The sequence below is a fragment of the Achromobacter kerstersii genome (assembly GCF_902859595.1).
Classification (GTDB): Bacteria; Pseudomonadota; Gammaproteobacteria; order Burkholderiales; family Burkholderiaceae_B; genus Achromobacter; species Achromobacter kerstersii.
In genome coordinates this window covers 1,088,871-1,146,541 of the sequence record NZ_CADIJQ010000001.1, presented here as the reverse complement: position 1 = coordinate 1,146,541, position 57,671 = coordinate 1,088,871, and the positions used below count along the sequence as shown (strand labels likewise).

The window sequence follows — 57,671 nt, the reverse complement described above, 5'->3', positions numbered from 1 at the left end:
GGGCGGCAACGGCGGCGCCGCTGACGTTCACGTGCGTGCCGCCGCTTTTCTCATTGGCGAACGTCGGGCGGATGACCTTGATGGCGTCGCCCCACTTGCGGGCGTCGGTGCCGGCTTCGGCGTTCTTCATGTGGCCGACATAGTAGGCGTTGGCCAGGCCGATGTCGCAGATGCCGCCCAGGATGTCGCGGGCCACGTCACGGTCGCCGCCTGCCGCCTTGCGGGCCAAGTTGGCTTTCACGCCACGCAACCACTTTTCAGTGGCTTCGGCGCCGTCATGCGCGATCATCGACGCGACCATGGCGGTGTTGTAGGGGTGTTGGCCCGAACGGATGCAAACCTTGCCCTTCCACTTCGGGTCGGCCAAGTCTTCGTAGCGGAAGGACTCCAGCTTCAAGTCCTTTTCCACATACAGCACGCGGTCGCGCAGCGACAGCGCAAACCACTTGCCGTCAGCGCCGCGCAGGTTGGCGGGGATGACGGATTCCAGGGTTTCGGACTTGATCGGCTGGGTCACGCCGCCATCCACCAGGTCCAGCAGGTTGCCGATGTCCACCGTCATCAGCACGTCGGCGGGCGACTTCGAACCTTCAGCCTTGACGCGTTCCAGCAGACCGTCCTTGACGAAGACGGTATTGACCTTGATGCCGCTTTCCTTCGTGAACGCATCCAGCAGCGGCTGGATCAGCTTGGGTTCCCGGGTGGTGTACAGGCTGACTTCTTCGGCTGCGTTGGCCGAAACGGTGAAGGCGGCGGCGCCTGCCAGCGCCAGGGCGCGAAGCAGCGAATTCAATTGGGGACGCTTGGTCATGTCGGAAACTCCGGCTAGGGCTGCAAGGGGCGCGCCCCTTGCCAATGCTGAAAGTGCTTGAAAAACGGTCTGCTAACGAAAACGATTATCAACTGAGACCGCGACAATAACAGGAAGCATTGCGCTGTTCAACTTTTCGTCAGCATGCCCGCAGGAGGGGGTTCAGAAGCTTGATCCCTATCAATTCGGCATAAGCGTATTACGGAATAATGAGAGCAATTCCCATCGAGACCCTGTAGAATAGGGCTTACCCTAATGCCGGCCGCGTCTTTTGTGCGGCGCGGAACGACCACGCGGCGCCCTCGGGCTCACACCCGGAAGCCGCCCTAACTGAATTCGACATGGCTGCTTTCAACACTGAGCGCGTACTTAGCGTGCACCACTGGAACGACACCCTGTTTTCCTTTACCACGACGCGTGACGCGGCCTTGCGGTTCCACAACGGCCACTTCGTCATGATCGGCCTGGAAGTTGAAGGCAAGCCCTTGTTGCGCGCCTACAGCATCGCCAGCGCCAACTATGAAGAGAACCTCGAGTTCCTCAGCATCAAGGTGCAGAACGGCCCGCTGACGTCGCGGCTGCAGCATCTGAAAGAAGGCGACACCATCCTCGTCAGCCGCAAGCCGGTTGGCACGCTGGTCGTCGACGACTTGAAGCCCGGCAAGCATCTGTTCCTGTTTGGCACGGGCACGGGCCTGGCGCCGTTCATGAGCATCATCAAAGACCCGGACATCTACGAACGTTTCGACAAGGTCATTCTGGTGCACGGCGTGCGTTGGGTCAGCGAACTGGCCTACGCCGACTTCATCGAAAAAGAACTGCCGAACAACGAATTCTTTGGCGACGTGGTGCGCGACAAGCTCGTGTACTACCCGACCGTTACGCGCGAACCGTTCCGCAACCAGGGCCGCATTACGGAACTGATGGAAAACGGCAAGCTGTGCGACGACATCGGCATCCCGCAAATCAACCCCGAAACCGACCGCGCCATGATCTGCGGCAGCCCGCATATGCTGGCTGACATCAGCGCCATGCTGGACAAGCGCGGCTTCACGGTGTCGCCGGGTGTGGGCCAGCCGGGTGACTACGTGGTTGAACGCGCGTTCGTGGACAAATAAGTCACCGTCTTGCGCTAGTAAAAAGCCCCATCGCATGCGATGGGGCTTTTTTATGCCCGTCAGCTGGAAACGATGGCGATCATTCCGGCTGGATGCCGGCCTTCTTGATGATGTCGCCCCACTTCTTCGATTCGGCCTGCTGGAACGTGGCCAGTTCGTCCGGGGTGGACGTGGCAGCGTCCGTGCCGGTCTGCGCGTAGAACTGCTGCGCAGGCTTCGTCTTGGTCGCGTTCACCAGCAGCTCGTTCAGGCGCTTCACCACGTCAGGCGGCGTGCCGGCCGGGGCGTAGGCCGCAAACCAATAGCCCATCTCGTATCCCGGCACGCCGGCTTCGGCGATGGTCGGCACGTCCGGCGCCAGCGGCGAGCGGGCTACACCGGTCACGCCCAGCGCGCGCAGCTTGCCGGACTTGACTTGCGGCAGGCCGGTGGCGGTGTCGGTGATCATCATGTCGATCTGGCCGCCCAGCAGGTCGGTGACCGCCAGCGGATTGCTCTTGTACGGCACGTGCAGCAGTTGCACGCCTGCCATCTGCTGCAGCAGTTCGCCTGCGATGCGGCTGCTGGAGCTGCCGCTGCCAAAGCTCAGCTTGCCGGGTGACTGCTTGGCCTGGGCCAGAAATTCGCCCACGGTCTTGGCCTGCGAGTTCGGGTTCACGACCATGATCTGGCCGCCTTTGCCCAGCAGCGAGATCGGCGCAAAGTCTTTCACGGGTTGATACGTCAGCGACTTGTACAGATGCTCGTTGGCGGCGTGCGTGGTGTTGGTCGTGATCAGGACGGTATAGCCGTCGGGCGCGGCGCGCGCACCGGCAGCCGCGCCGATCATGGCGCTGGCGCCCGGTTTGTTTTCGATCACCACGGCTTGGCCGGTCTGCTCGGTGACGCCCTGGCCGATGGCGCGGCCGATCTGGTCGGTGGCGCTGCCGGCCGCAAACGGCACGATGAACGTGATGGGCTTGGCCGGAAAGTTCTGCGCCATGGCGGTCAGGGGCAGGGCGGCGGCCAGCAGCAGGGCCAGACGGCCCTTGGAAGAAATGCGCATGTTGTGTGTCTCCTGTGGTGTTTTTTTATGGTCGGGCGGGGAGTATCAGGCGGCCGCGGGGCGGTCGCCGGGTATGTCTGGCAGGCGGGCGGCCAGTTCTGCGCTGACCTCCACCGTCAGGTCCAGCAATCGGAAGGACAGGCTCTTGCCGTGCGTGTCCAGATTCAGGGCATCGTTCACGCCGCCGTCCAGCACGCCTTCCAGCACGAAATTCATGGCGTGCAGCGTGGGCAGCAGGTAGCGCGTTACGCGCGTGGGGTGGCGGTACGCGAACCAATCGGCGACGCGGGCTTCGGTGACTTGTGCGGTCAGCACGTCGTAGCACTCGGGGTCCCAGGCGATCAGGCTCAGGTTCGAGATGTTGCCCTTGTCTCCCGAGCGGCTGTGGCCCAGGCGATACAGCGGTACTTTTTGCGTGTGGGGGGCGCGGGTCATGACGCGATTTCCTCCAGGAATTTCCAGCCGCTTTGCACGGCGTCGCGGGGGATGGTGCAAGACAGCATGTTCAAACGCGGCCGCAACGCGGTGCGCACGCCGCCGCCGCCTGCCGGGCCGCAGGTGTACAGCGCATTCACTTCGCGCAAAATGCGTTCGGCCTGGGCGCGATCGGCGTGTTCGCCGGCCAGGCGCAGGCGTACATCGCGCGCGTGCGAGTCAGGCAGGGCGCGGCGCATCTCACCGGCGTCGTCGCCCAGGATGCTGATTGCGCCGATCAAATCCGCGCGCAGTTTGAAGGCCGAACCCAGCCGCTTCTGGACAATGTCCGCAGCCAGGCGTGCCCGGGCTTCAGCTTGCACCCCTGCGTAGGAAATTTCCGCTTCGGCCAGCCAGCCACCCCGATAGCAGACGTTGACCTTCAATTCGGCGGGCCGCGCGTGGCCGGTGATGCCATGCACCGCCACGCGGTTGCCGCCCAGCTCGACGACGCGCGCCTGGCTCAGGTCGGCCACGACGTCGGGCGTCAGATAGCGCGCGGGGTCGTGGACTTCATATAGCAGCTGTTCCTTCACCGTGCGGGCATCCACCACGCCACCGGTGTGGGCCGCCTTGCCGATAACGAATTCGCCGTCGGCATCGATCTCAGCAATGGGGAAACCTGCCGCGTGGACGTCGGGTACATCCTTCAGGCCCGGCACGCAGAAGTAGCCGCCGGTGACTTGCAGGCCGCATTCCAGCATATGGCCGGCCATGGTCGCGCGGCCCAGGCGCGGCCAATCGGCGGCGTCCCAGCCAAAGTGCGCCATGGCCGGGCCGAGCGTCAGGGAAGGGTCCGCAACGCGTCCCGCCACCACGATTTGCGCCCCGGCCGCCAAGGCTTCGGCGATTTCGGTCGCGCCCAGATACGCCGTGGCGCTAACGACTTCTTGCCCTGCCAGCCCGGCGCCCAAACGGTCTTGCAGCAGGGCGCGCTGCTCGGGCGTGTTCAAGGCATCGCCATGCACGACGGCGATGCGAGGCACGGGCAGGCCTTGTTCGCGGGCAATCGCGGCAATGCGCCGGGCCGCCGCTGCGGGGTTGGCCGCGCCGAAATTGCTGACGATGTTGATGCCATGGCGCAGGCAATCCGCCAGCACGGGCGATACCAGTTCGTCCAGCAGCGGCTCGTAGCCCCGATTGGGGTCGTCGTTGCGCGCGAGTTGCGCCAGCGCCAGCGTGCGTTCGGCCAGGGTTTCGAATATCAGCGTGCCGCCGCCCTGGGCAGCCAGGGTGCGCACCACGTCGGCGGCGCCGTCGGTCCGGTCGCCAGAGAATCCTGACGCGCAGCCGATAAGCAGAGGGGTTTGAGGCATAGGGGAGTCCAGTCGGGCCTTGCGGGTGTCGAGGCCACTATAGGCACCTGCCGATCATCAGTAAAATAGAAAAATCGGATCAATTGATAGAAGAAAGCCATGAATCTATCTGCACGCCAACTCCGCGCCTTTGTGGCGCTGGCTGAAGAACGGCATTTCACGCGTGCCGCGCAGCGCTGCCACCTGACGCAGCCCGCCTTCAGCGCGCTGATCCGGTCCCTGGAAGACACCGCCGGGCTGCGCCTTTTCGACCGAAGTACCCGCCACGTCGAACTGACGGCCGAAGGCCGTGTGCTGGACGCGTCCGCGCGCAGACTTCTAGCGGATATGGATCTCGTCATGGAAGACCTGCGCGACCACGCCGCCCGGCGCCGTGGCCGCGTGGCGCTGGCGGCGCTACCGTCATTGGCGGCCGGCTGGCTGCCCAATCTGCTGGCGCGCTTCAGCAATGAGCACCCCGGCATCGTGCTGGATCTGCGCGACGCCTTGCTGGAACCTTGTCTGAATATGGTGCAAAGCGGGCAGGTCGACTTCGCGGTGGCGTCGCGGCGGGCGGACATGACGGACTTGGACAGCGAATTTCTGCACGCCGACCGCTACTTTCTGGTGTGCCGCGCCGATCATCCGCTTGCTGCGCAAAAATCAGTGCGCTTGCGCGATATCGTCCGCCACCCCGTCATTCAGCTTGCGCGCGGCAGCAGTGTGCGCAAACATCTGGACGAGGCTTTCGGCGCCGATGCGCCATCGCCGGTCTTCGAAGTCGAACACTTGGCCACCGTAACCGGGCTGGTGCGAGCCGGATTGGGCGTGTCTGTCGTGCCAGCCATGACGCTTTTTCATTTCGCCAGCGACGATCTGCGCGTGGTGCCATTGGCCGGCCGTGCGCTGACGCGGCCCCTCTATCTGGTGCAGCGCAAGGGCCGCAGCTTGTCGGTCGCCGCCCAAGCGCTGGTGGATTTGCTGATCGCCCATCGCGGTGATATCGGCGGCGCCGGCCATCAGGCAGAGGCATGAAACCGGGATTCATTCGTCCCTGCGTCATCCGGCCACTTTCGCAAACGTCTATTGCTAGATAAACTTCGATAGTTGTAGCTTCTATCCGTCACCTGAAGGATTCCGCCCATGAGCAAGCAAATCATCCATACCGACGCCGCACCCGCTGCCGTTGGCCCTTACTCGCAAGCGGTTGCCGTTACCGGCATCAAGACTGTTTACCTTTCGGGCCAGATCGGCCTGGAGCCCGGCACCGGCGATCTGGTCTCTGAAAACTTTGACGCGCAAGTGCGTCAGGCCTTTGCCAACATGCAGGCTGTCATCACCGAAGCTGGCGGCACGCTGGACAACGTGGTCAAGCTGACCTTGTTCCTGACTGATCTGGGCAAGTTCACCGCCGCCAACTCGATCATGGCCGAGATCATTCCGCAGCCGTTCCCGGCACGCTCCACCATCGGTGTGGCCAGCCTGCCCAAGGGCGCGCAGTTCGAAGTCGAAGCCATTCTGGTCCTGTAAGGCGCACCCGGACGGTCAAGCCCAGAGGTTCGTTTCTTCATGCCGGCCGCGGCAGTGGCTTCCAAGCGACCCGGCGCCGATACCAAAGGCGCCGGCAAACCGATGACGGATACCGAGCGCAAGCTTCGGAATCTGGGCTTGGTGCTGCCCGAGGACTTCGTGCTGCACCTGCCGCTGCGCTACGAAGACGAAACCCGCATCATCCCGATCAGTTCGCTGCGCCCGGGCTTTGCTGGCCAGGTCGAAGGCGAGATCACGAAATCCGAGGTGCAGTACCGGCCTCGGCGTCAGCTCACCGCCACCTTGGCGGATGAAACGGGCGAACTCCAATTGCGCTGGCTGAATTTCTACCCCAGCCAGCAAAAGCAGATCGCGGTGGGCAAACGGTTGCGCGCTCGCGGTGAAGTCCGCGGCGGTCTCTTTGGCCGGCAGATGGTGCACCCCCGCATGACCAATGCGGACGCGCCGCTGCCCACGGCGCTGACCCCGGTCTATCCCACAACAGAAGGGCTGCCGCAGCTGCCGCTGCGCCGCGCCATCGCGCAAGCGCTGGATCGCGCGGATTTGTCCGACACCTTGCCGGATGAAGCCCGCGCCCGCTACGACCTGCCTCCCTTTGAACCCGCTATCCGTGCGCTGCATACGCCGGCCCAAGGCGAATCCGAACAAGCGCTGCTGGACCGCGTCCACCCCGCCTGGCGCCGCATCAAATTCGACGAGCTGCTGGCGCAGCAGTTGTCGCTAGCCGCCGCGCGCGCCGCCCGTCGCATCAAGGAAGCCGAATCGCTACCGGTGCGCAACGAGGCCGGCGGCCTGGTCGCCAAGCTATACGCCAACCTGCCATTCAAGTTAACGGCCGCGCAAGAACGCGTGGTGCAGGAAATTTCCGCCGACCTGGCCAAGCCGTACCCCATGCATCGCCTGTTGCAGGGCGACGTAGGCAGCGGCAAAACGGTCGTGGCCGCCATCGCCGCCGCCCAGGCGATTGCCGGCGGCGCCCAAGTGGCGTTGATGGCGCCCACCGAAATTCTGGCCGAGCAACACTTCCGCAAGCTGGTCTCGTGGCTGCAGCCGCTGGGCATCAACGTCGCGTGGTTAAGCGGCAGCCTTACCGCCAAAGCGCGCCGTGAAGCCGCCGCCGCTGCGGCAGACGGCAGCGTGCAGCTCGTCGTCGGCACGCAAGCCATCATTCAAGACCACGTTGAATTCCATCGGCTGGGCCTGTCCATCGTTGATGAGCAACACCGTTTCGGCGTCGGCCAACGGCTGGCGCTGACGAAGAAGGGTGAGACCGTGCGCGGCCGCATCGTGCCGCATCAGCTGAACATGAGCGCCACGCCCATTCCGCGCACCTTGGCGATGACCTTCTTTGCCGACCTGGACGTTTCCGTCATCGACGAACTGCCGCCGGGCCGCACGCCCGTGCTGACCAAGCTGGTGTCTGACGCACGGCGCGAAGAAGTCATCGCCCACGTCGCGCAGGCGGCGCGTGGCGGGCAGCAAGTGTATTGGGTCTGCCCGCTGGTTGAAGAAAGCGAGGCGCTGGAACTGCAAACCGCCGTCGACACCTACGAAGGCATGCGCGTTGACTTGCCCGACCTGCGCATCGGCTTGGTCCACGGCCGGCTGCCCCAAGCGGAAAAAGCCGCCGTCATGCAAGCCTTCCGCGAAGGCGAGGTCGACCTGCTGGTTGCCACCACCGTCATCGAAGTTGGGGTGGACGTGCCCAATGCATCGCTGATGGTCATCGAGCACGCCGAACGCTTCGGCCTGGCTCAGTTGCACCAGCTGCGCGGCCGGGTAGGGCGCGGCACCGCCGAGTCTGTCTGTGTATTGCTTTACCAAACGCCGCTGTCGCAAGTCGCGCGCGAACGGCTGCGCGCCATGTTTGAAACGTCGGACGGCTTCGAGATTGCCCGGCGCGACCTGGAACAGCGCGGTCCCGGCGAATTCCTGGGCACGCGTCAATCCGGCATGGCGCTGTTGCGCTTCGCCGACCTGGAGACGGATGCCGCCATCGCCGAAGACGCCCGCGACGCCGCCGTCTGGCTGCGCGCCGAACACCCGGCCGCCGTCGAGGCGCACCTGGCGCGCTGGATGCGCGGCCGCGAAGACTTCTTACGGACCTGACGCCATGCGGCCCGTCCATCACCTGAATCATTTAAGCGCGGGCCAAAACGCCCGCGCACAACCCCCGGGGGCGTAGTCCACCATGACTCTCACCGAACTCAAGTACATCGTCGCGGTTGCACGCGAACGGCATTTCGGCCGCGCAGCCGAGGCCTGTTTCGTCAGCCAGCCCACGCTGTCTGTCGCGATACGCAAGCTGGAAGACGAACTGGGCGTGACGCTGTTTGAGCGTGGCGGCGCCGAGGTGGGCGTCACCCCCATCGGCCAGCGCATCGTCGCGCAGGCGCAGAAAGTGCTGGAAGAAAGCGCCAGCATCAAGGAGATTGCGCGGCAGGGCCACGACCCGCTGGCCGGCCCCTTGCGCGTCGGCGTCATCCACACCATTGGGCCGTACCTGTTGCCCAAGCTGGTGCCGGTGCAAATCGGCCGCACCCCGCAAATGCCGCTGCTGCTGCAAGAAAACTTCACCGTCCGCCTGGTGGAGCTGCTGCGTCAGGGGGAAATCGACTGCGCCATCATGGCGTTGCCGCTGCCCGAAGCCGGCCTGGTCATGCAGCCGCTTTACGACGAACCCTTCATCGTCGCAGTGCCCAACGACCACGAACTGGCGCAGCGCAAATCCATCGACGCCCAAGACCTGAAGCAGCAGACCATGCTGCTCTTGGGCAGCGGCCATTGCTTTCGCGATCAAGTCCTGGAAGTGTGCCCGGAACTGTCACGCTTCTCGGCCGCCAGCGATGGTATTCAACGCACCTTCGAAGGCTCTTCGCTGGAAACCATCCGCCACATGGTCGCGGCCGGCATCGGCGTCACGGTCTTGCCGGTGACGGCTGTGCCTGAGCATCCGCCCAGCAACAGCCTGCTGCGCTACCTGCCGTTTGAGGGCCACGTGCCTGAACGCCGGGTGGTGCTTGCATGGCGCCGCAGCTTCCCCCGCCTGGCCGCCATCGAAGCACTGGCGCAAGCCGTTTATGAATGTGAATTGCCCGGCGTCAAAATGCTGGCGGATGAAGTTGCGGCGGTTCAGGATTGATCGCTTTGGTCCTGCCAGCCGCCCCGACTGATGAAGTTTGAGCCGCATCAAAGCGTTGCGCCGCAGGCCTGTATTCATGCGGGTGTCGCGTCAATTCGTCGTATTTGCAGTGGTATCCTTCTTTCGTACTTTTCCTAATAGGAGCTAGCAATGGCCAAGTCCACCAAGAAGACCCCGAGCGTTCCGCGCATCAACATCGGCATTTCGGACAAGGACCGCGCCGCCGTCGCCGGCGAATTGTCCAAGCTGCTTGCCGACTCGTACACGCTGTACCTGATGACGCACAACTTCCACTGGAACGTCACGGGGCCCATGTTCAACACGCTGCACCTGATGTTCATGACGCAGTACACGGAAGAGTGGAACGCGCTGGACAGCATCGCCGAACGCATTCGCGCGCTGGGTCACTACGCGCCGGGCACGTATCGCGAGTACTCGAAGCTGTCGTCGATCGCCGAGCCGGAATCGGTGCCGGAAGCGCTGGAAATGGTGCGCTTGTTGGTCAGTGCCAATGAGTCGGTCGCCAAGACCGCGCGTGCGGCTTTTGAGAAGGCCGATGCTGCGAATGACCAGCCGACGGCGGATCTGTTGACGCAGCGTTTGGATGTGCATGAGAAGAATGCGTGGATGTTGCGTAGCTTATTGCAATAAATCGATCGATTGATCGCTTACAATGGCCGGCCATCTTCCCATCCGGGGAGATGGCCGTAACTTTGTGAACACCCCGATGATGGCCGCCGAAAGGCGGCCATGTCCATGTTGCCGTGCCACAGATAACGCCTACATTCGCTATACGTCTTGCCTTTACCCAGATAGCCGCGCCTTCGCCGCGCGGGCTTCGCGTGCCCTGCCGCTTCATCGCACCCCCCATTGGCCCCCGCGCCAACTCAGTCCCCCAAGCATGAACACCACCGATAGCCAAGAGCCCGGTTTTCCGCGCTGCGTTCTCATCACTGGCGCAACCGGAGGCATCGGCGGGGCGCTTGCGCTGGAATACGCCAGCGCCGGCGCCAAAACCCTGATCTTGCAAGGCCGCAACGCCGCTCGTCTGCAAGAACTGGCCGACCGTTGCGGCGCGCTGGGCGCGCGCGTCATCACGTATGAACTTGACGTGCGCGATCACGACGCCCTCTTGGCGTGGTTGGCCAAGGTCTGCGAAACCGAAATGCCCACCTTGGTGGTCGCCAACGCAGGCGTCAACATCAACACGGGGCCGGACGGGCAGGGCGAGGACTGGCAAGACGTCCATCGCCTTTTGGACGTAAACGTCAAAGCCGTCTTCGCCACCGTCCACGGCGTGCTGCCCACCATGCGTCGCCTGGGGCATGGACAGATTGCATTGATCAGTTCGTTGGCGGCCTGGAGAGGCTTGCCGGAAACCCCTAGCTACAGCGCCAGCAAGGCCGCGGTGAAGGTATACGGCGAAGCCATGCGCGACGCGCTTGCCGGTGAAGGCATCAAGTTCAACGTCGTCATGCCGGGGTACGTGGAATCACAAATGTGCTTCGACATGCCTGGTCCCAAGCCGTTTTTGTGGAAAGCGGATAAAGCGGCCAGGGTGATTCGCCGTGGATTGCAGCGGAATAGGGCGAGGATCAGTTTTCCGTTTCCGCTGAATCTGGGGTGCTTCCTGCTGTCGGTGATCCATCCGGCCGTGTCGGGGTGGATCCTGAAGAGGATGGGCTACGGTGATTGAAGGCTATTGGATACCCCTGTTGCCGCCTTACCTGGCAGGGCTGGTGCTTTCACTGGCATTGGAGGGGCTGCTTTTACCTAGGCCGCTAGTGCCTTGGCGTCGACCATTGGCTTCTGTTGGCGTGCATGTCGGTGTGTGGACAATGCTATTCGCTTTCGAATTGGCACTATTTCGGCGCCCATACTTCGGCGTGGCGAATGTGCTTGTGATTGAGCTCCTTATCATTTTGGTCAGCAACGCCAAATATCGCACATTGAGAGAGCCATTTATTTATCCAGATTTCGAATACTTCGTTGATGCAATTCGACATCCCCGGTTGTACTTACCATTCTTCGGTGCGCTGAACACATTGGTTGCTGGAGGCGGATACGGCATTGCCTTATGGGCAGGGCTTGCCTTGGAAGGATCCATGACTGCGGGTGCGGGCATATGGCTAGCGTTGTATGGGCCTGCACAGCAGGCCCATTTATTCGATCCCGTCGCGCCGTTGATGCCGTTCTATTTACATACGGCGGCATTAGCTGCGTCCGGGCTACTTCTGGCATCTTGTGCTGGGCGCCATTGCAGGCCGATTTACGAAGCCTCGGACGATTTGCGTTCCTTTGGACTCGTGGCTGCTCTGTGGACTTATGCACACGCGGAGCGCCAATCGCCCCATGAGCTGCACCAGCTAGCGCCGTTCGCGAGGCTAGAAGCTCCGCAGGGACTTCCCGCGTCGGCGCCGCCGGATTTGGTTGTTGTTCAAAGCGAGTCCTTCTTTGACGCTCGACGCTACTATTCGGCATTGAAGCCGGAGGTGCTGAAAAATTTTGACTTGATCAAAAGCGAGTCAGTTCGACACGGAAGCCTGACTGTCGCGGCTTGGGGCGCAAATACAGTACGCACGGAATTCAGTTTTCTTTCAGGAATTTCCGGCAAGGTATTGGGTGTACATCAATATAATCCCTATCGTTTTCTTGCTCGGAATGGGTTTCCAACGCTTGCCTCTTATCTCAAAAGATTAGGGTATCGGACTGTTTGTGTACATCCGTACCATCGCAGCTTTTATCGGCGCGATGTGGTCTTGCCACGGATGGGTTTCGACGAATTCATTGGTATTGAAGCCTTTGATGATGTCACCAGGGATGGTCCGTATGTCGGCGACCGAGCTTTGGCGGAAAAAGTGGCTCAAATGTTGCCCCGCGAGAACGATGCTCCTGTTTATATCCATGTAATCACGATGGAAAATCATGGGCCCCTTCATTGGGAAACGGTTTCGGACCGCGACAGGAGAGAATTATTAAAGTGCCAGCTTCCGGGCGATTGCGACGATCTCGTGACCTACGCACGGCATTTACGAAATGCCGATGCGATGTTCGGCATGCTTAGAGATGCGTTGAAGAGCCGCGAACGCCCGTCGTCGTTATGTATATATGGTGACCATGTGCCGATCATGACCGGCGTTTATCGGCAGCTCGGTGCGCCAGTAGGAGACTCCGATTATCTGCTGTGGCGCTCCGATGCGGCAATTAATATTTCGGATATCAATATCAGAGCGAAATCGTGCGACATTGCAGATCTTGCGATTGCGTTTTTAACGGCCGCGCAGCTGTATAACCCGATTGCACCTCGGCGTTAGTCGGTTGCTGTGTTACATCAAGTTTCAATAGCCTCGCACAGAATGGCGTGTGTAAATAATTTGTCTTAAATTTGATATTGAACGTAACAGATCCCTGCGCCAATGCTAGTACAATGCTGCGGCTCCTTCTATGTAAAAACGTAAAGAAAAAGCTGACAGTCGAACGAATGCCGTAACAGTTCAGCATTCGATATAGATCACAAAATGTAAAATGATAAATTTCGATAAATTCAAGTCCAAGCATCTTATGGTGTGGCTTGTCGCCATTCCGATGTTGGCTGCGGTTGTTTATTACAGTTTCTTTGCGTTAGATCGCTATGTTAGCGGGGCACAGGTCGCTGTTCGCCAAGTGGGTAATAACGAGGCGCCGCAGATTCCGGGGTTGGCCGTAATGCTTACCGGTTTGAATCCGACTTCGCGAGAAGAAACCTTGTATCTTCGCGAATTTGTTGTTTCGCAAGATATGTTGAATGTGCTCGAGCGCGAATTAAACTGGTCCCTGCATTATGCGGGACGGTGGCGGGACCCGCTTTATTGGTTGCCCGCGGATTCGCCGCAAGAGGATTTGCTGAAGTTTTATAGGCGCGTTGTGACGACAGTGTTCGACGAACAGACAGGGCTGTTGGGCGTAAATGTGCAGGCGTTTGACTCTGCGTTTGCCGAGCAAACTCTTAAAGTCATGCTTGGCGAAAGCGAACGCTTCGTGAATGAACTCTCCCACCGGATGGCACGTGATCAGATGGCGTTTGCGCAAAGCGAGCTCGCTAGCGCACGTAAGACGTATGAAGAGAGGCGCGACGCAATGTTGACTTTCCAAAACGAAAGCAACCTGCTTGACGCTGAAGCGACAGCAAAAGCCAGGGCTGGCGTTATCGTGGAGTTGGAGGCTAGCCTTACTAAGGAGCGCACCGCGTTGAATGGTCTGCTGGCCACCCTCGACAGTAATACCCCTCAGGTCCGCCAGCAAAGGAACCGAATACGCGCCCTGGAAACGCAGTTGAAGTCGGAGTCAAATCGTCTGTTGTCTGAAAAGGGCGGCGACAAGCTTAATGTCGTGGCGGCGCAGTACCGGAATTTGACGATTGATGCGGTTATCGCTGAAGAGGCTTATAAGTATGCGGTCAGCTCAGTGGAGTCCACAAGAATTGAAGCCAGCAAGAAGTTGCGCAGCCTGGTTACGGTCGTTTCCCCTAATGCCCCTGACAAGGCCATTTATCCCGAGCGTATCTATAACCTGATCACTCTCTTCATTGGACTGCTTTTGTTCTATGGCATTGCCCGCTTCGTCATCGCTACGATCGAAGACCATCGTGATTGAAACTGCGCTTCTAAATCCATGAAATCGATAATTCCCCAATCTGCATGTCGGCTTGCAGTTTTATGTGTGCCGCTGTTACTGACGGGTTGCGGCAGCCTATTGTCGGCGGCCGGCCCTTCGCGCAATGCGGTCGTCAGCAATGACGAGTCGCAGGATTACAAGCTGATTGAACTGAGTGCTCAAACTATTGCGCCGTATATGCGGCCTCGCGAGCAGGCCCCCGGTGTTTCAGTTGCAATGCCAAGCGTTCCGGAAGTGAAACTGGTGCCCGGAGACGTCATTCGGGTGATGATTGCAGATAGTGCCATCGAAGGTGCGGTTTTTGCGCCCCTTGCCTTGGGCGGCACGGTATTTGATAGTGTCCGCGTGGATAGCAAGGGCACGATATCGCTGCCTTACGTGGGTCGCCAGGTCGTCGCTGATATGACGTTGAGCGAGCTTGAAGCCCTAATCAGAAAAAGGCTGAAAGGAATCACGACTGATGTGCAAGTACAGGTCGGCTTAACCGGCGATTTATCTGGATCCGTGCTAGTGGCGGGTGCGGTGAAAAGTCCTGGTAGGTTCTCTGCGTTGCAAGGCCCCTTGACTTTACTGGACGCGATCAATCGCGCGGGTGGGCCATTATTGGAACCTCATTTAATTCGGGTTGTAGTTCGGACCGGAAAGCAGTCTTACCAGTTCAATTATCAGGACCTGCTTTCGGGGAAGAATCAAATCGTTCCGCCCGGGGCGGAGGTGATTCTCGAGCGGGCGCGGCAACGATTCGTCGCTATGGGGGCGGTCGGGCTGCCGGGATTGCATGACTTGCCGTCAAATAATGCGAGCCTTCTTGAGGTTCTCGGCACCGTCAAGGGGTTGAATGAAGGTAAGGCCGACGCAGCGGGCGTCTTCATCTTCCGGTTGGTGGATCAGACTGATGCGACTACGGGCGAGGTCAAGTCAATGGCGGAGGTGTTCCGTCTGAATATGAAAGAACCGGCAGCTATGTTTTTGGCCCGCCAGTTCCTGGTGCAGCCCGAAGATGCGATCTACGTGACGAATGCAGTCGTGTATGAATTGCAGAAGATTATTTCACCAATCGTTCAGGTGCTGGTGCTGGGGCGGACGATTGAGACCTTTGATCAATAGTGTCGCCTCCGTCTCGCCCATTTTCTGCTGAATGCAATGAAGAAAAGAAATTCGTTAACCATAATTAAGGCGGTGCTGTTCGCCCTCGTCGTCCGAGAGGTCCGGGGGCGATTCGGTGCGGACCGCCTGGGCGCATTTTGGTTCATATTTGAACCGTTGGCGCACATCGTTGCGTTAACTGCGATTTTTTCATTGATGCGCGGTCAGTTCCAATATGGTCCGCCTTTTCCCATGTTCTTGATCACCGGGCTTATTCCTTACCTGCTTTTCAGAAACATTATCATGAAAGGCATGGAATCGATTTCGGCTAATAAAGCTCTGTTCGCTTATCGGCAGATAAAGCCTATAGATACGATTCTGGCGCGCACGATTGTGGAGTGCGCCTTGATGGCCTGCGTCTACGTGGCGATAATTTTTGCACTGGGATTCTGGGGCGGGTATGACGTTGCCATCCATGATCCCTTGAAGTGGATTATGGTGATGTCCTTAGGCATTGCTTTTTCGATTGGCTTGGCATTGGTATTCTGCGTCATTGGCGAAGCGATGCCTGAATTGAAGGGGTTCATCAGGCTTTTGTTCATGCCGCTTTATTTTGTGTCCGGGGTCGTTCTTCCCATTTGGTTTGTACCTCCCCATTTCAGAGAATGGATGTGGTGGAATCCTTTTCTTCATCTCATCGACGGGATTCGAGAAGCCACGTTTCTTCAATATCCGAAAGTCAACGGCATAAGCATCGGGTATGCCGCTGCGGTCTCATTGGTGACCCTATTCGTTGGCGTGGTGCTTTACCGAGTTCGCCGCGAGCAGTTGGTGGCAATATGATCGAACTTCGTTCTATTACTAAGTCATATCGCACGAACCATGGGCGGAAATACATCTTTCGCGATCTGTCCTTCGAAATCCCTTCAAATCGAAATGTCGCGATTATTGGTCGAAATGGTGCCGGAAAATCTACCTTGATGCGGTTGCTGGGCGGTCAAGACACTCCGGATTCGGGGAAGATTATCTCTGGAAAGACGATTTCGTGGCCCGTTGGTTTGAGTGGCGGATTCCAGGGCTCAATGACGGGAAGACAGAACGTCAAATTCGTCGCCCGGGTCTATGGCGCGGAGGGCGAACGAATGAAAGAGGTTGTTAATTACGTAGAGGAATTTGCGGAAATTGGCGAGTATTTCGATCAGCCGGTGAACACTTACTCTTCGGGCATGCGTGGTCGAGTCGCATTCGGCCTTAGTTTCGCCTTTGACTTCGATTACTATCTCGTTGATGAAGCCATGTCGGTTGGTGATACGCACTTCAAGAAAAAGGCAACTGAAGCATTTGAGCAACGCGTCGGCAAGGCGAACATCCTGCTAGTCACGCACGGGATGAGCCAAGTCCGATCTTTTTGCGACATGGTGTTGCTATTGAATAATGGCAAGATCCAACGGTTCGATGATGTGGAAGAGGGGATTGCTGCTTATACGTCGCTGTAGGGGGCAGAGTCACTTCATGGCAGGAAGATATTCGGGTGAAGCAGGAAACCGGGTTTGCAGAATGCGGAACAGTTCACGGCGTTTCCTGCTTAATTGGCGGGCAATGCATAAAAGTTATTCGTCCGGGACTTGCAATAATAATCTAGAGGCGGCCAATACGGATTTTCAAGCATCATGAATAAAATTATTATCGTTGGCCATCCATCTACTCCCCTCCTAGATATAGAAAATCTGCTGCGAGAGTGCGGCATGGCTGGTGCGTTGCCATCTAGGAAAGAGGGTTTTACTCCCGCTGAGTTGGGTGCGACCCTGTTGAAGGCACATGGCGTTCCGAGTGATGCTTTGACGCTAGGGCCCGGCACGTTGAATCAATTGGAGCCCGGCCCGATTTGGCAGAGTCTAGTTTTAGACTTGATGCTAGGCAACATCGATCAACATTTTTGGGGTTGGTCGGATTCGAATGCCATACATTTGCTTGACTACTGGAAACGCCTGGATCCAGCTCTCAAGTTTGTCTTTATATATTCGAAGCCTGCGGCGGCTTTGACTCCGGCCGAAAATGACGCGCATATTGGTGATCCTAAGGTACTGGATCAACGCCTACGGGGGTGGCGCGCCTTCAACTCGGAGATGCTGCATTTCTTCAACCGTAATCCCGAGCGCAGCGTGCTCGTACATGTGGAAGAAGCAACGTCGTCCGTTAAGACGTACCTTCAACACCTGCGCACGCGCTTGGATGCTCCTTTGGCCGAACCGCCCGCGTATCTCCTGGAGAATCAGGCCAGTGACTTCTCGCGAAATGCGGCCCGTTGGGACAGGTCCGATTCTGCTATAGGGGGGCTCGCGCGATACGGCGATTTGAATCACGAGCAGAACCCTTGCGAATCGTTAACGTCAAAGGGCGCATTGAAGCATTTCTTGGCTGAACAGTTAGTGGCGCAGTTCCCAGAGGCCGGTCAGCTTTATGAGGACCTGCAATCCGTTGCCACGTTGCCGGAGCGGCGTTCGGAGCAAACTTCGCTTCCGATTCTGTCCGCTTGGTTGGACTTTCGGTCACTGGAGCAATCGTTAGCGCACAAGGAACAGGCCCTCTCCGAGTCCATGGCCAATAATGCGGCTGAAAAAGCAGCATCTATACAAAAGCTGGAGTTGCTTGAGGGCGTGAATCGTGGCCTCAATGAACAAATCAATTCCCTAAGCTTAGTCAATGCCGCGATAAAGGACGAGCTTCATGTGGCCCATGGCCAAGCAGAGGCTGCGAATCGTGACGCTTTGGCAGAGCGAAACGAACTGCTGAGTCAACTGCTGACCGTGCAAGAAGATCTAGAGCGGCGATCTGCCGCGGCAGCCACGGAGAAATTGGCGTCCGAGCGCATAAATATTCAATTGGTGAATGCTCAAGTGGAGGCCGCCGCCAATGCGCGGGCGTTCGACGAACGCTTGAAGGCGGTAGACAAAGACAAAGCCGAACTCAGGTCGGAATATGAGCAGTTGTTCGCGCAGCTTAGGATAGTGCACGAAGAGCTTGAGCTGCTATATCGCGATAATCGGGAATTCAGGAAGAGAGAGATTCTTAGAAATCCGCCTTTGTACGGCGCTGCTGACCGGATTAAACAGCAACTGACCTATAGGTTGGGTGCGACGATTTTACATTCTTCCAAATCACTGACCGGATGGATTTTTATGCCGGCGGCCTTGATTCAAACGACCCGAGATTTTAAAAGAGCGCGCAAAGCTTCCGCTAGTATTAAGTTGCCCGCAATCTCTCAGTATCGTGATGCGCACGAGGCGGAAAAGACCAAACAGCACTTGTCGTATCGCTTAGGTAAGGCCTTTCTAGAGAACATTGGATCTCCAATTGGCTGGTTTCGTCTGCCGGCGGCTATGCGGCGAAGTGTTCGGGAATTCGAGGCCTCGCGTGCCACAAAAAAATAAACACATGCTCGAAATTTAAGCGCCTTTGTTTTGGGCTGGGACATCGCATCAGTTTTAGGGGTGATAGTGGGAAATAGGATGGAACTCTCACAAGTTCGCGACCAGCTGCAGATGACGCATCCAATAGTTGGCTGGATTTACGTCGGTGCAGGAGTGGGAACAGATCTTGAAAGGTGCCTTGCCAGCGATGTCACACATTTGCTGGCCATTGAGGCTTCGCAGGAGCCTTTTGCCCATCTGGAGAAGAAGCTCTATGGAAATTCGGAATGGATTTGTCGAAGGGTGCTCGTGGCCCCCGATTCGGGAGAGAGCGTCTTCTATCACGCATCGAACGCCAAGGAGAGTTCTCTCGTTCCCGCTGAGCAACTGCGTTTCCTATGGCGTAACTTGGAATCGCGCGACAGCGAATTGCTCGAATCCCAATCTCTCGTGGACATTATCCAAGAGCATCAAGATCGGTGCCAAGGGCGGTTTAATTGGATGACGATCGATTGCTTTCCAGCTGCGGACATACTCAAGGGCTCGGAGGGTGAGCTTCGGGATTTCGACGTCATTGAGGTAAGGGCGTTGAAAGCGAGTGACGAGACTGGGCCGTTCGTGGACGGTATGCGCTTGGAGACGTGCAGGCAGCTGCTGAGCAGGGCAGGCTTTATGGAGCGAGTCCAATGTGAAGAGCCTACACCTGGCATCGTAAGGGCCTTCTTTGTTCGAGATTGGCGGCGCCTAGCGCGTGAGTTGGAGAGCACCGTACAGGGAGTGCAGGCCGAGTTGAGTGTCGCGAACGAACTTATTGGCAAGCACACATCCGAACTTGGCGTCCTGCGTCAGAACAATGCAGAGTTGACTTCCAACCTCGAAGCGCAGTCTGGACCAGGGGTGGTTCGAGAGGCGGAAAGCCAGAAGCTCGTTGAATATGAGGCTCGAATCGACATCCTGACTAGCGAGAAGACTCAGTTAGAGGCAGAGATTGGCAGGCTGGCCGGTCAGAGGTTGCAACAGCAACAAGTTCAGCTTTCGCTTGAAAAGCAACTTTCGTCCTTGTCGGCGGAGGCTTTGTCATCGCAAAAAAGTGCGGACGAGGCAAAGCAGAATTCTCGGGAAGCGAAAGAAATTATCAAACGGCTCGAAAATGAAATGCACGATTCGGAGCATAAAATGCAATTGCTGCGACAGGAACTGGTAATGGCCGAGGCACAGATGAATTTCATCAAGGATCTGCTGCTCAGTGGTCGCGAATCTTGACGAAGGTTCGCGCCGCTATGCGAAAGAATCGTCGGAATCGTTCATCATTTCCCGCCGGAACGAAAACCACTGATCCTGCGGTGGTCGGGCGTGCGTCCCAAAGATCCAATGACACCGCTCAAGCGCAGCAGGAGTTACTGGCGGGCGACGCAATATTTTCTAGGTGTCTGACACAGTGGCAGTTTGGCGAGTGGGAAAAACTAGTTCAATTGAGCTTGGAAGACTTGAGACCTCTGCGGACGCGGGCCATTTTGGCCCTTCTCGTCGGAGCCGCGCATCAGCAACTCGCAAATTTCGAATCTGCAAAGTCTTTTTTTCTTGAAGCCCGCGTTTGGGGTTGCACAGTGCAGCAAGTCGCACGCATCGCGGTTGCGAGCTTGCAAAGCACCTTGGCGCGCGCGGCCATGCTTCTTGGAGATTCTAAGAAGGCGGCTGTATATCTTGAAGCCGCTTTGGATGTCGCCGGGCTGGGAGATACGGGACTTCTGTTGCCGGTGCGACTGCAGGTAGAAGCGAGCAGACTAAAAACCAGGTTTCGCGAACGGTCAAACTCTGAAGCGGTGAGCGTCACTCCGGTTGAAGCGGCGGGAGTGGTTAAGACTTTTCCGGCAGTATTTTCCTGCGATGTCGAAATTGATTCTGAGAAGTTCTCAGGTTGCTTCAATTCTGACTCTAGAGGGGAGTTTGAACGCGCTGAGGCTGTGCTGAGGTATAAGACGGAAGCTGCTATTCCTATTTATTTCACCACCTCGGCGGCAGGGAGCTTAGATCATCCAAGGGACGCCCAGTTTCCATTGGAGGGGGGTTGGGAGTATGTGATCGATGGGTTTATATCCAACTCTGGTGGGCATAACCCAATAATATGGATTTTTGAATACAAAAATGGCAAGCGGATCGCCTCCCGCCATATGATTCCAAATTTTGGCTCGTTTTTCCTTAGGTTTACTTCAAATGCTGATGCGGATAGTTTTGCGGTAGGGATAAGGTTAATGGGTATGGGGGAATTAAATCTCCACCATACCAAATTCAAGGTGATAAGGAGTACGCTTCCGATCGCGAATATCGGGGCGTCTTGGGTGCGAGAGGTGTGCGAACAAGAGTACAAGAGCCAGGTTTTTTCCCGCTTCAACGAAAGGGCGGTGGAGTTCGCGTTTCTGTTCGCTGTTATTGCCAAATATTATCCGAAGAGAATTTTGGATGTTGGTACGGGTACAACAGCATTGCCTCATTTGATGAGAAATAGCGGGCCACTGGTTACCGCTATAGACAATATTAAGGACTATTGGGCTGAGGATATTGTTAATCGGCACTATCACGTTGTGAATGACGATATTACTCAAGCCAAAATTTCAGATCAGTTTGATCTTGTCACTTGTATCAGTGTGCTCGAGCACATAGAAGAGTGTGATAAAGCTGTCGAGTCAATGAGCGGCCTTATGGCGCGGAACGGGCTTCTTGTCATGACCTTTCCTTACAACGAAAACCGATACGTGGACAATGTCTATAAGTTGCCAGGGTCTGCTTACGGGCAGACCGCGAAATATGTGACCCAAGCGTATTGTCGTGCGGATATTGATCGTTGGCTATCGAGATTTGGACTAGAAATTCTGAAGCAAGAATATTGGGACTACTGGACTGGAGACTGTTGGACCGTGGGCCAACAGATAATACCGCCGGTCAAAGTATCGCAGGATAAGAAGCACCAATTAACGTGCCTGTTATTTAGGAAGAAAGCATGAATATTCTCACCGTTTTTGGTACTCGTCCCGAGGCCATAAAAATGGCCCCGCTTGTACGAGTATTAGCCGCGGCACCGGGTGTTCAGGCCGAAGTGTGCGTAACCGCGCAACACCGGCAGATGCTCGATCAAGTACTGGAATTGTTCGGAATTCGTCCCGACCATGATCTGAACGTGATGAAGGCAGGTCAGGATCTGACGGATATCACAAGCAACATCTTGCTCGGCATGCGAGACGTTCTGAAACGGAAGAAGTACGACCTGTTGCTGGTCCATGGAGATACCACGACCACCATGGCGGCGAGCTTGGCTGCCTTCTACGAGAAGGTGCCCGTCGGCCACGTTGAGGCCGGACTGCGTACCGGTGATATTTATGCCCCGTGGCCAGAGGAAATGAACCGTAGCCTTGTCGGCCGCATGGCGTCACTGCACTTTGCACCTACCGAACGTGCGCGGCAGAGCCTACTGCGCGAAGGAGTCGATGACAATGTGATTCACGTCACTGGCAACACGGTTATCGATGCTCTGCAATTGGTGGTAGAAAAGCTAAGAGATGACAAAGACCTGGCGAGGGGCTTGTCGGAACGCTTCCAGTTCCTGGATCCGGGCAAGCGTCTTGTACTCGTCACTGGTCATCGTCGTGAAAATTTCGGTGAGGGGTTTGAACGCATTTGCTCTGCGCTTCGAACGCTTAGCGCGCGCGAAGATATACAGATTGTTTATCCTGTTCACCTGAATCCGTCAGTGCAAGAACCTGTCCACCGTATTTTGGGTGACGTCAAGAATGTGTTCCTTATCGAGCCTCAGGATTATTTGCCTTTTGTGTATTTGATGTCTCGCGCCTACCTGATCGTCACTGATTCAGGTGGCGTGCAGGAAGAGGCTCCTTCGTTGGGCAAGCCAGTGTTGGTGATGAGAGACACAACAGAACGACCTGAAGCGGTTGAGGCCGGCACGGTGAAGTTGGTCAGCACAGATATCGACAAGATCATTACCGGCGTACTGACCTTGCTAGACGATGAAAGTGCTTACCAAGCCATGGCTCGCGCGCTCAATCCATACGGTGATGGCAAAGCATCTGTGCGGATTCTGGAGGCGGTAACTGCACGTACCGCCAACGCATAGTAACGATATCCGGCGTTTTTATATAAATTAGAAAATATCCCAACATGTTCAATACGATTTCCATGATCGGGCTCGGCTATATCGGCTTGCCCACGGCTACGCTGTTTGCCTCACGCAAGAAGAAAGTCATCGGCGTCGATGTGTCCGAGCACGCGGTAAACACTATAAACAGCGGCAATATCCACATTGTCGAACCAGAGTTGGATATTTTGGTGCAAGCCACTGTGCACGAGGGGTACTTGCGCGCCACGCTGGAGCCGGAGCCTGCGGACGCATTTCTCATAGCGGTTCCGACCCCGTTCGTCGATGGTTTCAAGCCAGATCTCAGTTATATAGAGGCAGCCGCTAAGTCGATCGCCCCGGTCTTGAAAAAGGGCAACCTCGTGATCCTGGAGTCGACTTCACCCGTCGGGGCTACCGAGCAGATGGCGACTTGGCTGGCGGCCGAGCGCCCCGACCTGACGTTCCCCCAGCAAGAGGGTGAGGGCGCAGATATTCAGATCGCTCATTGTCCTGAACGTGTGCTCCCTGGAAAGGTAGTACACGAACTGGTCGTTAACGATCGTGTGATCGGTGGTATGACGCGCAAGGCCAGCGAAATGGCTTGCGCTCTCTATAAGACATTTGTACAAGGCGAATGCATCATCACGGACGCGCGCACCGCGGAAATGTGCAAACTTACAGAGAATAGCTTCCGCGACGTCAATATTGCATTCGCAAACGAACTTTCAATGATCTGCGGAAAGTTGAACATAAACGTCTGGGAATTGATTGCATTGGCTAATCGGCATCCCCGCGTGAATATTCTTCAACCTGGTGCCGGGGTAGGCGGGCATTGCATTGCGGTAGACCCTTGGTTCATCGTCGACTCGGCGCCCGACGAAGCACGCCTTATCCATATGGCGCGTCAAGTGAATGATCACAAGCCAGAATGGGTGTTGCTCAAGACCAAGGCAGCCGTAGCCGATGTGCTGGCGAAAAATCCGAATCGTACGATCGGCGATGTAACGGTTGCATGCCTCGGCCTGGCTTTCAAACCTGATATTGACGATTTGAGGGAAAGCCCGGCTGTCGAGATCTGCTTACAACTCGGTCAGCTCGGATGTAAAGTGCTTTCTGTAGAACCAAATATCGAAGAACTGCCTGCGAAACTAAGTTCCAGAACAACGAAGCTCTCCTCCCTGGGTTCGGCGTTGGAGCAAGCAGATGTTGTCTGCGTTCTTGTAAAGCATTCGGCTTTTCTAGTTTCGGTTGACGATATCAAGCTTTGCCATAACATCATTGATGCCGTGGGGTTGCTGGCATGAGGTGATATGCCATCATAAGTATCATGATGGTCGATATGTAATACTGAAAATGGGTGGATTTCGATAATATGTCAATAACTCGTCAAGCATATGATGAATATATGCGAGGCAATTTTTCAACTGCCTTGGATCTGTTTAGAAAACTCTCGGCTGACCTGAACCCTGATTACTTCAAGGTGAACGTTAAATTATGTCTGAAACGGTTGCCCGAATTATTTTCGGCTGCACCTTCGGATGGTGCCAATAGGGCCGGGGGCGATGCTCGAATTTCAAGCATAAGATTGCTTGATGTTGATACTGATAATATCGAACTAAATAATTCCAGGCCTTTATACTTCCGTGTAAAACTGCCGCCGAATAAGCGTGTCGGATTCCATGGAAAAATCAGCTATTCCAATGTGGACAAGGCCAAGCATCCGAAGGCCTTGGCCTTCGTAGAATATTTGGATGCTGAAGGTAAGAAGATTCCAGGGCCATTTCCTGGTATGAGCAAATCCGAAAAGTATGACGATTATTGCTATCTTATGGATAGCAAAGGTGTCGAGACCAAACTGTTCAGTCTTTCGCCACCTAGAAACGCCGTGGAAGCGGTAATGGGCTTTGTCGGATTCCATATACCCGAGGGCGCGAAAGTCCTATGCGGCACTCAGCTCCGAGCAACAACGGATGGCCCGTCGACTGCACAGGCTGCTCTTGGCAAGGTCGATAATCATGAGGTTTCGATGTTGGGCTGGCCGCTGCCACTTGATGATGGCCGGGTGCGAGTTATGTCGATATTTGACGAGTTCAGCCGGGAGTGCTTCGCGCCGCAGGCGAATTTGATCGAACCCAGGCCGGACAATGCTATTCCGTTACTGGAACGGGACAAGCCGGAATTGATCTTTGTCGAGTCGGCTTGGCGGGGAAATAAGTCGACCTGGCAATATAGGGTATCTAAATATGCGCACCCGCCTGGTACGGAATTGGCCGCGCTGCTTGCTGAATCCAAGAAGAGGGGGATTCCCTCCGTTTTTTGGAACAAGGAAGATCCCGTTCATTTTGATAATTTCATCGATTCAGCTAGCGGATTTGACTATATTTTCACAACGGCGGAAGAGGCGATTCCGCTCTACAAGAAGCGAACCAATGCCCAGATAAATGCGCTGCCATTCGCTGCGGAAGCTAGCTTGCACAATCCTATCGGTTCGAGTGGTAGAAATTCGAAAGTCTGCTTTGCCGGTAGCTACTATGCAAACCGGTTTAAAGAGCGTCGTGACGACCAACTGATGCTGTTGAATGCAGCGACTAACTTCGATTTCGATATTTTCGATAGAAATGCCGGTGCTGTGGCTAAGGACTTTTGCTTCCCGGAAAGATACTCGCCATTCGTGCGCGGGAAGCTTCCTTACGCAGAAATGAACCTGGCGTATAGGAGTTATCGAGTATTCCTAAACGTTAACTCGGTAATCGATTCCAACACCATGTTCTCCCGGCGCGTATTCGAATTGTTGGCGTGCGGGACGCCGATCGTCAGTACCCCATCCATCGGTATTGACCGCATGTTCGGCAACGAGCTTGTGTGGCTTGTACAGAACGAGCACGAAGCCAAGGAGGCGATTGGACATCTCTTGAATGACGATGCGGAATGGCGGCGGCGCAGCCTGCGTGGAATCCGCGCGATTTTTGCCGAGCATACATTCGCGCATCGCTTTCAGCAGGTGCTCGACACGGTCGGCTTACGTCATGAACTGCTTCCTGAAAGACGTGTTTTGTGCATAGCAGAAGCAGACACCTCAGCCGAGTTGGTCGCATTGAGGTCAGTACTGCAAGCACAGAAGCTGCTCAGAACTCAAACTCGTTTGGTTGTGGTTACGAACTCTCCCGAATTGCTAGCCCAAGATGGCGCGGTAAAGGTGGTTCGTAATTCCGGCGATGTGAGAAATCATATAGCCGACAGCATGCTGGAGTGGAACGCCTCGCACCTCGCTGTACTTGATGGAAAAGCGCACTATGGAGCGCATTACTTTCAAGACATGCTAAACGCTTTCGAATATTCCAGCGGGAACGTGGTCGGTAAACCAATAAACTCAACAGATTGCTATAGTTATTCCAAGTCGTTAGCGAAAGGAAGTCTCTTGATCGAACGTTCTGTTGTAGACCGCGTAAAAGAGTCATTGCAGACTTTGGAGGACTTTATCCAGGCTAGCCTCAGGCTTGTCGCCGTTGATAAGGTGTTCGCGTCGGACACCGCAAATTTCATGGATCATTCCGCCGCCGCGTTGATCGGAAACGCGGCGCAGATTTCTAAGCTCATTGACGTATGAACAACAGCAGCGCGAAGAAAGTCCTTGTAACCGGTCATGATTTGAAATTCTGGCACCCTCTCCAAGCCCAATTGGAGAAGAGTGGGCGCTATGAATTCCGTATCGATGAGTGGGCGGGCCATCATCAACACGATCCGGCGAAGACCCTTTTGGGAATCGAATGGGCGGATATCATCATCGCCGAGTGGGCATTGGGTAATGCCGTGTTCGCGGCTCAGTACAAGCGGCCGAATCAACGGTTGGTTGTTAGGCTCCATGCCCAAGAGCGCAGGACGGATTTTCCCGCGCAGATTGACTATAAGAACGTCGACGTCATGGTTTTTGTCGGCGAGCATGTTCGCTTAGAATGTGTAAAAAAATTCTCCATACCGAGCGAAAAGACCTGCGTAATCGGGAATTTTATTGACGTCAAGAAATTCCAGCTGCAAAAGTTTGGTGGGTCGGAATTTAATCTTGGAATGATCGGCGTTGCCCCTGCAAGCAAACGCTTCGACTTGGCCCTTGATACGCTGGAATTATTGCTGGCCGAAGACGATAGATATACCCTGCATGTGAAAGGTCCATCGCCTCAAAGCTATAAATGGCTATGGGCACGAACCAAAGAACGCGAATACTATGAGAATATATTCGAGCGGATTAATTCTGGTTCGCTACGCTATAAGGTGATATTTGACCCGGCTGGCAATGACGTTCACAGGTGGCTTCAAAAAATCGGCTATATCTTGTCACCTTCGGACGCTGAGAGTTTTCACATGGCGGTTGCCGAAGGCATCAGTTCGAATGTGACTCCTATCGTATGGAAGTGGCCGGGCGCGGATTCGGTCTATCCATTTGCAGAGTTGGTGGATAGCGCTCAGAACGCTGCAAGCCAGATCGCACGCCTGAATCGGTCGAATGCACGCCCGAGGCTTAATAGTCAAGCCAGCCAATTTGTGCAAGAGAACTACGATGCTGCGGTCGTTACCGAAAAATGGCTTGATGTTTTGAGCATCTGCTGGCAGAAGTCAAGCGATGCCATACAGGTTTCGGAATCGCGTAAGAAAGGTGTTTTGGTTGTTTATTCGATAGATAGCTGGAGCATTTTTCACCGGCGGGAGATGCTGGAGGGGCTGGCCAAAAATGTGGAGAGTTATTTGGATATTCTTGTAATCGAGCCTGGCACGCATTACAAGACCATGATCGATCGCGGCATTTGCGATAAGGAAACGCTCGATAGCTATACGCAATTACGTCCTGCCAAAGTGTGTGGGAACATATACAAGATGCATTTGATATTTGGGCACAATGCACCCAAGGATGTTGTGCTGCATTCTGCGTTGGCGAATGCAGCGAGTTTTGGTGATGCGGTCAAGGCTGCTGTGCATGGCATTTTTGGGCAAGACAAAGAGATTCTTCATTGGATCTATAAGCCTGACCAGCGGACTCATATCGCGGCGGGGGAGCGATTCGTCTATGAGGTCTATGACGAATATACGATGAACTTCAGCGATGGAACTGCGATAGGGAAGATGCAGGATCTGGAGCCGCTGGTTCTCCATGAGGCGGAACATGTCTTTTTCACTTCCCAACCGTTGGCATCTCGGAAGCAACGCCATTGCCGTTCGTCCAGTATCTGCAGTAATGGCGTTGCGTTTGAAATTTTCGAGTCCTATCGGGTCGGCGGTCAACCCAATACTGAAGGGCTTCGCCACTCAGTCGGTTATCTTGGAAATCTCTCCGATTTCTTCGATTGGGAGACAATGTGCGAAGTCGTAGAAGAACTACCCGAGGTGGATTTTTTCTTCCATGGGCAGGTAGAGCGCCATAGATTGGAAAAAATGAAGGAGTTCGTCGACCGTCTGCATGCGCTGCCTAATACGCATTTTTCAGGCAGAGTAAGCCGGTCCGCAGGTGCTGCTGCATGCAATCGATATGATGTGCTTGTTATTCCATTTGTGGTGAATGAGGCAATGCATGCCGTCAATCCACTCAAGCTGTGGGAGTACCTCGCTACGGGACGACCGGTGGTAATGACACCTATGGACGCCATTAAGGATGACATTCCAGGTCTATATAAGGCAAATGGGGCGAGCGAGTGGGTTAAGGCTATTCGAGCCGCTATAAATAATGCGGACGCACATGTGCAAGACAGGTTGAGTATCGCCAAGTCAAAAAACTGGGAGAGCATCGTTAAGCCTTGCGCTGATATTCTTACGGGGATTCTTGGAAAATCGATTTGTTAGATTATGTGGTCGCAGAGGCGCTCGGCGAGCAGCCTTTCGCTTCTCTGTAAGAGCCGCGTCGCGTTTGTTTGTCCTGGGGGGCAAGGGAATTTCCCGCCCCAAAAGCTGACGATTTTCCTTCTATTTCCGCTTCAAATTCCGGCAAGGAGAAGGCAGGAAGGCTTGCTTTCCTTCTTTCTTCGGGCAGGACTCGTCACTCAAACGGCCTATTCTAGATTGTAATAAAGTCAGGGCATTAAGAGTCGGCGGTTTCTTATATCTGAACCTCTTTATATGACTCCGCAGGGTCAAGAGGCTTTCCTCGTTTAGGGAGGCGATTTCGAAATGCCTGTGGATTATTTCTATTTATTCACGTCGTTGCCATTGAGGCTTTGTGCGAACTCGCCGAGCCAGAAAGGAAGAAAATGCGAGTATGCATCTTGGGGAGTTGTGTCTCTAGGGATATATTCAATGAGAAATCGAAAGAAACGATCGATATAGTGCTCTATGCTGCGCGAACATCGATCGGATCCATCTTTTCGTCGCAACCGTTTGATGACGTCTACAGCAAAAATTTATCTTCCGCGTTTCAAGCACGCCTAGTTGCAATGGATATCGAGAAGCGGCTCACGTCTGTACTCACGACGATCGATGCGGATGTAATCCTCCTCGATCTCGTAGACGAGCGCTTCAATTTGCTCGTGATGCCGGACCAGAGCCGTTGCACACTTTCTTCGGAACTCATTGCTGCGGGTGGGAGCGAACATCCAGGGGCCACGATTGTTCCATCGGGTTCTCCCGAGTTCATGATGTTCTGGGAGAATGGCTTGGTGCGGTTGCTACAGCTGCTCAAAGATCGAGGCCTTTTGAGCAGGGTGTTGGTCAATACCGTTTTCTATCAACCTGCGACGGAAAGTGGCGAAAGGTTCAGTGCGAACTGGGTGGGACGGTGTAATGAAATGCTTAGCAAGATGTACGACATCCTGAGAGGAAGTCTGGCGGCTTCGCAGTTTCTCGAATATGGAAATTTACTTACTTGCCCCGATGATCACCAGTGGGGAAAAGCGCCGTTCCATTTCAGCCGAGCATCGCAGGATTTTGCGCTTGGCCGTATTAGGGAGATGGAGGGGGGGGTACGCAGCTGAAGTTTTGGGAGGTAACTGCCTTCATTGATTATGAAGAGATGAATAGCGACAGTTACAAATTAAGCGTGCTTTGAATGTAGTCCATCCGTCTCGTCCACGAATGCTCTTTGCTGATGTATTCAGCGCCCGCTTCAGCTCGTGCCAGATCCTGTTTAGACGGGCCGTATGCAAGTAGGCGCTTAATCACGTCGCGACATTCGTACTCGTTCTCTACGATGTGGCAATAATCGGAGAAGTACCTTTCAACCGATGGCGTAGGATTGGTTACGGCGATGCCTCCGCAGGCGATAATTTCGACCAGCCTACGGGAGTACATGGTAGGGGAGTCTTCGACGGTATTGACGTTCAGTGAGACGACGTGGTCTCGATATATTTTTCCTGTGTAGCGATAGGGGACTGCAGGCTTGACAGTCAGCCCTGGCAACGCTGGGTATCGGTAATTTTCGGATTTTCTCGCCGAATTGCGGTCGTAGACATGCAGTGGCATGCCCGTGTCTGCACATGCCTGGAACATCATTTCTTGCCAACCCCGGCGGCGTTCGTGGATGTGCTTGCTATAGCTTCCGACGAAGTTTGCACTCCGGTTCTTGAAATTGAAGCCAGTGAAATGATGAAAGTTGCTTTCTACCGAAAAAGGAAGCGTATTCACGGTTGCCAATCCACTCGTCGCTTCGATATAGCGGGGTACGCAATTCTGGTCGACCGTGAATATGTATTCGAATAGTTTTGCGCTTGCGATGAATCGGTCATAATGAGCGCCGTCTTCTTTGTTCCAGAAAACCGTGGGTATTCCTCGGTCTTTGGCATACTCCACCACTGTACGAAGAAGTGCGTTGTTCCGCTTAGGATAATCAGGATAGTCAGCTATCCTGTACTTCCAGCGTTTATCGTTGCCCTGCCAAGCCGATTCTACAAATAGGAAATCCGGTTTTTGAAAGCGTAGGACCCATCGATAGTTCAATGGTGTGACGGCAATCGCATGCCAGCGCTCTTGGAGACACGAAGCCGTTAATTCATCGGCGATGTAAGCAATTTTCATTAGTTAGGTTTTGAGCTGGCCGCCGCAGTGGCACGCATCGAGATCATGATCTCGCTAGGTGACAGATCGTGCATCGTAGCAGGATCGGCATCAACGATAAGGCGCTTCAGACTGTTTTCTACCGCCATCTCTATGGATTGGGCGGAATAGAATCCCCCGTTCAACTGGGTGTGAAAGATCACGGAATCCCGGAAATTATGAAACAGCTTTGTGTCCGGCAAAGTGTGATCGGTCCAGAACTCGTCCAGTTCACCCTGAAATGTCAAGCCCGCTAAAGCATAGATGGCCCAGCCCAACGCGATGGTGGCCCTGCCGTGGATTAGCGCGGAGCTGCCAACGGTGCTGTTGACGGTGACAACGCCGGTTGTGTGAGTCAGTAGCGCAGGCAGATTTCCGCTTTCCAGGAAGAAGACCCGATCCGCAATGCCTAATTCGCGGGTGCGCTGTTTCAGTAGTGTTTCGTAGTCGACGATTCCTGGATCCAGAGGATGGATCTTCACGGCCAACCGATATCGGCTAGGTGTTGCCTTGGCAAACGAATCCAGAACTTGGTACATCGCATCGGTCATGCTCTCGAATGGCGAGTGATGCACGATCTGCGCATCCGAATCCAATTGCAAGGGAAGGAGAAAATACGGATGCTGGGCCGCTTCCGCGATCAATTTCGCTTCAATGCGTCGGGATTGCCGTTCCAAGACTTTGACTCTCATGCCGCGACGGAGATACCCGAGGTATTCCGTTAATGGCGAATAAGGTACGTGGCTCTTCACGCCGCGATGTAGAACGGGGTTTAAACCCGCCCAAAAGTTGTAGCCGACGTCATACGCGGCGCGCTTCCAAAAAGGCGTCTTGAATGATCGACCGTTCTCGAAGTGGGGAAGGTGACGCGCCTCGGTCCGGTACCAGTCGGGATCCCGTGGCAAGCGCGAGTTCGCATTGACTCCGTCCCGTTCTAGCGTGATCCAGTAGGGGCGAAAGTAGCCCTCTTCATACACGTGCACGCGAATACCCCGCTGCTGCGCCAATTCAATGGCAGGCCGATGGACCGGACGGCAGTCGCCGAACAAAATGATGTCACTGATGCCGTGAATGTCGAATTCCTGGCGATAGAAATCCGATAATTGACTCATCGGACCGCGATAGGAAACTGTATTTCCGGCTCGCCAATAGATGCGATCGCCTACGGTAAAGTTTACTTTGCGCACATAGTGACCGGCGTCCCGAAGCGCGTGCCCCAGTCGTCGGAAGAAGGGGGAGCAGACGCCTTGCAGGAAGAGGAAACGCTGCACAGATGTCATCGCGGTACCAGAAAGCCGGCCTTGGCCCAAAGCGAAACCTTCTTCCATCGGCGTTGCCAATGTGTTTGCCGAATCGGCGACAACATGCCCTTGGATAGAAGTAGGCTGCGGGTCAGGATAAGTTCGCGCAGAGTAGCCTCGCAAGTCGTAAAACCGTTGAGCGATGCGTCGAAATAGACCGGGTAGTGGAGGAGCGCTCCTGCCGTCAACTCATCTAGGGAAAGACGCCGACTCCGCCGCAGAGGCGGGCTGCGGTCAGTGGTTAAACCCCAACCTGCATAGAACGGCGTTCCATAGGTGGTCACGGACTTGCCGCGTAGCAGTGCATCAAACCCACTAAGCGAGGTCATGGTGTGAACTTCATCCGACGCGTCGATGCAACTGACGATCGACGCATGGCTCTCTATTGCGTCGGCGAATTCCAGCGCCTCCTTGCGATGCAGATGGCCAATGCGATTATTGGCCATGACATCGGGATGAGGCTTGTACACGATGAAGGCAGCAGGGGCGTGCGCGCGAGTAGCGCGAAGCAATTGCATGTTGCTGCGGACATCCGGGCAGCCGTAGCGCACGGATGCATCGTCTTCCACTTGGCCGGGCACCAGAATTGTGTGCCGACCTGGACTTTTCCAATTGGGTGCGACGTTCGGCTCGACATTGTATTTTGTCAGCCCGTTCGACACGATCATGTCTCGGACTTTTGCCGCTCGTGTAAGGTCTTCTTCCGTGAAGGTCCAGGTGTTGAGCAGATGTTCCAGATCGCTAGGTTGCCGCGGGTCGAAATACAGACCCTGGTGATCGAGCACCAAGGCGCAAGGAGGGATGAAATCAGATCCCAGTCCCACGGAACGAATAAAGCCGTCTTCCATTCGTACCAGTTTCGCGCCGGTGCTGCTTGCCACTGACTCAACCGAGGCGGGCACGTCGGTTCCCCACACAACTAGGCGGTCTTTCGGCGTAGGCTTGAGTTCGATTGCGGCTGCGGCGTGCGCCACGAAATGCGGCTCTCCGCCTGCGGATCGGAGAAACGGGCGCACATTGTCAGCCTTCCAGCGGCGGTAGCCGATCGCAATAGTGCGCCCCGGTGGGTTGTAGCGTGCATCGCGCTGGCGACAAAGCCAGTCAATCGCGTTAAATATCGTCCCGGCCTTGCCGGTTTCTGGATCAAGGTAGCGGGAATAGTGCAGATACGCCGCCGCGAACAGCTCGTCGATGCTGCGCTGCCTTGTTCGCCTGACGCAAGCGATGGCGTCATGGGTGTTGCCCCAACCGGCATACCATGGCAAGCCGAAGCAATGGACCGGAAGTCCGCGAAGCAGTGCCTCAAAACCCAGATGGGACGTGACGGTGTACACCTTGTCGACCTGTTGCAGCAGGCTAGATGGGGAAACCTGGTCGCGTAGCATGACTATGCCGTCTTCGACAGGAAAATCAGAAAGGTATCCGCGCTTGCTGCCACTGCTGACCTCGGGGTGGGTCTTGATGTAAAGCGTGGAATCGGGATTGTCCCGGCGGGCCGCCGCGACCATTTCGGTGAAGGTCGAAGCACCGGCCAAACCATGGGTCACGCTTGCGTCACCAACGGTCTGGTCCACGATAAGCACACGTGGGATCTGCCCGCATTCGGGCAGTGCCGCGATGTGGGGGGCGTGGTTGTACTTGCTCAAGCCCTCGGCCAGGATTCTTTTCCGAGCCAGCGCGTAATCGCTTCCTGCGCCCGTCAGGACGTCGACATCCGATGAAAGCAACGATTCCAGGTCGGATGGCCGATCGCCAGCATAGTAGATACCTTGATGGTCGACGACCAACGAGACCGTGGGAAAAGCTCTTCCCGGTGCGTAAGAGCGAAGGAAGCCATCCTCAAGGTTGATGAAGGGTATGCCTAGGCGTTTGGACAGGCCCCGGGGAAGCGTCGTCGACGGCCGATATCCCCAGCCGTACACGGCCGGTGTTTGGCGGAGTCGGAGAAGTTGGCCAAGACGCAAATGTTTAACGCGATGGCCCAGAAACTCTTCCAGATAGGGCAGGGAAGAGAGCTTGCGTGAAAATGTGCCGAAAGACATGTTTGCCAAGGCTCAGCGCAGCGCGCCGGCCAATATTTCAATCGTTCTCCGAATCTGCTCTTCCGTATGCATACAAGAAATAAAAAACCTCAACCTAGCCGACTTCTCCGGCACTGCCGGATACAGAATCGGCTGCACATTAATCCCTTGTTTAAATAGCGCCGCTGAAATCCGCGTTGCCTTCAACGAGCTCCCCATAATCGCCGGCACCACCGCCAACCCGGTGCTCGTCCCGGTATCAATCCCCGCCGCCTTAGCCTGTTCCAAAAAGAACTTCCCCCGCGCCTGTAGCGCAGCCACTCTTTCCGGCAATTCCTTCATCCGCCGCAACGCCGCCAACGCCGACGCCGCAACACTGGGCGGCATCCCCACGCTATACAAAAAACTCGGCGCCAGGAACTTCAAATGCTCCACCAGCGCCGTCTCCCCCGCGATATATCCGCCGCAGCCCGCCAGCGTCTTGCTCAGCGTGCCCATCCAGATATCCACGTCCTTGCCATCCACGCCAAAGTGCTCACGAATGCCATATCCACGCGCACCCATCACGCCCAGCGAATGCGCCTCATCCACCATCAGGAACGCGCGATGGCGCTGCTTGATTTCAATGAAGCGGGGCAACGCCGGAAAGTCGCCGTCCATGCTGTAAATCCCTTCCAGCACGATCAGCACGCGTTCAAACTGGTGGCGCTGTTCGTTCAGGATGCTATCCAGCGCTTCCCAATCGTTGTGCGGGAAGGGCAGGCGGCGCGCGCCTGACAGTTGGATGCCTTGTAGGACGCTGTTGTGGATTAATTCATCGTGCAGCACCAGGTCGCGCGGGCCGAACAGGTAGCCGATGGTCGACACGTTCGTGGCGTGGCCGCTGACGAAGGTGATGGCGTCGTCGACGCCGTACAAGGCGGCGATTTCCTTTTCCAGTTCGCGGTGTATCGGGCGTTCGCCTGAGACCAGGCGGCTGGCGGATACCGATGTGCCGTATTGGTCGATGGCTGCCTTCGCGGCCGCGGCAACGACGGGGTCGCCGGACATGTTCAGGTAGTTGTAGCTGGCGTAGTTGACGAATTCGCGGCCGCTGATGTGCGTGTCGGCGCCGGCGGTGCCTTCGTGCAGTTTGAAGAACGGGTTCTTCACGCCCAGGCGCTTGGCGCCGTCGTTGATGATGCGCAGTTGCTGGTAGCCCGGATGCAGGTGGAAGCGGTAATGCTCTTCGGGAATCTCGGGCTTCTTTTCAGCGGGGCGCGCGGGCGTCTGGCCGGCCGGCGTAGACGCCTGGCGCAGCTTGCGCTCCAGCGCTTGCTGGATGAGTTTGTCCTTGATGCCGGCCGCCAGGCCGGGCAACTTTTTCATGGTGCTCAATTAATTCTGGCCTACTGGATCATGCGTTGCATGGGGAGACTGCCGTTCATCTTGATTTCGTCGACGAACTCGGACACGGAACTGGAGCCGACTTCGGCGGCGTGGCTGGCGACCACCTGTTGCACGCTGGCGGTCACCGCATCGCTTGTCGCGTCGTCATGCTCATCGCGCAGCAACAACACCAACCGCTCAGCCAGCTTTGCGGGCGTGGGGCTTTCGTTCAGCGCCATGACCGGCAGCCGGATACCGAAGCGGTTCTCCAATGCAACCACCAGTTCCACGCCCATCAGCGAGTCCAGGCCCATGTCGTAGACAGAGCGTGTGGATTCAATCTTGTCGGGCGACACGCGCAGAATCTCGCCGATCTCGGCTTTGAGCATGTCGGTAAACCGCTCGTGCAGCGTAGCGTCGTCCAAGGTGGCGATCATCTGGGCGATGTCGTCGGCGCCGCCGTCTTCATCGCCGCTTTCACCAGCGCGCCGTGCAATGTCCGAAAACTTGGGCAAGCCGGCGGTGGGCAGGAAGCGGCTGAGGGCGCGCCAGTCCAGTTCCAGTACGCCCAGGCCCGAGGCGTCCGTGACGAGCATGTCTTCCAGCGCATCCAAGGCGACTTGGGATGCCAATGCGCCGCCACCCATGCGGCCTTGCAGGGCGTCCTTGATCTTCTGGTTGCGAGCCAGGAAGCCGACGTCGTCGATAGCGCCCCATCGTACGCAGGTCGCGGCCAGACCGTCGGCACGGCGTTGGGCGGCCAGCCGTTCCAGCCAGGTGTTGGCAGCGACGTAGTTGCTTTGGCCGGGGTTGCCGAACAGCGTCGTGGCCGACGAATAGAACACGAACAAGTCCAGCGGCAAGTCGCGGGTCAGCTCGTGCAGATACTGCGCGCCAAGCACCTTGGCGGCGAGCGTGCGTTGAATTTGAGCGGGAGTGGCGCTGCGCGCCAAGCCATCATCGATGACGACCGCCGCGTGCACCACGCCTTTCAGCGGGGGCAGGGTGGCGGAGGTTTCGTTAAGCAGGCGGGCGAGGGCGTCGCGGTTGGTGACGTCGCAGGCTGCGGCGTGGACTTGCACGCCTTGGCTGGCGAAGGCTGCCAGCGCGGACTGCGCGTCCTCGCTGGCGGGGCCGCTGCGGCTGATCAGGATCAGGTTGCGAGCGCCCTTGTCGGCAAGCCATTGTGCGGTGCGCAGCCCGAAGCCGCCCAGCCCGCCGGTGACCAAGTAGGTGGCTTCGGCGGGCAGCGTTAAACCTGAGGCCGCATGGATGGCTGGCGCATGGACGCCGCTGATGCCGTTGCGATACGTGATGACGATCTTGCCAATCTGGCGGGCCTGCTGCATGTAGCGGAAGGCGTCGACGATGTCGTTCGCGTCGAAGACGGAATAGGGCAGCGGATGCAGTGCGCCCTTGCGGAACAGCGCCATCATCTCGCCGAACAGGCGTTGCGTCAGGTCGGGACGTTCGTTCATCAGTTGATCGGCGTCGATGCCGAAGTAGCTGATGTTGTTGCGGAACGGGCGCAGGCCGATGCGGGTGTTCTCGTAGAAATCGCGCTTGCCCAGCTCCAGGAAGCGGCCGAATGGCTTGAGCACCCGCAGGTTGCGGTTGATCGCTTCGCCGGCCAACGAGTTCAGCACGACGTCGACACCGCGGCCATCCGTGTCAGCCAGGATTTCATCGGCGTACGACAGGGAACGCGAATCATAGATATGACGCACGCCCAACAGGCACAGCAGGTCGCGCTTTTCGTCGGAGCCGGCGGTGGCGTAGATGTCTGCGCCCAGCCACTGCGCGAACTGGATGGCGGCGATGCCGACGCCGCCCGCGGCACCGTGGATCAGAATCTTCTCGCCTTCTTCCAGGCGCGCCAGGTGGTGCAGGGCGTAGTAGACCGTGAAGAAGGTGCTGGGAATGGTGGCGGCCGCTTCGAAGGAGAAGCCGTCGGGGATATGGGAAATGGCGCTGGGCTTGGTCAGCACGCGGTCGCCGAAGCTGGCGGGGCCGAAGCCTACGACGGCGTCGCCGACGGCATAGCCGTCCACGTCGGCGCCCACGCGGATGACCGTGCCAGAGAATTCCAGGCCCAATGTGGGGCCGGCGAAACCGTTTTCGATGGCCTCGTCGGACAGCAGGCCCAAGGCGTACATGACGTCTCGGAAGTTCAGGCCGGTGGCTTCGATGCGGACTTCAAGTTCGTCGTCGGCAGGCGCGGGCGCGGGGCAGGATTCCCAGCGCAGGTTGCGCAACTGGCCAGGGAATTCAAAGCCCAGGCGGATGGCCTGCGACGCGCGGGACGCGTCGGATGCCTGCGCGGGGCGCGCAGCCTGTTGCAAGCGCGGGGCGAAGCGCGCACCGGTTGCGCCGAGGATGATTTCGTCTTCGTTGTCCAGATGCGTCAGCTCACGCACCACGCTGTCGGTCAGCAGGCCGGCTTGCGCCAGCGGCAGGTCAACCAAGCGGATGCGGAAGTTGGAGGCCTCGTTGGCCAATGTGCGGCCGTAGCCCCACAGCGACGCGTCGTTCAACGCGTGCATGCCGGCGCTGGCAACGGCCTTGCCGCACAAGTACTGGGCGGCGTCGGCCGTGATCAGCCAGACCGTTGCGCTGGTCTGGCTGCGTTCACATGCCTGGATGACGGCAGCGGCCAGGCCGCAGCGTCGCGTTTGCTTGGCCAGCAATTCTTCGGGTGTTTCGTGAGCGTCAGCCCACGCCAGACCGTCCAGTTGAACGACATGGTTGACTGGGCCGGTGGCGCCGTTGCGCAGCAGTTCGTCCAGCGCGTCGGCATCAACCGCAGTGGCGATGCGCACGTGGTGGCCAAGAGCGGCAAGTTTGTCGTTCAGGGATTGCGCCAGACCTGCGCCATGCTCAGGGTTGCGATCCGCCAGGATCAGCCAGTTGGCGGGTTCGATGGCCGCGGCCGTGTGGGGCGCCGCATCCGCGTGTTCACCCAAGCGCGACGTCAGCAGATAAGCGCCACTGGCGAAAGAATCCGCGAAGGGCATCGGGCTGTCGCAATCCAGGCCCATTGCTTGCAGTTCTTCCTGCCAGAATTCGGCGGGCTGTTGTGTGGACAGCTGTGCGCCGTCTTCGCTGGTTTGCCACCAGCTGGGGCGGGCGCCGAAGACGAAGTCACCCCAGGCAGCGGGATGGGCGCCGCAGAGCAACAGGACGCCACCGGGCCGCAGGCTGGCGCGTGCGTGGCGCAGGGCGGCGCGGGCGGCTTCCAGCGTATCGAACTCGCAGTGGAAAAGGGCAAGGTCGCATCGCGCGGTGGCGGTGGCGCCGCCTTCGCCGATGAATTCGGTCTGCGCGTTTGGATAGCGTTCCGACTGCTGGTGGACGACATGGTCCAGCACGTCGCGGTTGTTCGACGCGTAACAGTAGTCAGAGACGTTGAAGTCCAGGGCGTCGCAGCAGCTTGAGGCAAACAGCGGCGCGGCTTGGCCGACTTCGATCACGGCCAGGCGTTGGCCGGGCAGCCGATTGGTTTGTGCTTGCGTCAGGGCCGCGTTCAAAGCGGAACCCAGGCGCTGGCCACTGGCGGCGCCGAGCGCGCTGCGGCTGATCGAGGCGGGCGTGCTGGCCCGTGGGCAGACGTCATCCAGCGAGGCTTCACCGCGCAGCAAGGCGGGCAAGTGCAGGCCAACGCGGCCAACGGCGTGAACGATCTGGGCGTAGTCGGGATACTCGCGCAGCAGCGTGTTCCAGATATCACTCGTGCCGCTTTCGCTTTCGTCCTTGGGCGGCAGGTGGATGCCTGCGGCAGAGGCCTCGGCGTAGCCAGCGGTCGTCAGACGGGCGATGGTGTGTTGCAGTAGCAAGGCGGAATCCGGCGCGTGGCGGCACAACTCCGTGATCAGGGCTTGCGGCAGCAGCAGGCCGTCAGGCGCGATCTGGCGCAAGGCATCTAGCGAGAAGCCATCGCACAGGCTTTCCAGCAGCGGGTCTACCTCTTCCGAGTAGCGGGCGTGGGCGCCGTGCTGGGCGCAATCGGCGATCGCGTCGCGCAGTGCCGTGTGCAGGACGTCGTGGTCCAGCGGGTTCGGGCCGAATGGCGCATGCGGTCGCGGCGTGGCGACGGCGTCCAGAAAACTCAGGTGATCGGCGGCGGGCTTGCGCAAGCGGATGCTGCGAAAGCGGGCTTGCTCAACGGCCGCAATCTGTTCGCCTGCTGCATTGAAGAGTTCAAAGCTGGCGGTCAACGAATGCGGCGCACGGCGTTCCAGGCGGACACGGGCAGCGGCGGGTTGGCCAGCATTGGCCCGCAGGCTCAGACGGCCGATCTTCGATGGAACGAAGGCAATGCCTTGGCCCATGGCCGGGTCATTGCGCAGCAGCTGGATGATCAGTTGGAAGGCGCAATCCAGCAGGGCGGGATGCAGGTGAGTGGCGCGGAGTTCGCCTTCCAGGCTGCTGGGGGCTTGCAGCACGGCCAACACGCTGGTGTCAGATTCTTGCCAGCCATGCGACACCGCGCGGAAGGCGGGGCCGTAATCCAGGCCCACGGCACGGGTCAGCGCATTGTGCGTGTCGCCAGTGAAGTCGGGGGCGCGGGTGGGCAGGGTCAGCAGGTCTTGGTGCAAACGCGCCAAGCCGGGTTCACGCAACAGGCGGCCGCTGGCGTGCTTCACCCAGGGCTCCGAGCTATTGGTGTCCTTGGCGGTGATGCGGAAGCGGCCATCGGAATCGTCCAGCAGGAAGCGCGTCAGTTTGCTGGGTGACGCGTTCAACAGCAGCGGAGCGTGGATTTCCAGTTCTTCAAGTTCGGCGCAATCGCCGGCTTGCCATTGCAGCGCCGCGGCCAGCGCGATTTCGGCAAAGCCCGTGCCGGGGAACACGACGGCGTCGCCGACAATGTGGTCTGCCAACGCCGGGTGCGACTGCGTATCCAGCTGGTTTTCCCAGGTGTGATCGTGCTGCTGCATGGGGTAACCCAGCAGGGGATGCACCAGGCGGCGTGAAAGCAGACCAAGTGATTCTGGCGTGGTGGGATGCCAATGGCGCTCGCGCTGCCACGGATACGAGGGCAGTTCAACCGCCGGCCCTTCCCACGGGAAGAGCGATTGCAGATCAATTTGCGCGCCGCTGATGATGACCTGGCCGGCTGCGTTCCAGATCTTTTCGGGGTCGTCACCACCACGCGTGGACGTGCTGAGTGCGCGGCCTTGGATGTCAGCGGTCTTGAAGGTGTCGTTCAGGTAAGAGCGCAGCACCGGGTGCGGGCCGACCTCGACAAAAACGTTATTGCCCTGGGCTACCAGCTGATTGGCGGCCTGTTCGAAGCGAACCGGCTCGCGCACGTTGCGCCACCAGTAATCGGCGGTGAGCTCAGCGCCGTCGAGAGGGGCTCCGGTGACCGTGGAGTAGAACGGGATATCGCCTGATCGGGGCTGGATTTGCGCCAGGGCGTCACGGATGCCGGCCTCGATGGGATTCATCGCGGGGCTGTGGAAGGCGTAGTCCAGGTCCAGGCGGCGGAAAAACAGCGCTTGCTCGGCCAACGCGGCTTCCAGGATGGTCAGGGCGTCTGGCGAACCGGCTACGGTCGACCCGCGGCTGCTGTTGAAGCCCGCCACGCACAACTGGTCGCCCAAGTTGTGCAAGGCGATCAACGCTTGTGCCTCTTCGCCGCTGATACCCAGCGCCGTCATGCGGCCGTGGCCCTTCGTCTGGCCTTGCAGCCGGCTGCGCTGGAAAATGACGCAGACCGCGTCGGGCAACGTAAGCGCGCCGCAGGCCCAGGCTGCGGCCACTTCGCCAACGCTGTGGCCGATAACGGCCGAAGGCACGACGCCCCGTTGCGCCAGCATGCGCGTGATGCCGACTTGCAGCGCGAACAGCGCGGGTTGGGCAATTTCAGTGCGGGCGTAGCGGTCGTCGCCATTTTCGCCGGCCAATTCTTTATGCAACGAGAAATCGGCGTATTGCGAGAACAGGGCGTCGACTTCGTCGATCGCCGTGGCGAAGACGGGGTCAGCCAGCAGGCGGCGGCCCATGTTCGCCCATTGGGAACCGTTGCCGGAATAGACCATCACCGGGCCGTGGGCGCGGTTAAGCGCCGTGCCGGCCACGACGCCGTGATGCGTGTCGGCGTCGCTGGCGAATTGTTCTAGCAGGTCGGCGACGGTGTTGCATTGGGTGCCGAAGACGACGGCCCGTTCATCATGCCAGTCGCGCCGCATGGCGGCATGGTAGGCGGCGTTGTAAAGGAACCGTGCGGGCTGGCCACGCAACACGTCAGCCATTTGCCGCGCCGCAGCCTTCAGCGCCTGCGACGACTTACCCGTAACGATGACGGGAATCGGCGCGGTCTTGGCCATCTTGCCTTCGGAGGCGGGGCTGCGCGGGGGCGCGCTTTCCAGGATGACGTGGGCGTTGGCGCCGCCGAAACCAAATGAGTTGACGCCCACCACGAGCTTGCCCGTTTGGCGCAGCTTGCGGTTCTGCGTGACGACGTCCAGATTCCAGTTTTGAAATTCGATCTTCGGGTTCAGCGTCTTGATGCCGATGGTGGCGGGCACGACGCGGTGGCGCAGCACATACATCGCCTTGACCAGACCGGCCACGCCCGAAGCGGCTTCCAGGTGGCCCAGGTTGCTTTTGACCGACCCGATAGGCAGCGGCGCGTCTTTGCTGCGTTGCTGCGCAAGGGCCGCGCCGATGGCGCGGGTTTCGATCGGGTCGCCAACGGCGGTGCCGGTGCCGTGGGCTTCCAGGTAGTCGATGTCAGCAGGCGAGATGCCTGCTTGTTCGTAGGCCTGGCGCATCAGCGTGGCTTGTGCATCGGCGCTGGGGACGGTCAGACCCGACTTGCGGCCATCGGTGTTGACGGCGGAGCCGGCAACGACGGCCAGGATGTTGTCGCCATCCGCGACGGCCTGATCGTAGTCCTTCAGCAGGAATACGCCGCCGCCTTCCGAGCGGACATAGCCGTCGCCCGCCGCGTCGAACACGTTGCAGCGCCCGCGGGGCGACAGCATCGATGCCTTGGAGAATGTAATAAAGCCGTAAGGGTGCAGGTGCAGACTCACGCCGCCAGCAAGGGCCTGGCTGCATTCGCCGGAGACGATGGCGCGGCAGGCTTGGTGGAAGGCCACCAGCGATGACGAGCAGGCGGTGTCCATGGCGATGCTTGGGCCGCGCAGATCGAAGAAGTACGACAGGCGATTGGCGGCGATGCTGGCGGTGTTGCCGGTTGCCATAGAGGCGTCGACAGCGTTCAGATCTTCAGCCAGGCGGTAGGCGTAATCGGAACTGGCGATACCTATATAGACGCCGCAATTGGTGCCGCGCAGCGTCGACGGTCGCACGCCTGCCTGTTCGATGGCTTCCCAGCTCATTTCCAGCAGCAGGCGCTGCTGCGGGTCCATGAGGGCGGCTTCGCGCGGGGAAATACCAAAAAAGCCGGCATCGAAGCCAGAGACGTCGCCAATGGAGCCGGCGGCAAACGTATATGCCGTGCCAGGATGCTCTTTGCCCGGGTGCAGATAGGCGTCTGCCGACCACCGGTCTTCCGCCACGCGGGTGACCAGATTGCGGCCATTGAGCAGGGCCGGCCAGTAGCTGTCCGTGGTGGTGCTGGGGAATCGGAACGAGAGTCCGATGACGGCAACGCGCTTAGCCATGCAGTGTCCTTCTACCCCAACGGGAAGCCGACAGGGAATTTGAATTTGCGGTCACGCCGCAGGGGGAAAGAGGGCCGGTAAGGGCCTGGGTGCCGAAGAGGCCGATCGCCTGCCGCACCAGATCAAGTGTTGATCCGGATGCGGACGTCAGGCGTGGCCGTCGGTGTGGCCCGAGCTGCTGGTTCTCCGTTCCGCCGCCATCACGAGGATGGCCCCCTTGCTTTGGACACTGCTTTGGCGCTGCTGCCGGCGCGCCATCTGAATGCTCGTTATGGTCATTACTTAGTTCTTGTGCTTCGCCGCTCGGCACATGCCTTCTCTTCCGCTCGCTTGGGCAAGGGCGGGGCATGATTGCGGATGAGCCGCGGAAACAAATTGATTTAAACGGAATGATTTTACTGTATGCCAAAGATACGACTGCCCTTGGCCTAGGTATGTAACCCCGAGCCCCCCACAGGAAACATTTGAGGCTCAGCTGTCATTTTGCTGTCTCTACGCTTCTGGGCGGGTAGGATATCAATCATTTGTAACTTATTTCAGGCAAGATTAATCAAAACGATTCAGGCGTAGCCAAAGCTGACGCCAATTTCGTAATCCGCCGCAAAAATTGCAATATTCGCGAAATCATCGTGCTAACAGCGGGCAAAAGATCGCAATTGTACGAAGTTGTCGGTACAGAAAAGACGACGCGCGCCAGATGGCGCGCGCGAAGATGCAACAAAACGCATTTGTTTCAAGACAACCCGCAGACCGGCACCGGAGAAATGCGTTTGGCAGGCGTTGGAATCCGCCAGGAAGCTCGGCGGCGCAAGGCGCCAAATATCTTCAGACCTTGCGGCCAATCGTCCAGCCCGCTCTCCGCATTGATATGCCCGGCGCCCGGCAGGATGACGACGCGGCTGCCCCAGTCTTGCGCGAAACTGCGGGCGCGCTCCAGCCGGCAGTACGGGTCGTTGTCGCTGGCGACGACGACGCTTTGAAAGGGCAGGGGCTGGCGGGCGATGGGGGCGAAGCCGCGCAGGCAGTCGGGCGCATCGGGGCGTTCGACATCGGCGGGCGCGACCAGCAGCGCACCGGCCACTTTGGCGCGTAAAGGAACAGGCAAGGCGGCGCTGATCAGGCAGCCCAGGCTGTGGGCGATCAGCAGCACCGGGCTGCGCGCGTGGTCAACTTCTGCCGCCAGCGTGGAAATCCATTCCGCCGACGACGGGTTTTCCCAGTCGCGTTGCTCGATGCGCACGGCGTGGGGCAGCAGGGCAGCCCAGCGCGATTGCCAGTGGTCGGGTCCGGAGTTTTTCCAGCCCGGGACGATGATCGGTTGGAGTCTCATGGCGGCCATCATGCCGCGCCACGTTAGTAACTCAAACGAATAAATCGTCTTTTGCATATACGGTGACGGGTATAAGCCGACGCCGCACCGCGATGCGGCACTCAGCCGCCGGCAATGCACCCGAAGCCGTGCCGGATCGGCTCTAAATAGGGCGTTTTTTCGGTGTATGCTTGCCGTGCAAATGCACCGTAACGGGGCGTGACCATATCGATATCCGGCGTCCGCCCGGTTAAAAAACCAACGATTACAAGCGATTAAGGGAGTCCACTCATGAAGCCAGTATTTCGTCTGACCCCGGTCATCGCGGCGCTGGGAGTCGCCGCTGGCCTGACGTTTGCCGCGGGAGCGCACGCGCAAACCATCAAGATCGGCGTGGTTGGCCCGACCACCGGCGCCGTCACGCAGTATGGCGACATGGTCCGTGAGGGCGTCGACACCGCAATCGAACGCATCAACGCCGCGGGCGGCGTCAACGGCAAGAAGCTGGAAGCCGTGGTCATCGACGACGGCTGCGAACCCAAGCAAGGCCCGGTTGCCGCCAACCGTGTCGTGAACAGCAAGATCGGTTTCGTTGTGGGCCACGTGTGCTCGGGCGCCACCATCGCCGCTGCCGACATCTACAACAACGAAGGCGTCGTCATGGTTACGCCTTCGGCCACGGCGCCTGCCGTGACGGACGGCAAGAACTACGAGTTCATCTTCCGCACGATCGGCCGCGACGACCAGCAAGGCCCGGCGGCTGCGAAGTTCGTGCTGGAAAAGATCAAGCCGAAGAAGGCCGCCGTGCTGCACGACAAGCAGTCGTACGGCCAAGGCATTGCCACGGCGGTGAAGAACGATCTGGAAAAGGGCGGCGTGCCCGTCGCCATCTTTGAAGGCATCAATGCCGGCGACAGCGACTACTCGGCCGTCATCACCAAGTTGAAGAGCCAGGGCGTGGACTTCGTCTACTACGGCGGCTACCACCCCGAAATGGGTCTGCTGCTGCGCCAGGCCGCCGAACAAGGCGTGAAGGCCAAGTGGATGGGTCCGGAAGGCGCGGGCAACCCCGACATCAACGCCATTGCTGGCGATTCCGTCGAAGGCATGCTGCTGACGCTTCCGGCCGACTTCACGCAGAACGCCGCCAACGCGGACATCGTCAAGTCCTTCGAAGCCAAGAAGCGCAACGCCGGCGGCGCCTTCCAGATGACGGCCTACACGGCCACCCAAGTCATTGCGGACGGCATCAAGGGCGCGGGCTCCGACGACCCGACCAAGGTCGCCAAGTACCTGCACGCCAACTCGTTCGATACGCCGATCGGCAAGGTGTCGTGGAACAAGCAGGGTGACCTGAACAACTTCGAGTTCGACGTGTTCACCTGGCACAAGGATGGTTCCAAGACCGTCTACAAGTGATGCCATGCGGGCTTAGCGCCCGCGGCATCGGATGCGCTAGCCAGCGCATGACAACCGGGCCGGAAGCCTTAGTCTTCCGGTCCGGTTTTTTTGACCTTCTTTTGTCCGGACCCCATGACCAAGGCCCTGTTAGTCGAAGACGATCCAAAACTCTCGCGCCTGATTGCGCAGTTTTTGGAGCAGCACGGTTTCAATGTCGCTCAGGCCTATCGCGGTGATCATGCCGTGGAGGCATTCCGCCGGCACGAGCCGGCCATCACCATCCTGGACCTGATGCTGCCCGGGCGGGATGGGCTGCAAGTCTGCCGCGACCTGCGCGCATTTTCGTCGGCGCCCATCCTGATGCTGACCGCCCGCGAAGACGATCTGGACCAGATTCTGGGCCTGGAATCCGGCGCGGACGATTACGTCATCAAGCCGGTTGAGCCGCGCGTACTGCTTGCGCGCATCCGTGCGCTGATGCGCCGCCACAACCAGTTGGACGAGCCGCCGGAGCATCTGGAGTTTGGGCCGCTTTCGATCGACCGCCGCACGCGCGCCGTGGTGCACGCGGGCGTCGAGGTCGATCTGACGACCATGGAATTCGAAATGCTCTGGGCGTTGGCGAGCCAGGCCGGGCAGGTGTTGACGCGCGACGATCTGCTCAACGCGGTGCGCGGCATCGAATTTAACGGGCTGGACCGCAGCGTGGATGTTTGCGTCAGCAAGCTGCGCCGCAAACTGGATGATGATCCGCGCGACCCGGCGCGCATCAAGACCGTGTGGGGCAAGGGCTATCTGTTCTCGCCCAAGGCGCACGAGGGCAGTGATGCTTAAGTTCGTCCTGCGGCTCTTCGTGGTGCTGGCGATTGGGTTTGTGCTGTCAAACGAAGTGGTGGACCGGACGGCGAATTATTTCTTCGAACCGGTCAATGTGGACTACACGCGCGAAGCCGTGCGGGGCCAGTTGCACAGTTTGAAGCAGGAATTGGCCAGCGTTGCGCCCGAGGCGCGGCGCGACTATGTCCGCGACACCTTGGCGCCGCATTACGGGCTGATCTTGCAGGTGCTGGACCCCGCCGACTACAACGCGGCGGATTTCGCGCTGACCGATGACGAGCGGCGCACCATCGAGGCGGGCGGGTTCTTCCTGCGCGACAAGATGATGAGCTTCATTGCCGCCATTCCCGGTCCGGGCGCGCAATGGCTGCTGGTCAAGATGCCACCCGAGCCGCCGGTCGGCACGTGGGTGATTGTCATCATCTACTCCGCGTTGGGCCTGCTGTTGTGTGCGTTCATGCTGGTCTGGGCGTTGCCGATCTGGCGCGATCTGGAAGCGCTGAAGACCGCTGCGCAGCGCATGGGGCAGGGCGACTTGCAGGCGCGGGCCCGGCTGTCGCGCTATTCCAGCATCCGGGCGCTGGGCGACACCTTCAATCAGATGTCCGACCGCATCAGCACGCTGATCAGCAACCAGCGCGAGCTGACCAATGCGGTATCGCACGAGCTGCGCACGCCCATTGCCCGGCTGTCGTTCGAGCTGGACATGATTGACCGTGAGGCCGACCCGGCAGCCCGCAAGCGCCTGGTCGAAGAAATGAAGAGCGATGTCGCCGAGCTGGACGGCATGGCGTCGGAATTGCTGATGTATGCGCGCCTGGAGCACAAGAGCGACGATGTGCCGCTACAGGCGCAGGACGCGCGCGGCTGGCTTGATTCGGTGGTGCAGCACGCGGCCTTTGAAGCCGGATTGTCGGGCGTGCGTTGCGTGGTCGCGCAATGCGATACGGCCGAGGTGCGGTTGCATCAGCGCTACATGACGCGCGCCTTGCTCAACTTGCTGCAGAACGCGATTCGGCATGCCGGCGGACGGGTTCAGGTTGCGCTGACCAGCCCGGCGCCGCAGGAATACGTGCTGACGGTGGACGACGATGGCCCGGGCGTGCCGCCCGCCGATCGCGAGCGTATCTTCGAACCTTTCATCCGCCTGGATGAAAGCCGCGACCGAGGCACCGGCGGCACCGGCCTGGGTCTGGCCATCGTCAGCCGTGTGGCGCGGTGGCATAACGGTTCGGCGCAAGCGTCCGATAGCCCGTTGGGTGGCGCCCGTTTTGTGATCAGCTGGAAAGCCGCCTGAGCGCGCGGCAACGGGCGACGGCGCAGGCGTAAAGAAACTTCACAAACGACGCGCCGAATCTTCACAAACTCCATACAAAGCGGGAAAGATCGCGCGCGAGCGCGTGGATAGCATCACGGCATTCACCTTACACAGGTTTTGCCGCTAGCCATGTTCTCCCTAAGCCGCCTGGTTGCCATTGGATCGTTGCTGCTTGCCGCAGGCGGTTGCCAGAGCGTGCCGCCCGCCGCGCCGGCCACCATCGCCAAGGGGGATTACGCGGCGGTGGTGGACTACTTGTCGCAGCGCATTCCCTACGACATGGGTGTGTCCAAGGTGCCGGGCGTGTCGATCGCCATCGTGGACGATCAGCGCGTTGTGTGGAGCACGGGGTTTGGGTACGCGGACACGCTGCGGCATCGCAGCGCCACCAGCGACACGCTGTATCGCGTGGGCGCCATCAGCAAGATCGTTACCGCCGCGGGCGTGCTTCGCGCCGCCGACGATAAGCGGCTGCGGCTGGATGCGCCGGCCAGTGATGCCTTGCCGGACTGGCATGTGGCGCCGCGCCGCAACGCCATGCAGTGGATGGGCGCCGAGCCTTACACCGCCCGCAATCTGCTGAGCCTGCATCCGGACACGCTGGAGGACACGATGGGCCGCGCCCGCGCCGACATGGCGTATGCCCTGTTAGGCGACATGGTGGCGCATGTGGCCGAGGAACCCTTCGATGGCTATGTGCGCCGCACGATTTTCCAACCGTTGAATATGCCGCGTGCGGGGTTTCAGCCGCACGAGCGCATGTTGGAGCAGCGCGCCGCGGGCTACCGGCGCGGCCAGCCATGGACGGAGGCCCCGCAGCCCAATGAGGCGGCAGACGGGCTATGGGTAAGCGCGTCCGAGATGGCGCGCTTTACCAGCATGCTGTTTGCAGATGGCATGTACGGCGGCCAAGGCGATGGCAAATACGGCCGCAAAGAGGGCGGCAAAAGCGTCGGTAACGCAGGCGGAGAACCCGAGGGCAAGCGCGTGCTGAAAGAGGAATCCGCGCAGACGCTGCTTGGCCTGGAAACGGTGGCGGGCAGCAGCCTGGATCTGGGCTGCCGCTTCGCCTTGTCGTGGCTGGCCGCGCCCTGTGGCGACAACGTTGTCAGCGCGATGACCGTGCGTGAACACAGCGGGGCCACCGAAGCGTTCCATTCCCGATGGGTGCTGGCCCCGCAGGACAAGCTTGCCGTGCTGGTCATGAGCAACTCCGATTCCGGCGAGCCGCTGGTGGCAGCGGTGTCGACGATGGCCATGCGCATGATGCGCCAGGCCAAACAAGGTTCCGACACCCCCTAGAAATTTTGCCCGCGCAGATGCGTGGTGCGCCGGCGCGGGCTTTTCAACCGTGCTTTTCACCTTCGCTATTCACCTTCGTTTTTCAACTTTGCTTTTCTACTTCATTTTCCGGATTCCGAAATGCAGCGATTTTTCCCGTTGTTCCTGTGTTCGCCTGTCACCCGCCGCGTCCTGGCCGCAAGCTTGTTGGCCAGTGCGCCCGGCCTGTCGGCAGCGGCGGGTGAGGTCGTCGTGGCGGAAGCCAGTTCCGTTTACGGGCAACGGGGGGCAAGCTCAAGAGGACTGACAGTGGCCACAGGGGAAGAGCGTCCGGAAGGGCAATGGACGTTCTATGGCACGTTGGGGGTGGGGGTAGCGCCGCGCTACAGCGGCAGTGACGAAAGCTCGGCCGTTCCCATCTTCGGCGCGGGCGTGCGCAGCCCCAACGGTTTCTTTCTTGGCACCGACCACGGTTTGGGCTGGGAAACGCAAGCGCTGGACAGCACGTTCCGCTTCTATGTCTTGCCCAGTGCGTCGCGCAAGGATCACAAGAAAGGCTATCAGGGGTCAGACAAACTGCGTGGTATGGGCGACATCAAAAGCCGAGCGCAGATCGGGATGGATGCCGAGACGATGCTGGGGCCGGTGATGTTGTCGGCCACCTTGGGCCACGCGTTCAAGAAGGGCGACGACCGCGACGTGGGCAGCGCCTATACGTTGTTGAACCTGGGCGCGAGCACGACGGTGTATGAAGGGTCTGCGGGCGCATTGTCCCTGGCGTTGAGCGGCACCTTGGGCGACGGCAACTACATGCGCACCTGGTACGGCGTCAGCAGCCAGCAGTCGGCAAAGTCCGGCTACCGGCGTTACGACCCGAAAGGGGGATTGGAAAGCATGAGCTTGGGGGCGACGTGGGCGTTGCCGCTTAACAAGGCCTGGTCATGGACCGTGGCGGCCGAAGCGCGCCGGCTGTTTGGCGACGCGGCCGATAGCCCGATCGTGAAGGAACGCAATCAATACACGATCGGCACGATGGTGACGTACACGTATTGAAAGAAGGGGGGTACCCGATCTCTGCTGAGACCGGGCAGGAGCCTGAATGCAAAACCCGGGCAGAAGCCCGGGTTTTTCGCTTTACAGGTCTTTGACGCGGCGGCCGGTGTCGGCCTCGAACCAGTGCAGCGGGTGGCGGCCGTCCGGGCCCACATTGACGCGGTCACCCACCTTGGCGGACGACTCGGACAACTGGCGCGTCGTGCAGCGCACGACCAGCGTGGTCTTGCCGCAGCGGCAGTGGACCAGCTGTTCCGAACCCAGCGTTTCAACCATCTCGACTTCGGCCGGCACGCCTTGCGTGTTCAGCAGCATGTGCTCCGGACGCATGCCCATGATGATCTTGCGGCCGCGCACTTGCGCCGGCACTTGCAGCGGCGAAATCGCCAGCGCCATGCCGTCAGCGGTTTGCACGGTGCCGTCGCCGGCCACTTGCACTTCCATCAGGTTCATCGGGGGCGAACCGATGAAGCCAGCCACGAACGTCGAGGCCGGCCTTTCGAACACTTCCATCGGGGTGCCGATCTGCTCAGGCACGCCCTGGTACATGACGATCATGCGGTGGGCCAAGGTCATGGCTTCGACTTGATCGTGCGTCACGTACAGGCTGGTGGTGCCCAGGCGGCGATGCAGCTTCATGATTTCCAGGCGCATCGCCACGCGCAGCTTGGCGTCCAGGTTCGACAAGGGTTCGTCGAACAGGAACACCTTGGGTTCACGCACGATGGCGCGGCCCATGGCGACACGTTGGCGCTGACCGCCGGACAGCGCGCGCGGGCGGCGGTCCAGCAGGTGGCCAAGTTCCAGGATCTGCGCGGCGATGTCGACGCGCTTTTTGATCTCTTCCTTGGAGAACTTGCGGATCTTCAAGCCATAAGCCATGTTTTCAAACACGGTCATGTGCGGGTAGAGCGCGTAGTTCTGGAACACCATCGCGATGTCGCGTTCGGCGGGTTCCAAGGTGTTGACGACCTTGTCGTCAATCACGATGTCGCCGCTGGTCACGGTTTCCAGGCCGGCGACCATGCGCATCAGCGTGGACTTGCCGCAGCCGGACGGGCCGACGATGACGATGAACTCACCGTCTTTGACATCCATGTCGATGCCATGGATGACCGGCACGTTGCCGGCATAGGTTTTCTTGACGTTACGGAAGCTGAGAGTAGCCATGTTTATTCGTGTTCGGAGTCGTGTTCGGGTGGGTGCGGATGGGCAAGCGTCACTTTTCAGTGTCGACCAGACCCTTGACGAACCATTTCTGCATCAGGATGACGACGAGCGCCGGCGGAATCATGGCCAGCATGGCGGTGGCCATGGTGATGTTCCATTCGGTCACGCTATCGCCTCCGCTGATCATCCGCTTGATGCCGATGACGACGGGGTACATGTCTTCCTGCGTGGTGATGAGCAGCGGCCACAGGTATTGGTTCCAGCCGTAGATGAACTGGATCACAAACAGGGCGGCGATGCTGGTCTTGGACAGGGGCAGCAGCACGTCGAAGAAGAAGCGCACGGGGCCTGCGCCGTCGATACGCGCGGCTTCGATGAGCTCGTCCGGCACCGTCAGGAAGAACTGGCGGAACAGGAACGTGGCCGTGGCCGATGCGATCAGCGGCAGTGTCAGGCCCGCGTAGCTGTTGAGCATGCCCAGGTCAGCCACCACCTTGTAGGTGGGCGCAATCCGCACTTCAACGGGCAGCATCAGCGTGACGAAGATCATCCAGAAGAAAAACATGCGGCCGGGGAAGCGGAAGTACACCACCGCAAACGCCGACAGCAGCGAGATCGCGATCTTGCCGATGGAAATCGACAGCGCCATGATCAGGCTGACGTACATCATGCGGCCCACGGGCGCGCCCGACGAACCGCCGGACGAGCCGCCAAACAGCGCCTGCATGTAGTTATCGACAAAGTGCGGACCGGGAATCAGCGACATCGGCGCTTGCGCCACTTCCTGAGCAGTCTGGGTAGACGCGACGAAAGTGATGTAGAGCGGAAATGCCACCATCGCCACGCCGCAGAGCAGAATGAAGTGGGCCAGAATATCCAGCCAGGGACGGCGTTCAACCATTGTTATTAGCCTCGAACAAAATCAATACTGCACTTTGCGGTCGACGTAGCGGAACTGTACGACCGTCAAGGCAACCACAATGAACATCAAAATCACGGACTGGGCTGCGGACGAACCCAGGTCCAGACCGCGGAAGCCGTCGCTATACACCTTGTAGACCAGGATCGAGGTCGACGTGCCAGGACCGCCCTGCGTGGTGGTGTCCACGACTGCGAAGGTGTCGAAGAAGGCGTAGATGATGTTGACGACCAGCAGGAAGAACGTGGTGGGCGACAGCAGCGGGAACACGATGCTCCAGAAGCGGCGCGCCGGGCTTGCGCCGTCGATCGCGGCGGCTTCAATGAGCGAACGCGGAATCGATTGCAGGCCAGCCAGGAAGAACAGGAAGTTGTACGAGATCTGCTTCCAGACGGCGGCGACAAGCACCAGCATCATGGCCTGGTTGCCATCCAGACGCGGGTTCCAGTCCACGCCGGACTTGCGCAGCGCGACGGCCAGAATGCCCACGGAAGGCGAAAACATGAACAGCCACAGCACGCCGACCACGGCGGGCGCAACGGCGTAAGGCCAGATCAGGAGCGTCTTGTAGAGCCCGGCGCCGCGGATCACGCGGTCAGCCATGACGGCCAGCAGCAAGGACACGCCCAGACCGACAACCGCCACCAGCACCGAAAACACGGCGGTGACGCGGAAGGAATCAAGGTAGGCCTGTTGCGAGAACAGTTCCATGAAGTTGTCCAGACCGACGAACTCGGACGACAACCCGAAGGCATCTTCCAATCGCATGGACTGCCACATGGCTTGTCCGGCAGGCAGGAAGAAGAAGACCACAGTAATGATCAGCTGCGGCAGAAGCAGCAGATAGGGCAAGGTCTTATGCCCAAATACAACGCGTTTTTCCATAGGGGGAACCCAAGGTACAGAAAAGCGGCGGTTGGATTAACCGCCGCTTGAAACCGCTTTCATAAAAATACGATAGGCTTAAAGCCCTAAAAAAACCAGGGCTTTAAGCCTTGCGCTCGTATCCGGATTGGCCGTTAAGTCCTTGTCATGCTTGAAGATTCAGGCTTGACTTGGCCCAGACGGAATCCCGGAAAGGGCGTTACTTTACACTCTTCTCGAACTTTTCCAGCAGCTCGTTACCGCGCTTGACGATGTTCTCGGCGCCGTCCTTGGCTGCAACCTTGCCGGACACGATGCGTTCGATTTCAGCGTCTTCGATTTCACGGATCTGCGGCAGGAAGCCCAGGCGCAGGCCGCGCGATTGTGCGGTCGTTTCCACGTTCAATTGCTTCACGCCGACTTCGGTGCCCGGGTTCTTGTCATAGAAACCGTCTTTCTTCGTCAGCTCGTAGGCAGCCTTGGTGACCGGCACATAGCCCGTCTGCTGGTGCCAGCGTGCGGCGATTTCCGGGCTGGCCAGGAACTTGAAGAACGCGGTCACGCCCTTGTAGGTTTCCGGCTTCTTGTTGGCGAAGACCCACAGCGAAGCGCCGCCGATGATGGTGTTCTGCGGGGCGCCTTGCACGTCGGCGTAGTAGGGCACGGTGGAGGTGCCGAATTCGAACTTGGCGTTCTTGGCGATGTTGGCGCGCAGGCCGGACGAACCGGTGATCATGGCGCACTTGCCGCTGATGAACAGCGAGTTCGGCTCGTCGCCGCGGCCGCCGTACATGAAGATGCCTTCCTTGCCCAGCTTGGCCAGGTTTTCCAGATGGCGCACGTGCAGCGGGGTGTTGATGGCGATGCGCGCGTCCAGGCCGCCGAAACCGTTGTCCTTGGTGGCGTACGGCACGTTATGCCAGGCCGAGAACGTTTCCAGCTGAACCCACGACGGCCACGACGTCGTGTAGCCGCATTCCTGGCCTGCGGCCTTCAGCTTCTGGCCGGCGGCAGCCAGCTCTTCCCAGGTCTTGGGCGGCTTGTCGGCATCCAGGCCAGCCTTCTTGAAGGCGTCCTTGTTGTAGTAGAAGACAACGGTCGAGCTGTTGAAGGGCATCGACACCAGCTTGCCGTCGGCCGACGAGTAGTAGCCGGCCACGGCGCCAATGAATTCCTTCGGATCGATCGGGTTGCCGACTTCTTCGGACATCTGCTGCACCGGCTTGATGGCGCCCTTGGCGTACATCATGGTGGCGGTGCCCACTTCAAACACCTGGAGGATGTCCGGGGCGTTACCGGCGCGGAACGCGGCGATGCCGGCGTTCATGGACTCACCGTAGTTGCCCTTGTAGATCGCCTTGACCTGGTAGTCAGGGTTCTTCTTGTTGAACTCGTCGACCAGACCGTTGACGCGGTCGCCCAACGCGCCTTCCATCGAGTGCCAGAACTGGATCTCGGTGGCGGCATGCGCGGAGGCGCCTGCGAAAGCCGTCATGATGGCGGCAAAGGTTAAAGCAATACGATGGGATCGCATGGTGAGGTTTCCTCCAGTTGGGCGTGTTGCGACCGGGGTGTCCGGGCACAGAAAACACGACACCTTATGAATTGTTTGTGACAAAACCGTGACTTTCACATCACTCCAAACGCCTGTCAAATTGCGCGTTTTAGGCGCGAACGAACATTTTCTTTTTTTTCCCCAACGAAGCTGACCGTTTACAATGCCCGGCTATGAAAAACGAACTTTCGATTGCGTTCATTGGCGGCGGCAATATGGCGGCCGCCCTGGCCTCCGGTCTGGCTGGCAAAGTATGCCCCGCCGGGAACATCCATGTCATTGACATTAATGAGGATAGCCACGCTGCCTGGCAGGCCCGTGGCATGACCACGGCAGTGGCACCCGGCGAGGCCCTGGCGCGATGCCGCGTTTGGGTGTTCGCGGTCAAGCCACAGAACATGAAAGATGTTGTGGCTTCTACGCGTCAGTGGTTGCAAGACGACACCTTGGTGGTAAGCGTTGCTGCGGGAATTCGCGCGGATACGCTGGCGGCCTGGCTCGGCACGCCCGAGGCGCCGTTCAACCGTCTGGTGCGCTGCATGCCGAATACGCCGGCACTGGTGGGCGCAGGCATCACCGGTCTTGCCGCGCTGGATGGCGTGGGCGAAGCCGACCGCGAACTGGCTGCGCAATTGCTCGCCAGCGTGGGGCAGGTGGTGTGGGTGGCGGACGACGCCGCGCTGGATGGCGTGACCGCGTTGTCAGGTAGCGGCCCCGCGTACGTGTTCCTGTTCCTGGAAGCGTTGGTGTCGGGCGGCTTGAAGGTGGGTCTTACCGAAGCGCAGGCCAAACAGTTGGCGCTGGGCACGCTGGCTGGCGCCACCAAGCTTGCGGCGGAATCGGCTGAACCCTTGTCCGTGCTGCGCGAGCGCGTCACGTCCAAGGGCGGCACCACGGCCGCTGCGTTGGCCGCATTTGGCGCCGCAGGATTTAGCAGCATCGTTGAAGACGCCATGGCCGCCGCGGCCCGGCGTTCGGGCGAGCTGGCAGAGGAATTCGGGAAATGAGCAAGGCAAGCCGGGGCTTTCCCACGATGAGCCGCACGCAGTTCGGCATTGCCGTACTGTGCATGCTGCTGGTGGTGGTGGGCTCCAATATTCTGGTGCAGGTGCCGCTGAACGATTGGCTGACGTGGGGCGGACTGTCGTATCCGGTCGCCTTCCTGGTTACCGACGTGCTGAATCGCCGCTTCGGCCCGGGCGCTGCGCGCCGCGTGGTCTGGTTCGGGTTTGCGGCGGCGCTGGTCGTGTCGTTCTGGGTGGCGTCGCCGCGCATTGCGTTGGCCTCGGGTCTTGCGTATATCTGCGCGCAATTGGTCGATATCCAGGTGTTTGACCGCCTGCGCGACCAACGCTGGTGGCGCGCGCCGCTGGTGTCCGGTGTCTTGGGCGCCATTCTGGATACGGCGGTGTTCTTCAGCGTGGCCTTTGCCGCAACGGGGGCGCCGTGGACGACCTGGATGATGGGCGATCTGGCCATCAAGCTGGTGGTCAATATCAGCATGCTGGCGCCATTCCGCGCGCTGATGTGGAACCTGGCCAAGCCGGCCAACGCCTGATGGGCTGACCTCCACCCCCTTCAGCGCGACATAACAAGGCGCGTATCGCGGCGGTTCAACCCGCCGGATACGCGCCTTTTTATTAACCCGATAATCATTATTCGTAAGTCCTGCGTAAGCACTGTATTTAAATGCGTATTCGAACGCTGTATTAATGATTTTTCATATATCGGTGCAAGCACAAGTTCTTGCTGCGCGCCAGTTGTTAAATAAGGAGAATTTGCGATTTCTCCAGTGATTTCATGGGCTTGTCCTGGCTATCCGTCACGATTAAAGGTTGGATTGAAAATATTGGGGATTACACGCAGTGACAGTATGGCGGCTTGCTTCCAGAATACCGCCCACACCGTGTTTTTGCCCAAGAAGCCGGCGACGCGCGATACGGATTGCGGGGTACCCACCCGACAAACCATTTCGAACAGAGCCGCTCAAAACCTCGCTGGAGAACTCCGCATGAAGTTTCTGAATCGCCTTACCCCGGTAGCCATGGCGCTTGGGGCACTTGCCTTGGCTGGCGCCGCGCACGCCGCCGACACGATCAAGATCGGCATTCCCCAGCCCATGACCGGTCCCAACACGCAATACGGTGACCAGATCCAGGCCGGCGCCTTGACTGCCATTGAAACCATCAACGCCAAGGGCGGCGTCAAGGGCAAGAAGCTTGAGCCGATCCTGATCGACGACGGCTGCGAACCCAAGCAGGCCGTGCCGGCCGCCAACCGCGTGGTCAACTCCGGCGCCAAGTTCGCCGTGGCCCATGCGTGCTCGGGCGTGACGGTTGCCGCCGTGAAGGTCTACGAGGAAGAGGGCATCGTCGGCATCACCCCGGGCGCAACGTCGCCGCTAGTGACGGACACGATCAAGCCGCATTACTTCTTCCGCACGATCGGCCGCGACGACCAGCAAGGCCCGTATGCTGCTGCATACATCGCCAAGACGCTGAAGCCGCAAAAGGTTGCCGTGCTGCACGACAAGCAGACCTACGGTTCGGGCGTGGCCACGCAAGTCAAGGACGCGCTGGCCAAGCAGAACGTGAACGTGGCGCTGTTTGAAGGCATCAACGTTGGCGACAGCGACTACTCGGCCATCATCACCAAGCTGAAGTCGGCAGGCGTGGACCTGGTTTACTTCGGCGGCTACCACCCCGAACTCGGCCTGCTGCTGCGCCAGTCGCGTGAACAAGGCCTGAAGGTTCAGTTCATGGGTCCGGAAGGCACGGCCAACCAGGATCTGGTGGCGATTGCCGGCCCGGCCATCGACGGCCTGCTGGTCACGCTGCCGGCTGACTTCACCAAGCTGCCCGGCAACGAAAGCATCGTGAAGGCCTTCAAGGACGCCAAGCGCGACCCGGACGG

Annotated in this window: 43 protein-coding genes (2 of these 43 cut by a window edge); 28 read left to right on the top strand and 15 right to left on the bottom strand. The window is 58.7% G+C overall.

Annotation, left to right across the window (positions count from 1 at the left end; all coding sequences use genetic code 11):
- Positions 1-811: the 5' portion of a Fe(3+) ABC transporter substrate-binding protein gene (locus HV765_RS04995; RefSeq protein ID WP_054421913.1), read on the bottom strand. It extends 233 nt beyond the left edge of the window; 811 of the gene's 1,044 nt are visible here — the first part of the coding sequence; it begins with the start codon at positions 809-811; its stop codon lies beyond the left edge, outside the window.
- Between the two features lie 341 nt (positions 812-1,152).
- On the opposite strand from HV765_RS04995, the gene HV765_RS04990 reads away from it, so the two are divergent.
- Positions 1,153-1,929: a ferredoxin--NADP reductase gene (locus HV765_RS04990; RefSeq protein WP_050446870.1), complete on the top strand. Its 777-nt coding sequence runs from the start codon at positions 1,153-1,155 to the stop codon at positions 1,927-1,929.
- 79 nt (positions 1,930-2,008) lie between these two features.
- Here HV765_RS04990 and HV765_RS04985 read toward each other — a convergent pair whose 3' ends face one another.
- The 3 genes from HV765_RS04985 to HV765_RS04975 are packed head-to-tail and all read right to left on the bottom strand — an operon-like array spanning position 2,009 to position 4,764.
- Positions 2,009-2,974, bottom strand: coding sequence for a Bug family tripartite tricarboxylate transporter substrate binding protein (locus tag HV765_RS04985; RefSeq protein WP_175169007.1), 966 nt, complete (start codon positions 2,972-2,974; stop codon positions 2,009-2,011).
- Positions 2,975-3,019: 45 nt separating this feature from the next.
- Positions 3,020-3,409: an AtuA-related protein gene (locus tag HV765_RS04980; RefSeq protein WP_054421917.1), complete on the bottom strand. Its 390-nt coding sequence runs from the start codon at positions 3,407-3,409 to the stop codon at positions 3,020-3,022.
- Positions 3,406-4,764 (bottom strand): acyclic terpene utilization AtuA family protein, encoded by a 1,359-nt coding sequence (locus HV765_RS04975; protein WP_175169006.1) that lies wholly within the window; start codon positions 4,762-4,764, stop codon positions 3,406-3,408. Before HV765_RS04975 ends, HV765_RS04980 begins: the two co-directional genes overlap by 4 nt.
- 99 nt (positions 4,765-4,863) lie before the next feature.
- Between HV765_RS04975 and HV765_RS04970 the strand changes: the two genes are divergently transcribed.
- The 19 genes from HV765_RS04970 (at position 4,864) to HV765_RS04880 (ending at position 29,667) form a co-directional block, all read left to right on the top strand.
- Positions 4,864-5,778 (top strand): LysR family transcriptional regulator, encoded by a 915-nt coding sequence (locus HV765_RS04970; RefSeq protein ID WP_054421925.1) that lies wholly within the window; start codon positions 4,864-4,866, stop codon positions 5,776-5,778.
- 108 nt (positions 5,779-5,886) lie between these two features.
- Positions 5,887-6,273 (top strand): Rid family detoxifying hydrolase, encoded by a 387-nt coding sequence (locus HV765_RS04965; protein ID WP_175169005.1) that lies wholly within the window; start codon positions 5,887-5,889, stop codon positions 6,271-6,273.
- Between the two features lie 39 nt (positions 6,274-6,312).
- On the top strand, positions 6,313-8,403 hold the full coding sequence (gene recG / locus HV765_RS04960; RefSeq protein WP_175169004.1) for an ATP-dependent DNA helicase RecG: 2,091 nt from the start codon (positions 6,313-6,315) through the stop codon (positions 8,401-8,403).
- Between the two features lie 82 nt (positions 8,404-8,485).
- Entirely contained in the window at positions 8,486-9,436 is a 951-nt protein-coding gene (locus tag HV765_RS04955) for a LysR substrate-binding domain-containing protein (RefSeq protein ID WP_054421931.1), read from the top strand.
- A gap of 150 nt (positions 9,437-9,586) precedes the next feature.
- Positions 9,587-10,087 carry a Dps family protein gene (locus tag HV765_RS04950; protein WP_006222203.1) on the top strand — a complete coding sequence of 167 codons (501 nt, stop codon included), beginning with the start codon at positions 9,587-9,589 and terminating at the stop codon, positions 10,085-10,087.
- A 250-nt stretch (positions 10,088-10,337) separates the two neighbouring features.
- Positions 10,338-11,132, top strand: a complete 795-nt coding sequence (locus HV765_RS04945; RefSeq protein WP_175169516.1) for an SDR family NAD(P)-dependent oxidoreductase — start codon at positions 10,338-10,340, stop codon at positions 11,130-11,132.
- Positions 11,125-12,750, top strand: coding sequence for an LTA synthase family protein (locus HV765_RS04940; RefSeq protein ID WP_175169003.1), 1,626 nt, complete (start codon positions 11,125-11,127; stop codon positions 12,748-12,750). The genes HV765_RS04945 and HV765_RS04940 overlap by 8 nt, the downstream gene beginning before the upstream one ends.
- A 211-nt stretch (positions 12,751-12,961) precedes the next feature.
- Positions 12,962-14,068 (top strand): KpsE/RkpR family capsule polysaccharide export protein, encoded by a 1,107-nt coding sequence (locus HV765_RS04935; RefSeq protein WP_175169002.1) that lies wholly within the window; start codon positions 12,962-12,964, stop codon positions 14,066-14,068.
- A gap of 66 nt (positions 14,069-14,134) precedes the next feature.
- Positions 14,135-15,196: a polysaccharide biosynthesis/export family protein gene (locus HV765_RS04930; protein WP_254600450.1), complete on the top strand. Its 1,062-nt coding sequence runs from the start codon at positions 14,135-14,137 to the stop codon at positions 15,194-15,196.
- Positions 15,197-15,232: 36 nt separating this feature from the next.
- A complete protein-coding gene (locus tag HV765_RS04925; protein ID WP_175169000.1) occupies positions 15,233-16,018 on the top strand; it encodes an ABC transporter permease in 786 nt (261 codons plus the stop codon).
- Complete coding sequence (locus HV765_RS04920) at positions 16,015-16,671, top strand: ABC transporter ATP-binding protein (RefSeq protein WP_175168999.1); 657 nt, start codon at positions 16,015-16,017, stop codon at positions 16,669-16,671. Before HV765_RS04925 ends, HV765_RS04920 begins: the two co-directional genes overlap by 4 nt.
- 174 nt (positions 16,672-16,845) lie before the next feature.
- Positions 16,846-18,606, top strand: coding sequence for a hypothetical protein (locus tag HV765_RS04915; protein WP_175168998.1), 1,761 nt, complete (start codon positions 16,846-16,848; stop codon positions 18,604-18,606).
- Positions 18,607-18,684: 78 nt separating this feature from the next.
- On the top strand, positions 18,685-19,848 hold the full coding sequence (locus HV765_RS04910) for a hypothetical protein (protein WP_175168997.1): 1,164 nt from the start codon (positions 18,685-18,687) through the stop codon (positions 19,846-19,848).
- 17 nt (positions 19,849-19,865) lie between these two features.
- The gene (locus tag HV765_RS04905; protein WP_175168996.1) at positions 19,866-21,587 is read left to right on the top strand and encodes a class I SAM-dependent methyltransferase; all 1,722 of its coding nucleotides are present in this window, start codon (positions 19,866-19,868) and stop codon (positions 21,585-21,587) included.
- Entirely contained in the window at positions 21,584-22,711 is a 1,128-nt protein-coding gene (gene wecB, locus HV765_RS04900; RefSeq protein WP_175168995.1) for a non-hydrolyzing UDP-N-acetylglucosamine 2-epimerase, read from the top strand. The genes HV765_RS04905 and wecB overlap by 4 nt, the downstream gene beginning before the upstream one ends.
- A 44-nt stretch (positions 22,712-22,755) precedes the next feature.
- Positions 22,756-24,018 (top strand): UDP-N-acetyl-D-mannosamine dehydrogenase, encoded by a 1,263-nt coding sequence (gene wecC / locus HV765_RS04895; RefSeq protein WP_175168994.1) that lies wholly within the window; start codon positions 22,756-22,758, stop codon positions 24,016-24,018.
- 53 nt (positions 24,019-24,071) lie between these two features.
- On the top strand, positions 24,072-26,321 hold the full coding sequence (locus tag HV765_RS04890) for a CgeB family protein (protein WP_175168993.1): 2,250 nt from the start codon (positions 24,072-24,074) through the stop codon (positions 26,319-26,321).
- Entirely contained in the window at positions 26,318-28,543 is a 2,226-nt protein-coding gene (locus tag HV765_RS04885) for a glycosyltransferase (RefSeq protein WP_175168992.1), read from the top strand. Before HV765_RS04890 ends, HV765_RS04885 begins: the two co-directional genes overlap by 4 nt.
- Positions 28,544-28,947: 404 nt before the next feature.
- Positions 28,948-29,667 (top strand): DUF6270 domain-containing protein, encoded by a 720-nt coding sequence (locus tag HV765_RS04880; protein WP_254600449.1) that lies wholly within the window; start codon positions 28,948-28,950, stop codon positions 29,665-29,667.
- 52 nt (positions 29,668-29,719) lie between these two features.
- Here the strand turns inward: HV765_RS04880 and HV765_RS04875 are convergent, their stop codons facing one another.
- The 7 genes from HV765_RS04875 to HV765_RS04850 form a co-directional block, all read right to left on the bottom strand.
- Complete coding sequence (locus HV765_RS04875; protein ID WP_175168990.1) at positions 29,720-30,706, bottom strand: CgeB family protein; 987 nt, start codon at positions 30,704-30,706, stop codon at positions 29,720-29,722.
- Positions 30,706-32,052 carry a capsule biosynthesis protein gene (locus HV765_RS04870; RefSeq protein WP_254600448.1) on the bottom strand — a complete coding sequence of 449 codons (1,347 nt, stop codon included), beginning with the start codon at positions 32,050-32,052 and terminating at the stop codon, positions 30,706-30,708. The genes HV765_RS04875 and HV765_RS04870 overlap by 1 nt, the downstream gene beginning before the upstream one ends.
- A complete protein-coding gene (locus HV765_RS04865) occupies positions 32,001-34,067 on the bottom strand; it encodes a capsular polysaccharide biosynthesis protein (protein WP_175168989.1) in 2,067 nt (688 codons plus the stop codon). Before HV765_RS04865 ends, HV765_RS04870 begins: the two co-directional genes overlap by 52 nt.
- Positions 34,068-34,079: 12 nt before the next feature.
- Positions 34,080-35,414 (bottom strand): aminotransferase class I/II-fold pyridoxal phosphate-dependent enzyme, encoded by a 1,335-nt coding sequence (locus HV765_RS04860; RefSeq protein WP_175168988.1) that lies wholly within the window; start codon positions 35,412-35,414, stop codon positions 34,080-34,082.
- 20 nt (positions 35,415-35,434) lie between these two features.
- A complete protein-coding gene (locus HV765_RS04855) occupies positions 35,435-43,051 on the bottom strand; it encodes a type I polyketide synthase (RefSeq protein ID WP_175168987.1) in 7,617 nt (2,538 codons plus the stop codon).
- A gap of 147 nt (positions 43,052-43,198) precedes the next feature.
- Complete coding sequence (locus HV765_RS32045) at positions 43,199-43,330, bottom strand: hypothetical protein (RefSeq protein ID WP_276529713.1); 132 nt, start codon at positions 43,328-43,330, stop codon at positions 43,199-43,201.
- Positions 43,331-43,784: 454 nt separating this feature from the next.
- Positions 43,785-44,381 (bottom strand): RBBP9/YdeN family alpha/beta hydrolase, encoded by a 597-nt coding sequence (locus HV765_RS04850; RefSeq protein WP_175168986.1) that lies wholly within the window; start codon positions 44,379-44,381, stop codon positions 43,785-43,787.
- Between the two features lie 270 nt (positions 44,382-44,651).
- Between HV765_RS04850 and HV765_RS04845 the strand changes: the two genes are divergently transcribed.
- The 5 genes from HV765_RS04845 (at position 44,652) to HV765_RS04825 (ending at position 50,250) form a co-directional block, all read left to right on the top strand.
- Positions 44,652-45,779, top strand: a complete 1,128-nt coding sequence (locus HV765_RS04845) for a branched-chain amino acid ABC transporter substrate-binding protein (RefSeq protein WP_054421956.1) — start codon at positions 44,652-44,654, stop codon at positions 45,777-45,779.
- A gap of 114 nt (positions 45,780-45,893) precedes the next feature.
- Positions 45,894-46,595 (top strand): response regulator, encoded by a 702-nt coding sequence (locus HV765_RS04840; RefSeq protein ID WP_054421957.1) that lies wholly within the window; start codon positions 45,894-45,896, stop codon positions 46,593-46,595.
- Positions 46,588-47,895 (top strand): ATP-binding protein, encoded by a 1,308-nt coding sequence (locus HV765_RS04835; RefSeq protein WP_175168985.1) that lies wholly within the window; start codon positions 46,588-46,590, stop codon positions 47,893-47,895. Before HV765_RS04840 ends, HV765_RS04835 begins: the two co-directional genes overlap by 8 nt.
- 150 nt (positions 47,896-48,045) lie before the next feature.
- Positions 48,046-49,218 (top strand): serine hydrolase domain-containing protein, encoded by a 1,173-nt coding sequence (locus HV765_RS04830; RefSeq protein WP_175168984.1) that lies wholly within the window; start codon positions 48,046-48,048, stop codon positions 49,216-49,218.
- 120 nt (positions 49,219-49,338) lie between these two features.
- A complete protein-coding gene (locus tag HV765_RS04825) occupies positions 49,339-50,250 on the top strand; it encodes a MipA/OmpV family protein (RefSeq protein WP_175168983.1) in 912 nt (303 codons plus the stop codon).
- 81 nt (positions 50,251-50,331) lie between these two features.
- Here HV765_RS04825 and HV765_RS04820 read toward each other — a convergent pair whose 3' ends face one another.
- The 4 genes from HV765_RS04820 to ugpB form a co-directional block, all read right to left on the bottom strand.
- Positions 50,332-51,420, bottom strand: a complete 1,089-nt coding sequence (locus HV765_RS04820; RefSeq protein WP_175168982.1) for a sn-glycerol-3-phosphate import ATP-binding protein UgpC — start codon at positions 51,418-51,420, stop codon at positions 50,332-50,334.
- A 49-nt stretch (positions 51,421-51,469) separates the two neighbouring features.
- The gene (gene ugpE, locus HV765_RS04815) at positions 51,470-52,321 is read right to left on the bottom strand and encodes a sn-glycerol-3-phosphate ABC transporter permease UgpE (RefSeq protein ID WP_054421974.1); all 852 of its coding nucleotides are present in this window, start codon (positions 52,319-52,321) and stop codon (positions 51,470-51,472) included.
- Positions 52,322-52,342: 21 nt separating this feature from the next.
- Entirely contained in the window at positions 52,343-53,224 is an 882-nt protein-coding gene (gene ugpA, locus HV765_RS04810; protein ID WP_046806304.1) for a sn-glycerol-3-phosphate ABC transporter permease UgpA, read from the bottom strand.
- Between the two features lie 199 nt (positions 53,225-53,423).
- Positions 53,424-54,737: a sn-glycerol-3-phosphate ABC transporter substrate-binding protein UgpB gene (ugpB, locus tag HV765_RS04805; protein ID WP_054421975.1), complete on the bottom strand. Its 1,314-nt coding sequence runs from the start codon at positions 54,735-54,737 to the stop codon at positions 53,424-53,426.
- Between the two features lie 194 nt (positions 54,738-54,931).
- Here ugpB and proC point away from each other — a divergent pair, with 194 nt between their 5' ends.
- The 3 genes from proC to HV765_RS04790 form a co-directional block, all read left to right on the top strand.
- Positions 54,932-55,765 (top strand): pyrroline-5-carboxylate reductase, encoded by an 834-nt coding sequence (proC, locus tag HV765_RS04800; protein WP_175168981.1) that lies wholly within the window; start codon positions 54,932-54,934, stop codon positions 55,763-55,765.
- On the top strand, positions 55,762-56,316 hold the full coding sequence (locus tag HV765_RS04795) for a queuosine precursor transporter (protein WP_054421978.1): 555 nt from the start codon (positions 55,762-55,764) through the stop codon (positions 56,314-56,316). The genes proC and HV765_RS04795 overlap by 4 nt, the downstream gene beginning before the upstream one ends.
- A 453-nt stretch (positions 56,317-56,769) precedes the next feature.
- On the top strand, positions 56,770-57,671 hold the 5' portion of the coding sequence (locus tag HV765_RS04790) for a high-affinity branched-chain amino acid ABC transporter substrate-binding protein (RefSeq protein ID WP_054421980.1). 214 nt of this gene lie beyond the right edge of the window; only the first 902 of its 1,116 coding nucleotides appear in the window; the start codon lies at positions 56,770-56,772; its stop codon lies beyond the right edge, outside the window.

Coding starts and splice junctions, on each gene's coding strand:
- HV765_RS04990 (WP_050446870.1), top strand. CDS start 1,153: ATGGCTGCTTTCAACACTGAGCGCGTACTTAGCGTGCACCACTGGAAC.
- HV765_RS04985 (WP_175169007.1), bottom strand. CDS start 2,974: ATGCGCATTTCTTCCAAGGGCCGTCTGGCCCTGCTGCTGGCCGCCGCC.
- HV765_RS04980 (WP_054421917.1), bottom strand. CDS start 3,409: ATGACCCGCGCCCCCCACACGCAAAAAGTACCGCTGTATCGCCTGGGC.
- HV765_RS04975 (WP_175169006.1), bottom strand. CDS start 4,764: ATGCCTCAAACCCCTCTGCTTATCGGCTGCGCGTCAGGATTCTCTGGC.
- HV765_RS04970 (WP_054421925.1), top strand. CDS start 4,864: ATGAATCTATCTGCACGCCAACTCCGCGCCTTTGTGGCGCTGGCTGAA.
- HV765_RS04965 (WP_175169005.1), top strand. CDS start 5,887: ATGAGCAAGCAAATCATCCATACCGACGCCGCACCCGCTGCCGTTGGC.
- recG (WP_175169004.1), top strand. CDS start 6,313: ATGCCGGCCGCGGCAGTGGCTTCCAAGCGACCCGGCGCCGATACCAAA.
- HV765_RS04955 (WP_054421931.1), top strand. CDS start 8,486: ATGACTCTCACCGAACTCAAGTACATCGTCGCGGTTGCACGCGAACGG.
- HV765_RS04950 (WP_006222203.1), top strand. CDS start 9,587: ATGGCCAAGTCCACCAAGAAGACCCCGAGCGTTCCGCGCATCAACATC.
- HV765_RS04945 (WP_175169516.1), top strand. CDS start 10,338: ATGAACACCACCGATAGCCAAGAGCCCGGTTTTCCGCGCTGCGTTCTC.
- HV765_RS04935 (WP_175169002.1), top strand. CDS start 12,962: ATGATAAATTTCGATAAATTCAAGTCCAAGCATCTTATGGTGTGGCTT.
- HV765_RS04925 (WP_175169000.1), top strand. CDS start 15,233: ATGAAGAAAAGAAATTCGTTAACCATAATTAAGGCGGTGCTGTTCGCC.
- HV765_RS04920 (WP_175168999.1), top strand. CDS start 16,015: ATGATCGAACTTCGTTCTATTACTAAGTCATATCGCACGAACCATGGG.
- HV765_RS04915 (WP_175168998.1), top strand. CDS start 16,846: ATGAATAAAATTATTATCGTTGGCCATCCATCTACTCCCCTCCTAGAT.
- HV765_RS04910 (WP_175168997.1), top strand. CDS start 18,685: ATGGAACTCTCACAAGTTCGCGACCAGCTGCAGATGACGCATCCAATA.
- HV765_RS04905 (WP_175168996.1), top strand. CDS start 19,866: ATGCGAAAGAATCGTCGGAATCGTTCATCATTTCCCGCCGGAACGAAA.
- wecB (WP_175168995.1), top strand. CDS start 21,584: ATGAATATTCTCACCGTTTTTGGTACTCGTCCCGAGGCCATAAAAATG.
- wecC (WP_175168994.1), top strand. CDS start 22,756: ATGTTCAATACGATTTCCATGATCGGGCTCGGCTATATCGGCTTGCCC.
- HV765_RS04885 (WP_175168992.1), top strand. CDS start 26,318: ATGAACAACAGCAGCGCGAAGAAAGTCCTTGTAACCGGTCATGATTTG.
- HV765_RS04880 (WP_254600449.1), top strand. CDS start 28,948: ATGCGAGTATGCATCTTGGGGAGTTGTGTCTCTAGGGATATATTCAAT.
- HV765_RS04875 (WP_175168990.1), bottom strand. CDS start 30,706: ATGAAAATTGCTTACATCGCCGATGAATTAACGGCTTCGTGTCTCCAA.
- HV765_RS04870 (WP_254600448.1), bottom strand. CDS start 32,052: ATGGAAGAAGGTTTCGCTTTGGGCCAAGGCCGGCTTTCTGGTACCGCG.
- HV765_RS04865 (WP_175168989.1), bottom strand. CDS start 34,067: ATGTCTTTCGGCACATTTTCACGCAAGCTCTCTTCCCTGCCCTATCTG.
- HV765_RS04860 (WP_175168988.1), bottom strand. CDS start 35,414: ATGAAAAAGTTGCCCGGCCTGGCGGCCGGCATCAAGGACAAACTCATC.
- HV765_RS04855 (WP_175168987.1), bottom strand. CDS start 43,051: ATGGCTAAGCGCGTTGCCGTCATCGGACTCTCGTTCCGATTCCCCAGC.
- HV765_RS32045 (WP_276529713.1), bottom strand. CDS start 43,330: ATGACCATAACGAGCATTCAGATGGCGCGCCGGCAGCAGCGCCAAAGC.
- HV765_RS04850 (WP_175168986.1), bottom strand. CDS start 44,381: ATGAGACTCCAACCGATCATCGTCCCGGGCTGGAAAAACTCCGGACCC.
- HV765_RS04845 (WP_054421956.1), top strand. CDS start 44,652: ATGAAGCCAGTATTTCGTCTGACCCCGGTCATCGCGGCGCTGGGAGTC.
- HV765_RS04840 (WP_054421957.1), top strand. CDS start 45,894: ATGACCAAGGCCCTGTTAGTCGAAGACGATCCAAAACTCTCGCGCCTG.
- HV765_RS04835 (WP_175168985.1), top strand. CDS start 46,588: ATGCTTAAGTTCGTCCTGCGGCTCTTCGTGGTGCTGGCGATTGGGTTT.
- HV765_RS04830 (WP_175168984.1), top strand. CDS start 48,046: ATGTTCTCCCTAAGCCGCCTGGTTGCCATTGGATCGTTGCTGCTTGCC.
- HV765_RS04825 (WP_175168983.1), top strand. CDS start 49,339: ATGCAGCGATTTTTCCCGTTGTTCCTGTGTTCGCCTGTCACCCGCCGC.
- HV765_RS04820 (WP_175168982.1), bottom strand. CDS start 51,420: ATGGCTACTCTCAGCTTCCGTAACGTCAAGAAAACCTATGCCGGCAAC.
- ugpE (WP_054421974.1), bottom strand. CDS start 52,321: ATGGTTGAACGCCGTCCCTGGCTGGATATTCTGGCCCACTTCATTCTG.
- ugpA (WP_046806304.1), bottom strand. CDS start 53,224: ATGGAAAAACGCGTTGTATTTGGGCATAAGACCTTGCCCTATCTGCTG.
- ugpB (WP_054421975.1), bottom strand. CDS start 54,737: ATGCGATCCCATCGTATTGCTTTAACCTTTGCCGCCATCATGACGGCT.
- proC (WP_175168981.1), top strand. CDS start 54,932: ATGAAAAACGAACTTTCGATTGCGTTCATTGGCGGCGGCAATATGGCG.
- HV765_RS04795 (WP_054421978.1), top strand. CDS start 55,762: ATGAGCAAGGCAAGCCGGGGCTTTCCCACGATGAGCCGCACGCAGTTC.